This window comes from Jiangella anatolica, assembly GCF_003236295.1.
GTDB lineage: Bacteria > Actinomycetota > Actinomycetes > Jiangellales > Jiangellaceae > Jiangella > Jiangella anatolica.
Window position 1 is genome coordinate 1 of sequence record NZ_POTW01000030.1, and the last position, 57,671, is coordinate 57,671.

Genomic DNA, 57,671 nt, shown 5'->3' on the forward strand with positions numbered 1-57,671 from the left:
CACAAACGACGAACGCACCGCCGCACTTGCACCCTGGCTCGAGCACTACAACACTGAACGCCGCCACAGCGCACTCGGAGGACGCCCACCGATCAGCCGCCTGCTACCAACCTGATGGCCGGGTACATCTAGGGCTGCTCGTACGGGCGTCGTGCGAGGAGACGGTGCGGGATGCCGTGCCGCGGGAACGGGGTGTGCGGCTGGCCCTGCACGGGCGTGGTGACGACGAACAGGTCGCCGGCCAGCCGGCCCGCGCGGCCGTCCTGCGGCGCCGCCACGGCCGCCGTCGTGACGTACAGCTCGTTGTGGTGCGGCCCGCCGAACGCGCAGCTGGACACGTTCGGCGTCGGCACCGTGACCGCGCCCAGCAACCGGCCGTCCGGGGTGTAGCGGCGCACCTCGCCGGCGCCCCAGACGGCCAGCCAGAGGCAGCCCTCGGCGTCGACGGTGAGGCCGTCGGGCAGCCCGTCGGCGGCCGGGACCTCGATGAAGGTCTCCGGGTCCGACGGCGTGCCGGTCGCGGCGTCCCAGTGGTACCGGTGGACCGTCTGGGCGAGTGTGTCGACGTGGTAGAACCAGCGGCCGTCCGGGCTCCAGCCCAGGCCGTTGGACATGCCGATGCCGCCGGCCAGCGCCGTCGTGGCGCCGTCGGGGTCGACCCGGAACAGGGTGCCGGTCAGCCGCGGGTCGTGCGCGGCGGTGCCGACGACGAACCGGCCGGCGGGATCGCACTTGCCGTCGTTGCACTGGGTGGCGCGATCGGGTTCCAGGGGCTGCCAGAGCGCAGGGGCGTCGTGCCAGCCAGGCAGCACCAGGATGCCGCTGCGGGCGGCGAGCAGGAACCCGCCGCCCTCGATCAGCGCCACGCTGCCCAGCGGCTCACCGATATCGCGGTACGAGACCTCGCGGCTGCCGCGGTCCCAGCGCCACAGGCGACCGGCAGGGATGTCGACCCAGTAGAGCGCGGCGGACCCGGGGTCGTAGACGGGGCCCTCGCCGACCTCCGCGCGGCAGTGGACCAGCAGGCGCGGCTGAACCGTGGTCACCATCGTCCGTGGCTCGTCCTATCCGTGGGGGCGGCCGGCCGCCGGCCCGGGCCGCCCGCCCCTGCACCACGGGCGGTCCGGGTCAGCCCTCGGTCCGGTGACCGGGATCGCCGGCCAGAAGGGTGGCGACCTCGCCCAGCCGGGCGGCGACCGCCGGAACGTCGTCCATCGCGAACCGGCTGGACGGCGCGCTGACGCTGAGCGCGGCCGGCAGCCGGGTGCCGAGGATCGCGACCGCGACGCAGCGGCCGTCCTCCTCGTTCTCCCGGTCGTCGAGCGCGTAGCCCTGGCGCCGGACCTCGGCGAGCTCGGCGAGGAACTGGTCGGAAGAGGTGATCGTGTGGCCGGTGCGTGGCTTGAGATCGATCTGCTCGAGAAGCTCGGTGACCTGCTCGTCGTCCAGCTGGGCGAGGATGGCCTTGCCCAGCGACGTGCAGTAGAGCGGGTCGCGGGTGCCGCGGACACTGACCATGCGCACCGGTCGCGGACTCTCCGCGACCTCGACGTAGCGGACGGTGGTGCCGTCGAGCACACCCAGGTTCGTGGTCTCGCCGGTCTCGTCGCGCAGCCGCTCCAGCCATGGACGAGCGCGGTCCTGCAGCACCTCGAGCTCGCGCGACTGCATGCCGACGAAGCCGAGCCCGAGCCGGTACCGGCCATCGCCGTCGCGCTCGACATAGCGGTGCTTCTCCAGCGTCCACAGGTAGCGGAACGCGGTGGCCTTGGCCATGCGGATGGAGCGGTGGATCTCGACCAGCGACATCGGCTCCGGCGACTCCTGGAGCACGTTGAGCATCGAGACGACGCGCTCGACCGAGCGGTTGTTGTACTGGCGGGCTTGTTCGGGGGTGGCGGTGGCCGGGTCGGGCGCGCCGTGGATGTCGATGGGCTCGTCGGATTCGTGTTCGACGTTCGGATTACGGCCTGCGGGCCGTCTGCGTGGCATGACGCCACCTCCAAGGGTTTCTTGATCTGAACCTGCAGTTTCAGAAGATACCGGAATCAAGATCGTTGACCAGGGGCCAGTTTTGCGGGACGTCACCCGACGCCGGCGCGCTGCTGATCCAACGCCTCGATCCCATCGCAGACTGCCCTGCGAACGGCCCCCTGGGAGTGAGCTCTACGGCGATCGTAGCGTGATTTGCCACGTGGAGCCTGCGTTTCGGCGAATAAAACCCCCGTCCGTGGCCGTTCGCCTGTCACGCGCGGAGGGCGAGCCGCCGATCCACGATGCCCATCCGGCGTCGCCGCGCTCGCTGCATTGTGCGCCGGTAGCCGGAATCGCCCCGCCGCGCCAATCGAGCCGGCTTGTGGCAGACTTCGAGTCGACAGACTATGAGTAGCAATATTGCCTTCTGGATACACGCAACGTGTATCCGCGCAGTGGACGAGTGAGGCGTGAATGCGAGAGGAGGCTCGGGTTGCAGATAGTCCGCACCGGAGGACAATGGTTGATCGAGGGCAGCAGCCCGCTCGTCCGTCTCCGGCGAGGTGGGCGATGTTTGACGCTGCTCGTGACCCGACCTCTCGGCTGTGACCCCGGCCAGCCGGACTACCCGCCTGCGAACCACGTCATGCGAGCGAGGTGACCCGGACATGGCTGACCTTCCCGCGAACCCGATGTCGATCGAGCTGAGCGTGACGCATCGGATGTTGTGGTGGCAGACGGTCGAGGAGGACGACCTTCCCGAGCACTGGCAGGTCTCCGCCGACGTGTGGAGCCTGGACATGTGCCCGCCCGAGCACCGTCACGTCGCCGACTTCTCCATCGCGGTCGCCGACCTCAACGGCGACCGCAACCTCCTCGACAGCATCGAGCTGGGGGAGTGGGCGCTGGAGTTCATCGCCGAGACCGTCATCGACCTCTCGGCGGGCACGCTGCTGCCCGAGCTGGACCAGCAGATCAGCGACGGCCTGCCGCGCATGGTGATCCTGCGCCGGTTCGAGCTGGCGCCGGCCTGGCGGGGCTTCGGCCTCGCCGGTCCGCTGATCGCGGCGGCGCTGGAACGGTTCGCCACCACGGCGCGGCTCGCGGTGTGCCGGTTCTCGCCGGCCGACTTCTACGCGGTCAGCGCGGGCCGGGTCGAGGCCGAGCTCACCTGCCTGCGGCTGGGCGCGCTGCTCGAACGCATCGGCTTCTACCTGTGGCGCGGCGTGTACGTCGTGGACCTGCGCAACCCGACCCTCACCGACGCGAGCTTCGAGCCGCTCGAACGGTGGGGTCCCTACAGCGACCCGAGCCAGTGAGGGGCGGCTCCGCGACGGCGCCGAGCGTCCCGCCGGCCAACCCGATGTCCGTCGAGCTGACCGTGCTGCATCGCCGCGCCTGGTGGCAGGGCGACGACGAGCATCGCCCGGAGGCGTGGGAGGTGACGGCCGACGTGTCCGAGCTGGACGTGTGCCCGCCCGGACTGCGTCGCGTCGCCGAGCTGTCCGTCACCGTCGCCGACCTGCGCCGCGAGCGGGCCGCGCTGGACGCGGTCGTGCTGGGCGACTGGGCGCCGGCCTTCCTCGACGCGGTGACCGGCGACGACGGCGGGCTCCGGGCCGGCCTGGAGTGGGTGAGCGACGGGCCGCCGCGGGTGGTCGTCGTCCGCCGGTACGAGCTGATGCCGGAGTGGCGCGGCCACGGGCTCGGCCCCGGGCTGCTGGCCGGCGCGCTCGCCGCGTTCCAGCCGCAGGCCCGGCTGGCTGCGTTCCGGGTCGCGCCGCCGGCTGGTCTGCTGTCCGGGTCGTGGCCGCCGTCCGTCCGGCCGGACCTCGGCGGGCGGCACGCGGGAGCTGGACGTCCATCCGGCGGCGCGTGGTCCGGCGCCGGACAGCCGGGTGCGACCGGCCTCGGCAGGGCCGCCCGCGAGCGGGTGGCCGAGCGGCTGCAGGCGCGGCGGACGGCGGTCCTGGAGCGGCTCGGCTTCCGGCTCGTCGACGGCGTCCACGTCGCCGACCTGCGCGGCGCCGGGCTGGCCGACGCCCGGCACGGCAGCGTGGACCGCTGGGCCCGGCTGGACTGGCGCTGAGCGCGTCAGCCCTCCGCGAGCAGGTCGCCCGGGTCGACCTGCAGCGCCCCGGCCAGCAGGTAGAGGTTGTCCAGCGTCAGGTTGCGGGCGCCGCGTTCGACGCCGCCGGAGAACTTGCCGCGGTAGCCCATGCGAGCGTCCAGCTGCCGCTGCGTCAGGCCGAGCACGTTGCGCTGGGCGCGCGCCTTCTCGCCGAAGGCCATGAGGAACTCGGCCTTGCGCGCCTTGACGTCGTCGTGTGCGGGCATCCCCTCACCGTCGGGGCATGATGATCGTTTCGTCGACAGACTATGGATAGCCCCTCGGCGTCACAGCAGATCGCGGGCGGTGACACCGAGAGCGCGGGCCAGCCGGTGGATGTTCAGCAGGGCCACGTTGCGTTCGCCTCGCTCGATCGAGCCGACGTAGGTGCGATGGAGGTTGGCGCGGTCGGCGAGGTCCTCCTGGCTGAGTCCCAGCTCACGCCTGAGCTCCCTCACGCGATTGCCGAACGCGCTCAACGCGCGGCGCTCGTCGTCGGGAGGCTGGGGCACCCGTCTACGCTGCGGGTCGCCCCTCGCAAGATCTACAGACTATGAGTAGCATGATCCGGTTCGCCGGACTCGGGCGCGCCGATCAATCAGGCACTGTGGGCAGAACGGGCGGCGGATGATCGGGCAGCAGGTCGCGGGCCGGGCGCCCGAGCGCTCCTGCCAGCAGGTGCACGACGAAGATCGACGGGGTGCGTTCGGCGCGCTCCAGCATCCCGACGTACGATCGATCCAGCCCGGCGGCGATGGCCAAAGCTTCCTGGCTCAGCTCAGGCACGGCGGCGTCGCGCAGCTCCTGTAGCCGGGCAGCGAACGCCTCGCGGAGGCCGCGGGCGTACTCCTCGGTCGTCGACACTCGTCCACGGTCGGGGCCTGGGCACTATGGGTCGACAGACTATGGATGGCATTCTCGGCTGTCGGTGGTGCGTGGCATGGTGAGGCCATGATCACGCGCGCGCAGGTGCTGGCCTACCGGGCCGCCGTCGGTGGGCTGTCGGCGCCTGGATCGGTGCTGGTCAGCGGCGTGCAGGATCATCCGACGGGCGTGACGGCGCGGCTCGCGACGGCCTTGCGGCGGGCTGGCCCCGATGCGGCGGCGGGCGTTCTGGTGCATTCGGCGCGCGCCGCCACACATCTGCATGAACCGTCCGATCTCGGGCTGCTGGCCGCCGCCCTGCGCATCGACGACGGCGCCGACCTCGCCAGGCAGGCGATCGGCCCGTTCGGCGCCGAGATCGGCGCCGCCTTCGGCGCGTCGCTCGACTCGGTGGCCGCCGTCATGCGCGAGGTGATGGCCGACGGGACGCCGCGCACCAAGGGCGAGTTGTCCGGTGCGGCGTCGCCGCGGGTGTCGGCCCGGCTGGCGCCGTGGTGCCGTGGTTGCGGTGTTCACCATGTGCAGGACGCGCTGTTCCGGTACGCGACGCTGCAGGCGGGTCTCGTCATCGAGGTCGAGTCGCCGAAGCTGTTCCGGTTCGTGCGCTCGCCGGGTGCCGCGGCGGCGCCGGTCTCGCCGGACGAGGCCCGGGCGGAGCTCGTCCGCCGGTTCGTGCACGCCGCCGGTCCGGTGCGGCCGGCGCACCTGGCCACGTGGCTGTCGCTCACCCCGGCGGCCGCGAAGCGCTGGTGGGCACTCGCGGCGGGCGACCTTGCCGACGTCGAGGTCGACGGCCGCGGTGGCTTCGTCCTCGCCGCCGACGTGCCGTTGTTCGAGGACCCGCCCGCGCCGGACGAGCTGCGGCTGCTCGGTCCCTACGACCCGCTCACCGAACTCGCCGATCGCGAGTTCCTCCTTCCGGACGCGGGTCAACGGCGCCAGGTCTGGGCGGCCTCGGCCAACCCCGGCATCGTGCTGTGGGACGGCGAGATCGCCGGCACCTGGCGCCGGCGGCGTGAGCGCGGCCGGCTCATCCTCACCGCGACGGCGTTCGGCGCACTGCCGCCGGGCTGGACCGAGACCGAGTCCGCCCGCGCCGACGCCGACGTCATTCGGCGCTCCTTCGGGGGAGAGGAGGTGCGGATCGAGACGACGGGCTAACTGAATACGGGTGATGCTCGACTGGAGGGTTCGGGACGGTTGGAGGATGCCGGACGGCCGGCGACCGGACGGCGCGGCACCCGGCGACCTGGACGGCGCGGCACCCGGCGACCCGGACGGCGCGGCACCCGGCGACCCGGACGGCGCGGCACCCGGCGACCCGGACGGCGCGGCACCCGGCGACCCGGACGGCGCGGCACCCGGCGACCCGGACGGCGCGGCACCCGGCGACCTGGACGGCGCGGCACCCGGCGACCTGGACGGCGCGGCACCCGGCGACCTGGACGGCGCGGCACCCGGCGACCCGGACGGCGCGGCACCCGGCGACCTGGACGGCGCGGCACCCGGCGACCTGGACGGCGCGGCACCCGGCGACCTGGACGGCGCGGCACCCGGCGACCTGGACGGCGCGGCACCCGGCGACCTGGACGGCGCGGCACCCGGCGACCTGGACGGCGCGGCGGTGGGCTCAGCCCTGCCTCGTGCCGGGGCGTCGCGGGACCGAGGTGGGCCTGTCGTTGCCGACGGCGCCGGAGTCGCACCAGGTTCGTGTCCTCGATCGCGTCGCGACCGCGACCGAGAGCGCGCCCTCGCCCAGCCGGCCGCGCGTCGAGGCCGGACCTCGGACGCCCCCGTGCTGCCGGGCCTGGTGCAGCGCCTCCCAGTGCGGAGCCGCGCGCCGAAACACGTCGGCGCACGCTCCGAAACACGTCGGCGCACGCTAAGGCACGCCGAGACACGCCGGCACGCGCTGGGGTGCGCCGAGACACGCCGGGCGGGTTGCCGCGGGGCAACGTGGCGACCGAGCGGTTAGTCGTGCACAATGGAGCCGTCGCAGGTTCACCTGCACGGAACGAGGTCGCAGGGGAAGGCGTCCCTCGAACCGCAGGAGGATCCGGTGACGACTCGTGGCGTTCTGTACGTCCACGCCGCTACGTCGGCCTTGTGCCCGCACATCGAGTGGGCAGTGGCCGGCGCTCTTGGCGTGCGCGTAAAGCTGGAGTGGAGCGCGCAACCCGCAGCGCCCGGCATGTACCGTGCCGAGCTGTCCTGGCAGGGCGCGTCCGGCACCGGCGCCAAGATCGCGTCCGCACTGCGCGGCTGGATGCACCTGCGCTTCGAGGTGACCGAGGAGCCCAGCCCCGGCTGCGAAGGCGCCCGCTACTCCTACACCCCGGAGCTCGGCGTCTTCCACGCGGTGACCGGCGTCCACGGCGACATCATGATCCCCGAGGACCGCATCAAGGCGGCCGTCGTCAAGGCGGCGCTGGGCGAGGTCGACCTCGAGGAGGAGCTGCGCCGGCTGCTCGGCGCGCCGTGGGACGAGGAGCTGGAGCCGTTCCGCTATGCGGGCGACGGCGCACCTGTGCGGTGGCTGCACCAGGTCGTCTGAGCGGGCCGAACGGGACGTTCGCGGACGATCGGAAAATCATCCGCGACAGGGCCTTCACAAGAGGCCAAGTCCTCGGTATGGTCACGGTCTAGTAACACACTTCAAGACGTGGCCGCTCCGGCTCCGGTGGTTGTCCCCGGCCCGGTGACCGGGAAATACAGCGGCCTCACCACGTAGCAGCGCCCCGGACCGACAGGTCCGGGGCGCTCCGTGTGTACGGGGTCCGGACGAGCGAACTCCCGCCCCGCCAGACGGCCCTGGCGAGGCGGGAGTCCGGGCTACAACGGGATGTTCCCGTGCGTGCCGCGACGCTGTGGCGCGGCGGCGATCGCGCGAGCGAGAGCCGTCCGGGTCTGCGACGGCGAGACGATCTCGTCGACGACGCCGATGTCCTGGGCGCGGTCGAGTCCGCCGGCGATGCGGGCGTGCTCCTCGGCCAACTCGGCCTCGACCTGCGGGCGCACGTCGGGCGCGACGTCGGCCAGCTTGCGGCGGTGCAGGATGCGGACGGCGGCGACGGCGCCCATGACGGCGACCTCGGCGGTCGGCCATGCGAACACCCGGGTCGCGCCGAGGGCACGCGAGTTCATCGCGATGTACGCGCCGCCGTAGACCTTGCGGGTCACCAGCGTCACCCTCGGCACGGTCGCCTCGGCGAACGCGTGCAGCAGCTTCGCACCCCGCCGCACGACGCCGTCCCACTCCTGGCCGACGCCGGGCAGGTAGCCGGGCACGTCGACCACGACGAGCAGCGGCACCCCGAACGCGTCGCACATGCGGACGAACCGGGCCGCCTTCTCGGCCGAGGCGGAGTCGAGGCAGCCGCCGAGGCGCAGCGGGTTGTTCGCGACGACGCCGACGGTGCGGCCGCCGAACCGGCCCAGCGTGGTCGTGATGTTCGGCGCCCACCGCGGATGCAGCTCGACGCCGGTGTCGTCGTCGAGCAGGTCAGTGACGATGGGGTGGACGTCATAGGCGCGCTTCGCCGACTCCGGCAGATGCGCGCCGAGGTCGCGGTCGGCGACAGCATCAAGAGCCAGCGTGCCCTGCGCACCGAGCAGCGCGGCCAGCGACCGGGCCCGGTCCAGCGCCTCCCGCTCGGTGCTCGTGACGACGTGGACGACGCCGGAGCGGCGGCCGTGCGGCTCCGGGCCGCCCAGGCGCAGCATGTCGACGTCCTCGCCGGTGACGGAGCGGACGACCTCGGGGCCGGTCACGAAGACCCGCCCCTCCGGGCCCATGATGACGATGTCGGTGAGCGCCGGCCCGTAGGCGCCGCCGCCGGCGGCCGGGCCAAGAACAACGGACAGCTGCGGGATCCGGCCCGAAGCGCGGGTCATGACGGCGAAGATCTGGCCGACGGCGTGCAGGGAGAGCACGCCTTCGGGCAGCCGGGCGCCGCCGGAGTGCCACAGCCCGATGATCGGCACGCCGTCGGCCAGCGCCCGCTCGTACGCGTCGACGACGACCCGGCAGCCGTCCGCGCCCATCGCGCCGCCCATGACGGTCGCGTCGGAGCAGAAGGCGACGGCCGGCGTCCCGTGCACCGTGCCGACGGCGGCGAGCATGCCGCTGAGATCGTCGGCGCTGATCAGCTCGAGCGAACCGTCGTCGAAGAGAGCGGTGAGCCGGTGCCGAGGGTGCCGCGGGTCCTGATCCCGCGGCACCCGAGCCGCCGGGCTGGCAGAACTGGACGATGCCGCACGATCTGCCAGAGCCGTCATCAGGTCCTCCTGAAGGCGAGGACGACGTTGTGGCCGCCGAACCCGAACGAGTCGTTCAGCGCGGCCAGCGGACCGTCGTCGAGCTTCCTCGGGGTGGTGCGGACGATGTCGAGGTTGATGTCGTCGTCGACGTCGTCGACGTTCGCCGTGGGCGGGACCAGGCCGTGGTGCAGCGTGAGCACCGTGGCCAGCGACTCGACGGCGCCGGCGCCGCCGAGCAGGTGCCCGATCATCGACTTCGGCGCGGTCACCGGGATGGACGGCGTCCGGTCGCCGAAGACGGCGTTCAACGCCACCGACTCGGCGATGTCGCCGGCCGGGGTCGAGGTCGCGTGGCAGTTCACGTGCGCGATGTCGTCCGGCGTGAGATCGGCGTCGGCGAGCGCCTTGCGGATCGCCGTCACGACGCCGCGGCCGGTCGGCTCTGGCTGGGCGATGTGGTGGGCGTCGGCGCTCATGCCGGCGCCGGCGATCTCCGCGTACACCCGCGCCCCGCGGGCCTCGGCGTGCTCGGCGGACTCCAGCACCATCAGCGCGCCGCCCTCACCGAGGACGAACCCGTCGCGGTTCTTGTCGAACGGCCGGCTGACGGCGGTGGGGTCGTCGGAGCGCTTGGACAACGCCATCATGTTCGCGAACGCGGCGATCGGCAGCGGCGAGATGACCGCCTCGGTGCCGCCTGCGACGACGACGTCGGCCCGGCCGAGCCGGATCATGTCGACGGCGTAGGCGAGCGCCTCGGCGCCGGACGAGCACGCGCTGACGGGCGTGTGCGCGCCGGCCTGCGCCTGCAGCTCGATGCTGACGTTCGCCGACGGGCTGTTCGGCATCAGCATGGGGATCGCCAGCGGCGACACCCGGCGCGGGCCGGAGTCGCGCAGCAGGTCGTAGTTGGACAGCAGGGTGGTGAGCCCGCCGATCCCGGACGCGCACACGACGCCGACGCGCTCCGGGTCCAGCCCCGCCTCGCTCGCCTTGCCGGAGAACCCGGCGTCGGCCCACGCCTCGCGGGCGCAGATGATGGCGAACTGGGCCGAGCGGTCCAGCCGCCGCGCCTCGACGCGGGGGAGGACCTCGGAGGGGTCGACGGCGGCCGGCGCACCGATCTGCACCGGCAGGTCCGCGACCCACTCCTGGGTCAGCTTGCGTACGCCGGAACGCCCGGCGAGCAGGGACTCCCAGGTCGACGCAACGTCGCCCCCGACGGGCGTGGTGGCGCCGAGCCCGGTGACGACAACTCGTGCCTGGGAACGTGTCATGAGTTCAGGACCCTGCCTTCTCGATGAACGTGACGGCGTCGCCGACGGTGGCCAGGTTCTTGACCTCCTCGTCGGGGATCTTCACGCCGAACTTCTCCTCGGCGGCGACGACCACCTCGACCATCGACAGCGAGTCGATGTCGAGGTCGTCGGTGAAGGACTTGTCGAGCTGCACGTCCTCGGCGGGAACGCCGGTGATCTCGTTGACGATCTCGGCAAGACCCTCGCGGATCTCCTCGGTGCTGGCCATGTCTGTCGTTCTCCTCGTTGGATGGGATGGTGCTCGTGACCGATTCGTGGTCGGTGACGATCGTAGGTGGCCGCACGGCGTCGGGCGGGCACGTGGGGCTGCGTCAGGGGATCCGGATCACCTGGCCGGCGTAGACCAGCCCGGCGCCGAAGCCGATGATGAGGGCGAGGTCGCCGCTCTGCGCCTCGCCGGTCTCGAGCATCCGCTCGATGGCCAGCGGGATCGACGCCGCCGACGTGTTGCCCTGGGTGGCGATGTCGCGGCCGATGGCGACCCGCTCGGGCAGCTTGAGCTGACGGGCCATCGCGTCGGTGATGCGCATGTTGGCCTGGTGCGGCACGAACACGTCCAGGTCGTCGACGGTGACGCCGGCGGCGTCCAGCGCCTCCTGCGCCACCTTCGCCATCTCGTACGACGCCCACCGGAACACCGGATTGCCCTGCATGACCAGGTGCGGCATCTCCGGACCGGTCTCGCTGTACAGGGCGTCGCGCCAGTTCTCCTTCTGCTTGATGTGGTCCAGGTGCTGGCCGTCGGAGCCCCACACCACCGGGCCGATGCCGGCCTCGGCGGCACCGCCGGCCGGCCCGACGACGGCCGCGCCGGCGCCGTCGGCGAACAGGAACGCCGTCGACCGGTCCGTCTTGTCGGTGAGGTCGGACAGCCGCTCGACGCCGATGACGACGACGTGGCCGGCGGTGCCGACGCGGACCATGTCAGAGGCCAGCGACAGGCCGTAGCAGAACCCGGCGCAGGCGGCGGAGATGTCGAATGCGGCGGCCCGGTTGGTGCCCAGCTTGTGTGCGATCTCGGCGGCCGCGGACGGCGTCTGGTAGAGGTGCGTGACGGTGGAGACGATGACGCAGTCGACCTGCTCGGGCTGGACGCCGGCGTCGGCCAGCGCCTTCTGCGCCGCGGCGACGCTCATCGAGATGACGGTCTCGTCGTCGTTGGCCCAGCGCCGGCTCTCGATGCCGGAGCGGGTGCGGATCCACTCGTCGGAGGAGTCGATGTTCTCGATGATCTCGGCGTTCGTGACCACTCGGCTGGGCCGGTAGCCGCCGATGCCGAGAATCCGCGACGCGCGCGGCTGCCGCTCTGCCTGGATCGTGACACCGCTCATGCTCACGCCACCGCCTCGGGATGCAGCCGGACCAACGGCTGGCCGGGTGCGACCGGGTCGCCGTCCTCGACCAGCCATTCGATGATGGTGCCGCCGTGCCCGGCCGTGACCTGCACGGAGTCGCGCAGCGAGCTGACTGTGCCGACGGCGTCGCCGGCGGCCAGCCGGTCACCCGACGTCGCAACCGCGAACGTACCCTTGATCGGCGCGACGATGAGCCGCCAGGTCGGGTTCGTGGGCAGCGGGTTGGTGTGCACGCCGTGCTTCTCGACGAACGCGCGGGCGTCGTCGAGCTGGTCAGGCGTCTTCAGCGCGAACGTCTCGACGCCGGGCAGCGCGCGCTTGGCCAGGCCCGTCAGCGTGCCGGCCGGCGGCACCTCCAGCAGCCCGGTGACGCCGAGGTCGGCCATCGTCTGCATGCACAGGTCCCAGCGGACCGGGCTGGACACCTGGTCGACCAGCCGGTCCAGCACCTGGCGGCCGTCATGGACGACCTGGCCGTCGCGGTTGGACAGCAGCACTGTGCGCGGGTCGTGCGTGCTGATCGACTGCGCGTAGTGCCGCAGCCGCTTCACCGCGCCGGCCATGTGCGTCGTGTGGAACGCGCCGGCGACGGAGAGCGCGCGGAGCCGGGCCCCCTGCGGCGGGTCGCCGGCCAGCGCCTCGAGCTGGGCGACGGTGCCGGCGGCGACGACCTGACCGGCGCCGTTGACGTTGGCCGGGGTGAGGCCGTGCCGTTCCAGCGTGGCCAGGACGTCGTCGGGGTCGCCGCCGAGGACGGCGGTCATACCGGTGGACTCCTTCGCGGCAGCCTCGGCCATGCCCCGGCCGCGCTCGCGGACGAACACCATGGCCTGCTCGGCGGTGATGACGCGGACGGCGGCCGCCGCGGTGATCTCACCGACGCTGTGCCCGGCCGCCGCGCCCACCGTCGCGAACCCGTCGGCCGGGTGCGGGAACAGCGCGAGCGCCGCGACCAGGCCGGACGCGACCAGCAGCGGCTGGGCGATGGCGGTGTCGCGGATCGTGTCGGCGTCGGCCTCGGTGCCGTAGTGGGCGAGGTCCAGCCCGGCGACGGCCGACAGCCAGTCGATTCGGGCGGCGAACGACGGCTCCTCCAGCCATGGCGTGAGGAAACCGGGCGTCTGGGACCCCTGACCGGGGGCGACGATCACAAGCACTCCTCTAGCCTCGTGGCTACCCGGCCGTAGAAGGGGTCGGCCGCAGTCACAAGGTCGTCCCACTAACTTTGGCCGTTCCCCACAACATCACTCCATCGCAGGCGGATTCATCCGGCCCAGTGACAGCGCCAGCCGCAGCGTGTAGGAGTCGCGCGGGTCGGTGGGCGTCAGGCCGACGACGTCGGAGACCCGCCGCAGCCGGTACCGGACCGTGTTCGGGTGGACGAACAGCAGCCGGGCCGCCGCCTCGACCGAGGCGCCGGTCTCCAGGTACGCGGCCAGCGTCTCCAGGATGACGGGGCCGGCCTCGGCGATCGGCACGTACAGCTCGGCGACGAGCTCGTTGAGCGCCTCCTGGTCGCCGGACAGCGCCCGCTCCGGCAGCAGCGCTCCGGCCGACACCGGACGGGGCGCGTCGGGCCAGCCGGCCGCCGCCAGCAGCCCCGTCACGGCGGGCCGCGCCGACGTCGCCGCGGACACCAGGTCCGGGACCAGCGGGCCGACGACGACCGGGCCGGGGCCGAAGTGCGTGACGATGGCCGACGCCGCCTGCAGCGGGTCCTCGACCCGGCCGAGCACGGCGACCAGCCGGTCGCCCTGGCCGCCGGTGAGCACGTCGTATCCGGCGTGCCGGGCCGAGCGGCGGATCTCGTCGGCGGACGTGCCGTCGTCGGGCCGCGGCCGGCCGATGATGACGGCGACGCCGCTGGCCGCGGTCCAGCCCAGCGCCGACGCCCGGGACCGGACGTCCTCGTCGACCTCGCCGCGCAGCAGCGAGTCGACCACCGTCGCCTCCAGCCGGGCGTCCCACGAGCCGCGCGCCTCGGCGTAGCGCGCGTAGACGTGCGCGGCGGAGAAGGCGACCTCGCGGGAGTAGCGCAGCACCCCCTCGCGGACGTCGCGCACCTCGTCGGGCCCGACGACGTCCTCGACGTTGTCCTCGACGACCTCGATCGCGACGCGCACCACCTCGACCGTCTGCTGCAGGCTGATCGAGCGGATCAGGTCGCGCGGCGCGGTGCCGAACACGTCCGCCGTCGGCGTCGGCCGGGACTCGTCGGAGTTGCGGTACCAGTCGACGAACGCGGCGATGCCTGCCTGGATCACCAGGCCGACCCAGGACCGCTGTTCCGCCGGCATCGCGCGGTACCAGCTGAGGGTCTCCTCCATCCGGGCGATCGCCGCGCTCGCGAGCCGGCCGGTGGCGCGCTCCAGCAGGTGCACGGAGCGCTCGTGGCCGCCGGTGCCGTAGGCGCCGGGCAGCTCGGCGTCGGAGGATGGCCGCATGCCCGGCAGCGTACGCGGCCGGGGCCGGCCGGCGGTGGACCAGGGCCGTGGTCGTTGTGGTGAACGCACAATCCGCGCCGGGTCCGGGCGATCGGCCGCCGGCGCCGGGCACTAGGCTGCGGTCCATGTCGACCCCCACATCGCCCGGCAGCGGCGCGCCCACCGACGACCTGGGCCGGGCCCTGCGGTTGGTGAGTTTCGCCATGCTGAGCGGCGTCGTGCTGATCGCGGCGGTGACGGTGTTCACCGTCGGCGACGAGCCCGGATCGCTGGCCGACGCGCTCGGCTCGATCGCGATGAGCGTCGCCCTGCTGGCCGCGGCGTTCCTCGTCCCGGGCCGGGTGATCCGGCCGTGGCCGGCCGGCTCCGCGCCGGACCCGGTGAAGGCGTCGGGCCAGCTGCGCAGCGCGGCGTTCCTGAGCCTGGTGTTCGCCGAGCTGCCGGCGCTGGTCGGGCTGGCCGGCTCGTTCGCCCGCGGGGTGTGGCTGCCGGTGGCGATCGGCGCGCTGTTCAGCGTCGTCGGGCTGCTGCTGGTGGCGCCGACGGCGACCCGGATGCGGGAGTGGCTGGCCCGGTTGGAGTCGGCCGGCGCGCACACCGGGCTGTGAGCGTCGAGGTCCGGCGGGCCGGCGACCGGTTCACCACCCCCGGCGACGGCGTGCTGTCGCGGCACTCGTTCTCGTTCGGGCCGCACTACGACCCCGGCAACGTCGGGTTCGGGCTGCTCGTCGTGGCCAACGACGACGTCGCCTCACCCCGTGGCGGGTACCCGACGCACCCGCACCGCGACGTCGAGATCGTCACGTGGGTGCTGTCCGGCGCGCTGGTCCACCAGGACACGGCCGGTCACGGCGGTTCGCTGGAGCCGGGCGTCGTGCAGCGGATGAGCGCCGGCCGCGGCGTCCGTCACTCCGAGTTGGCCGCGGCGGCGGGCGCGCGGTTCGTGCAGATGTGGCTGCCGCCCGGCGCACCCGGCGCCGACCCGTCATACGGTCAGGCCGACGTGACGGCGAACCTGGCAGGTGGAGGGCTGATCCCGGTGGTCAGCGGGCTGCGGCGGCACGCCGGCTCGGTCGCCGTCGGGCTCGGCCAGCCGGCCGCCGCCCTGCATGTCGCCCGGCTGCGCCCCGGCGACGTGGTGACGCTGCCGTCGGCGCCGTTCGTGCACGTCTACGTCGCCCGCGGTGGCATCGTCGACGTCGAGACCGCGGGGACGCTGGGGGAGGGCGACGCCGTCCGCGTCACCGACGAGGGCGGCCGGACGGTGACCGCCCGCGGCGACGCGGAGCTCCTCGTGTGGGAGATGCACGCCGCCGCGGACCTGGTTCGATAGGGACATGGCCGTCCCGATCGCCGACTTCCTCGCCATCGTCGACCGGCTGCCCGAGGCCGGCGGCACCGACTCGGCGAACTGGACGACGTTCCGGGTGCGCGGCAAGACGTTCGGCTACCTCTGGCCGCGCACCTCCACCGTCGGGCTGAAGCAGACCATCGCCGAGCAGCTCGCGCTGGTGGCCGAGCGCCCGGACGTGTTCGAGATCCAGTTCACCGCCGGCGGGTTCGGCTGGGTCGTCGTGTACCTCGACCGCATCGAGCTGGACGAGCTGGTGGAGCTGACGTTCGAGGCGTGGCGGCTGACCGCCCCCGCCGACCTCGTCGACCAGCAGGGCGACCGGCTGCCGCGCTAGGACTCGCCGCCGGCCGACCCAGTCAGGGAACGAGCGTCTCGGCGACGCACTCGCCGATCGTCACCTCCGGCAGGCCGCTCCAGCACGAGCTCACCAGGGCGGAGCCGGTGAGGTTGCCGCCCGGCGTACCCGGTTCCCCCTGGGGTCCGGGCTCGCCCTGCGGACCGGCCGGCCCGGGCTCACCCTGCGGTCCGGCGGGTCCCGCGGGCCCGGCGGGTCCGGTCGCGCCGGCCGGCCCGGCCGGGCCCTGCCGGTTCCAGCTGATCGGGTCCTCGGTGCGCCGGCAGCCGTCCGGCCCGTCGACGATGCGGACGTCACCGGCGCCCAGACCGAGCAGGCCGCGGCTCACGCACGCGTGGATCACGTCGTCGGACGTGGTCGCGGCCATGACCGCGACCGTGCCGCCGCTGACGATCACCGCGGTCGTCGCGACCACGGCGAGCAGGCGGCGGTTCATGGGAGCCGCTCCACGTGGTCGGCGACGATCGTGACGACCTCGAGCAGCAGGCCGCTGCCGTCGCCGGCGTCGACGTAGGTGAGCTCGCTCGGCCAGGCCTTCTCGTAGGCGAACCCGGTGATCGGCTCGCCGGCCGTGTCGTACAAGGTGAGAGTGACGTCCTTGCGGGCGTCGGGCGCCCCGGCGAGCAGCAGCTGCTGCCACGCCACGAGCGTGTCGTCGTCGGTGACCACCCGGGTGCACACGAGCTCGTGGTCACGGCGCTCGCCGGGCAGCTTGATCGTCGTGATCTGGCCGTCCGGGCCCGTCACCCGCTGCTCGACGACCTCGGTGGCCGTGCCGAGCCCGACGCACTGCTGCAGGCGCAACCCGGCGCCGTCGAGGCTGAGCTGGTAGCTGACGGCGCTCGGCGTCGACTGGGCGACGCTGGGCGTGGACGCGCTCAGGACCAAGGCCGTCGCGGCGGCGACGGCGGCCCAGGCGACCGGTGTGACCTTTCGCATGGCGAACCCCCTCTGGGTGAACCGGTGCTCCGCCGGCGGTCGCGGCGGATCGGCGGATCCAGCAAAGCGGGTCGATCTTGCGAAGGTGAGGGGTTCGCCGGAATTCGGACGGCTCTAGCTCTCGCCGCCGGCCTCCTCGGCGGTCGTGGCCTTGACGTCGTCGAGCTGGTAGCGGTCGTGCGCCTGCTTGACGACGTCCCAGGAGAGCTCGCCGCGGCGGGCCAGCAGCGTCAGCACGCTGATCACGATCGACTGCGCGTCGACCTTGAAGTGGCGGCGCAGCGCGGCTCGCGTGTCGGACAGGCCGAAGCCGTCGGTGCCGAGCGAGGAGTAGTCCGTCGGCACGTACGGCGCGATCTGGTCCTGCACCGCGCGCAGGTAGTCGCTGACCCCGACGACGGGGCCGCCGGTGTCGCGCAGCCGCGCGGTGACGTACGGGACGCGGGGCTCGTCGCCGGGGTGCATGAGGTTCCACTCGTCGGTGGCGAGGGCGTCGCGGCGCAGCTCGTTCCAGGACGTGACCGACCAGACGTCGGCGGCGACCTGCCACTCCTCGGCCAGCCGCTGCTGCGCCTCCAGGGCCCAGTTCATGCCGACGCCGGACGCGAGGATCTGCGCGTGCGGGACGTCGTCGCCGGGGGCGGTCTCCATCGGCCGGTAGAGGTACATGCCCTTGAGCAGGCCCTCGACGTCGAGGTTCTCGGGCTCGGCCGGCTGGACGTAGGGCTCGTTGTAGATCGTCAGGTAGTAGTAGACGTTCTCGGAGTCCTCGCCGTACATCCGCCGCAGCCCGTCGCGGACGATGTGGCCGATCTCGAACGCGAACGCCGGGTCGTAGTGCACGACCGCCGGGTTCGTCGACGCGAGCAGCACCGAGTGGCCGTCCTCGTGCTGCAGGCCCTCGCCGTTCAGCGTGGTGCGCCCGGCGGTGGCGCCGAGCACGAAGCCGCGGGCCAGCTGGTCGGCGGCGGCCCAGAAGCCGTCGCCGGTGCGCTGGAAGCCGAACATCGAGTAGAAGATGTACAGCGGGATCATCGGCTCGCCATGCGTGGCGTACGACGTCGCCGCCGCCGTCCACGACGCCACCGAGCCGGCCTCGTTGATGCCCTCGTGCAGGATCTGCCCGTCCTTGGCCTCCTTGTAGGACAGGAACAGCTCGCGGTCGACCGGCGTGTAGTTCTGCCCGTGCGGCGAGTAGATCTTCAGCGTCGGGAACAGCGAGTCCATGCCGAACGTGCGGGCCTCGTCCGGGATGACGGGTACCAGCCGCTTGCCGATCTCGGGGTCCTTGAGCAGGTCCTTGAGCAGGCGTACCAGCGCCATCGTCGTGGCCACCGGCTGCTTGCCGGAGCCGCGCCTGGCCACCTCGTAGACCTTGTCGCCGGGCAGCACCAGCGGCTTCGCGGGGGTGCGGCGATCGGGCAGGAAGCCGCCGAGCTTCTGCCGCCGCTCCATCATGTAGGCGTGCTCGTCGGAGTCGCGGCCCGGGTGGAAGTACGGCGGGTTGTAGACGTCCTCCAGCGCGGAGTCCGGGATCTCCATGAACAGCCGGTCGCGGAAGAGCTTGAGGTCGTCGCCGGTCAGCTTCTTCATCTGGTGGGTGGCGTTGCGCGCCTCGAAGTGCGAGCCGAGCGTCCAGCCCTTGATCGTCTTGGCCAGGATGACGGTCGGCTGGCCGGTGTGCTCGGTGGCCGCCTTGTAGGCCGCGTAGAGCTTGCGGTAGTCGTGCCCGCCGCGCTTGAGGCCCCAGATCTCGTCGTCGGACATGTCCTCGACCATCTTGCGGGTGCGCGGGTCGCGGCCGAAGAAGTGCTCGCGGACGTACGCGCCGGACTCGGCCTTGTACGTCTGGTAGTCGCCGTCGGGCGTGACGTTCATGAGGTTGACCAGCGCGCCGTCGGTGTCGGCGGCCAGCAGCGGGTCCCACTCGCGGCCCCAGATGACCTTGATGACGTTCCAGCCGGCGCCGCGGAACAGCGCCTCCATCTCCTGGATGATCTTGCCGTTGCCGCGCACCGGCCCGTCCAGGCGCTGCAGGTTGCAGTTGACGACGAACGTGAGGTTGTCCAGCTCCTCGCGGGCGGCGACGCCGATGGCGCCGATGGTCTCCGGCTCGTCCATCTCGCCGTCGCCGAGGAACGCCCACACGTGCTGCTGGCTGGTGTCCTTGATGCCGCGGTGGTGCAGGTAGCGGTTGAACCGGGCCTGGTAGATGGCGTTCAGCGGGCCCAGACCCATGGACACCGTCGGGAACTCCCAGAACTCCGGCATCAGCCGCGGGTGCGGGTACGACGGCAGCCCGCCGCCGAGGCCGGCGTGGGACAGCTCCTGCCGGAACCCGTCGAGCTGGTGCTCGCTCAGCCGGCCCTCGAGGTACGCGCGGGCGTACATGCCGGGGGAGGCGTGCCCCTGGAAGTAGATCTGGTCGCCGCCGCCGGCGTGGTCCTTGCCGCGGAAGAAGTGATTGAACCCGACCTCGTACAGCGCCGCCGACGACGCGTAGGTGGAGATGTGCCCGCCCACGCCGACACCGGGACGCTGGGCGCGCTGCACCATCATCGCCGCGTTCCACCGGATGTAGGCCCGGATGCGCCGCTCCACGAACTCGTCGCCCGGGAACCAGGGCTCGGCCTCGGGCGGGATCGTGTTGATGTAGTCGGTGTTGCGCAGGCTCGGCACGCCGACCTGCCGCTCCTGGGCGCGCTGCAGCAGCGCCAGCATCAGATAGCGCGCGCGATGGCGTCCGCGCTGGTCGATGGCGGCATCGAGCGATTCCAGCCACTCCCTGGTCTCGTCCGCGTCGATGTCGGGGAGCTGGCTCGGAAGGCCGTTGATGATGATCGGCGAGCGGTCGGCAGCCACGACTGTCCCTTCGTGATGGTCACTGGTTCCTATCCTGCTCGCTCGGCGGCCGTACGTCACATTCGCATGCGCGGACGTCTTTCCAAGCGCGCTGGGCAGGGGCACCATAGGCCCGTTCGGGTGAGCGTGTCAGGCTTGGTCTGGCGGGTTCACTTGCGCGAGAGCGCGTCCTTGGGTGGACTACAGCAAACGCGGTACGCAGGGGGCGGGCCGCGACGACTGCGAGGAGGACGATCGGTGGGCCAGATCGCGGGCCACTCGGACCAGAACGACGGGCCGGCCGCCAAGCTCGGCTTCCGGCCCGACCAAGTGGTCCTGGAGCTCGGCTGGGACGAGGACTGCGATGACGATCTGCGTATCGACATCGAGGAAGTCACCGGCAACGAGCTGCTCGACGGCGAGTCCGGCGAGGTCGCTGACGTGGTGCTGCAGTGGTGGCGTGACGACGACGGCGATCTCGCCGACGCCCTGGTCGACGCGACCACGGACCTCGCTCCCGGCGGTGTGGTGTGGCTGCTGACGCCGAAGGTGGGCCGCGACGGCGCCGTCGAGGCCAGCGACATCGCCGACGCCGCGCTGACCGCCGGCCTGTCCACGACGTCCACCGTGTCGGCGGCCGAGGAGTGGTCCGGCACCAAGCTGGTCGCACCCAAGGGGTCGGCCCGCAAGTGAGCCTGGTCGGTGCCCCGGCACCGGACTTCGAACTGCCGGACCAGCACGGTTCGGCAGTCCGGCTCTCCTCGCTGCGCGGCCGTCCGGTCGTGCTGGCGTTCTTCCCGTTCGCGTTCACCGGAGTGTGCACCGGCGAGCTGACCGCGATCCGCGACACCCTGATCCCGGCCGTCGGCGAGACGGCGCACGTCCTGGCCGTCTCGTGCGACTCCATGTTCTCCCAGCGCGTCTTCGCCGAGACGGCCGGGCTGGACTTTCCGCTGTTGTCGGACTTCTGGCCACATGGGGCGGTTGCGTCGGCGTACGGTGTCTTCGATCACGACCGCGGCTGCGCCGTACGAGGTACCTTCGTAGTGGACGCAGGGGGGACCGTCCGCTGGGACGTCGTCAACGCGCTTCCCGATGCCCGGGAAGTCGACGACTACCGGCGCGTGCTGAGCTCGCTCGGCGCGGCCTGACGGTCCGGGCGACCTCCGGCGTCCGCAGGTCATGTACAGAGCAGGAAGGGAGCTCGACCGTGCCGTGCTACCGCTGTGGCGCCCGCCAGTCCGACCCGGCCCGGGGGACGAACCTGTGGGTGCGCGGGGTCCGCGCCGATGAGCAGGTGCTGATCTGCCCCGACTGCCAGCAGAACAAGGGCTGGTCGGCCGACCTCGACCACTGCTCGGTCTGCGGCGCCACCACGCTGGTGCGCCGGCTCGGGCACACCGTCTGCCGCTCCTGCGAGGCGTCGGCCACGGCCGAGTTCCTCGCCGTCGAGACGACGATGGACCGCGGCTTCGCGATCCGGATGCCCGGCCCCGGCCGGCACCGCCGCACCGACAGCCGCGACCTCTCCGCCGACGTCGCCAGCGCCATCGACCGAGTCCTCGGCCGCGCGCCGGCCCGGCCCACGCAGTCGGCCATCGCCGACGCGCTGGCCACGCCCACGGTGACCACCCAGGAACAGGAGAAGGTCCAGTCCGAAGGCGCCGGCTGAGCCGATTTCGGCGTCCCGCCGTCTCCCCGATACCCTGACCCTTCGCACGTCGACGGGGCGCATAGCTCAGCGGTAGAGCACTGGTCTTACAAACCAGGGGTCGCAGGTTCGAACCCTGCTGCGCCCACCCGATTGACCTGCATCGATCCTTCCTGTACACAGCGAGATCGTCACATGTGTCACTCTGGTTGACTCCATCTCGCACCACGCTGGACCCAGGGGTCGAGAGTTCGACATGGGATGTCAGCGAGGAGGCCGACGGTGACAGACCGACGTCGGCCCTGTGAACGGCACCGATCCGTGTCCGCGGCAGGCGTCCGGTTGTCATGCTGATGCTCAGTAGGACGGTGGTGGACCTGCTCAGTCGTCCTCGAGAATCAAGTGGATCTCGGTGTCGTCTCGGCTGAGGTGGAAGTCGTCGTCGGTCCGGTCGAACCTGGGCCGGGACGTCAGGAACGATGTCAGCCACCGGTCCTGCTCCTCGAGGGCGTCGTCGCATGCCTGGAGGGTGGAGGCCAGTTGGTCGAGGACCAGCTCGTGGTCGTCGATGGATGCCCTCCCCCGCAAGGTGTTGCAGCCGGCGTCGACGCTGACCGAGTCGGTGGTGAACGACATCGTGATCCGTGATCCTGGGACGATGTCCCGATCGGGGTCGACGATCCGGTCCGCCGCCAGGGTGCGACCGTCGAGGTCGCCCAGGTCGGGGACCACGGAAAGGCCGTATTCGACGTCGCGGCCGGTGCCATCCACGCACGAGGCGAGCAGCAGCACTGTCGACAGTCCGGCGGCGGTCAGCGCGCGCGAGATGATCGGCATGTCAGAACTCCACCGGCTCGCGAATGATCGGACAGGTCATGCAATGGCCGCCGCCGCGGCCGCGGCCGAGTTCGGCGCCGACAATGGTGACGACCTCCACGCCGGCCTTGCGCAACAGGGTGTTGGTCCGCGTGTTGCGGTCGTAGGTGAAGACCACGCCCGGTTCCACGGCGACGGCGTTGTTGCCGCTGTCCCACTGCTGGCGCTCGGACTCGTAGACGTCACCCCCGGTGGCGATCACCCGCAGCTCGGGCAGCCCGAGTGCCCCGGCCACCACGTCGACGAACGACCGGGTGCCCTCGTCGGTGACCTCTACCCCCGGGGTGGTGTCGCTCGGCCGGAGAGAGAACGCGTGGACCCGGTCCATGATGGTCGGGTGGAGCGTGACGATGTCGCGGTCGACGAAGGTGAACACGGTGTCGAGGTGCATCGCCGACCGTAGTTTCGGCATGCCGGCGACCACCACACGCTCGGCCACGCCGCGGGCGAAGAGTGTGGCGGCGACCTGGGTGATCGCCTGGCGTGAGGTCCGTTCGCTCATGCCCATCAGCACCACGCCGTTGCCGACAGGCATGATGTCGCCGCCTTCGAACGTGGACCGGCCCCAGCTCTGTTCGGGGTCGCCCCACCACACGGTGGAGCCGGCGAAGTCCGGATGGAAGGTGTAGATCGCCTTCATCAGCAGGGTCTCGTCGTGTCGGGCCGGCCAGTACAACGGGTTCAACGTCATCCCTCCGTAGAGCCAGCACGTGGTGTCCCGCGTATACAGGGTGTTCGGCAGCGGCGGCATCAGGTACTCGCGGACACCGGTCGACTCCCGGGCAAGAGCGACGTAGCCGGGCCGGAAGTCCGCGGGCAGGTCCGACGTTGCCAATCCGCCGATCAGGAACTCCGCGAGCTGTCGCGGTGCGAGCGACTCCAGGAAGGCGACGGTGTCGTCGACGAGACCGAGGCCGACGTCGTTGGCGACGATCTTGCGGTCGAGCAGCCAGGACCGCGCCTCCGGGATCGCCATCGTCTGGGCCAGCAGGTCGTGCAGCTCGACGACCTCGACGCCGCGGACGGTCAGCTTGTTCACGAAGTCGGCGTGGTCGCGCTGAGCGTTCTCGACCCACATGACGTCGTCGAACAGCAGGTCGTCGGCGTTGGTCGGCGTCAGCCGGCGGTGCGCGAGCCCGGGTGCGCAGACGAGCACCTTGTGCAGCCGACCGACCTCGGAGTGCACCCCGTATTTCTCGCTCTGGTTCTGGGTGGTCATGGGTCTCCCTTTCTCGGCGGCCTGCGGTGTGGCATCGCGTCGCCGCCGTTCAGATGGTGATGGCGCCGGTGGCGAGGGCGACGACGCCGGCGACGGCGCCGCAGATCGAGATGGCGAGGATGACGAGCTCGACAGGCGCGAACATCCGCCGGCCCTGTTCGCGGCGGGCCATGACGAACAGGATCGTCGCGGGCGCGTAGATGATGAACGACAGCAGGATGAACTTGGGGCCCGCCGCATAGAGCAGGAACGCGGTGTAGAGGGTGGCGACGGCGCCGACGATCAGTTCGCGGCCGTGCCCGCGAGGATTCTCGACGTACGTCTCCCGGGTCAGAGCCAGTTTGAGCGCGTACCCGGCGGCGAACAGGAACGGGATGAGGGTCAACGCGCTGGTGAGGTCGAGGGCGAAGTTGAACGCGTCCGCGGAGAACATGGTGACGACGAGCATGACCTGGACGAGGATCGTCGACATCAGCAGCGCCGGGCCGGGGACGTCGACGTCACTGATCTTGTTCAGGAACCGCGGCATGTCGTCGTCTTTCGCCGCGACGTACAGCACCTCCGCGGCCATCAGCGTCCATGCCAGGTAGGCGCCCAGCACCGAGACGATCAACCCGACGCTGACGAAGACCGCGCCCCACTCGCCGACCGCCGCCTGGAGCACACCGCCCATGGACGGCTGCCGCAGATCCGCTATCTCGTTGTACGGCAGGATGCCGTACGACACGATGGTGACGGACGCGAAGACGCTGAAGACCGCAAGGAAGCCGAGCACGGTCGCCCGGCCGACGTCCTTGCGTCGCTTCGCGTGGCGGGAGTAGACGCTCGCGCCCTCGACGCCGAGGAACACGAACACGGTGACCAGCATCGTGCCGGTGACCTGGTCGTAGAGCGATCCCACATCGCTGTCGCCGCTCCAGTTGTCGGCGAAGACCTCGGGATCGAGCGCGAACAGCGCCAGGACGACGAACACGAGGATGGGGATGACCTTGGCGACGGTGACGATCCGGTTGATCGCCGCCGCGTCCTTCACACCGCGCCGGATCAGCAGGTAGAACAGCCACACCCCCGCCGTTGAGAGCGCGAGCGAGAGCAGGGTGTCGCCGTCGCCGAGGGCCGGGACGACGGCGCCCACCGTCGACATGATCAGGATCCAGTACGTGACGTTGCCGGCGCAGGCGCTGGCCCAGTATCCGAAGGCGGAGAAGAAGCCGATGTATTCACCGAATCCGGCCTTGGCATAGGCGTAGACACCGGCATCGAGGTCCGGCTTGCGGACGGCGAGGGTCTGGAAGACGAAGGCGAGCATCAACATGCCCGTGCCGGCGATGACCCACGCGATCAGGGCTCCGGCGATGCCGGTCTCCTGGGCGAACCGAGACGGCAGCGAGAAGACTCCAGCACCCACCATCGAGCCGACGACCATCGCGGTGATGGTGACGAACGTCAGCTGTTGCGCCGACGGCTTCGCTATCTCGGTGCCGGCCATGGGTCCTCCATCCGTTCGACGTCACGCCACGTCAGGCCGCCGGCTGGTCGGCAGGCGGGTCGGTGACCGGCGGGACATGCTCGATCTTGAATCCGGTGAACCCGTACACCACGCTCAGCACGGGACTAGCCAGGTTGAAGATGCAGAAGGGCAGATACAGCAGCGTGGACACGCCCAGCACGGCTGACATGAAGGCGCCGCACGAGTTCCACGGCACCAGCGGGGACGTGACGGTTCCGCTGTCGGCCGCCAGGCGTGACAGGTTGGCTGGGGCCAGCCCGCGCTTGGCGAACTCGGCCCGGAAGACCCGCGTGGGCAGCACCAGCGCGATGTACTGGTCCCCGGCGACCACGTTGAGGCCGAACGCGCACGCGAAGACGCTCAGGAACAGTCGGCCCGTGCTCGTGGCCGCCCTGATCAGGGGATCGATCAGCCGGGAGATCAGGCCGAACTCCTCGAGCAGCGCCCCGAACGTGACCGCACCGATGATCAGCCACAGCGTGGGAAGCATGCTGTCCATGCCGCCGCGCGACAGCAGCTGGTCGATCTCGGACAGGCCGGAGTCGATCGTGAAGCCGTTCGCCATGGCGCTCCAGACGCCCTTGATCGACCCGACGACGGCGTTTTCAGCATCGCCGACGAAGTCGCGCATGACCTCGGGCTGCAGGAACGCGCCGAGGACTCCGGCGAACAGCGCCGAGAACGCGAGCGCGAGCGACGCCGGCACCTTCCGGATCGACAGGACCGCGAGGAGCACGAGCGGCAGCAGGTTCAACGGGGTGATCCAGTACACCTGGTCCAGCGAGTTCAGCTCGATGGAGGTCGGGACGGCGTCTTCGCCGGGGCTGCCCGTCGCGACGCCGAGGACGAGGAAGACCGCGACCGCGATGGCGAAGGCGGGTAGCGACGTCCACACCTGGCGCTTGATGTGCTCGTAGATGTCGACCTTGACCATCTGCGCGGCCAGGACGGTGGTCTCCGAGAGTGGTGAGGTCTTGTCGCCGAGATACGCGCCCGAGATGACCGCCCCGGCCGTGATCTCCGGCGAGACGCCGAGCATGGTGGCGATCGCGACCAGGCCGACGCCGATCGTCCCCGCCGTGGTCCACGAGCTGCCGATGCTCAGTGCCACGACACCGCAGATGATGGCCGCGGCGGCGTAGTACCACCCGGGCGTGAGGACCTGGATCCCGTAGTAGACGAGCGTCGGGATCGTTCCCGACAGATTCCAGACACCGATGAGGGCGCCGACCGCCAGGAGGATGAAGATCGCACTCGTGACCGAGGCCAGGGCGCCCTGGCCGGCGCTCTGGACCTCCTCCCAGCGGTGTCCGTTCTTGACGGCGATGAGCGCCGCGACCATGCAGCACAGGACCAGGGCGACCTGGACGGGGCCGTCGAGCGCGTCGAGGCCGAACATCGCGAGCGCAGCGGCGATGAGGCAGGCGAGCACGGCCAGCGGGATGATGGCGTCGGCGAGTGACGGCGCCCGTACCGGTGATCGCCCAGTCTCCGCCACGGCGCCCTCCTAGCCCGCTCCAGGGCCCTCGCGACGGCGAGACGGTTCGGCGGCTCTGCGTGCTCGATCAGGAAACGCACCGCGATCGGCGGGCAGAGCCGGGTGTCTCAGGGTGCAGATAAGCGCATCGGACACCGAGACGTGCTCCATGGCACGGGATCCCTCCCTTTCCGTCCACGATCGCCGCCACGATCCGGGTTGGACAGAGATACCTCAACGGAGGTTACCGCGCGATGATCGTCGGCGCGGCGAATTGGCCGAATTGGCCCCTCCGCGGCCCACCGGTGGAAGACCGTGGGACGGAGCACGGCGTATCGAGGTGACGGTGGTGGATCACCACGTGCCCGGCACGATCCGGCCGCTGGCTGCACCGGAGTCATCGGCGACGTTGGCGTCGAGGGTGGGACCATGGCGCCGTGGTCCGGTCGGCCTGGCGGAGGTTGCGGTGAGCGAGGCTGAACGCTCTCACATGCCGCGGACCGGTCCGCAGCTCATAGGCTCGATGACCCGCATCGACAGCGCGGGTCGGCGTCACGCTGACGTCTGCGTGCGCGAGGGGCCCACCGGGACGTGACGTTACGTCGATACCATGACGCGCATGGGTACACAGAAGGAGATCGCACGCCGAGCCGGGGTCTCGGTCTCCGTCGTGTCCGCCGTCGTCAACGGCACCACGCACACGCGAATGAGCGACGAGACGCGTGCTCGCGTCGAGGCCGTCATCGAGGAACTGGGGTACGTCCCGAACGACGCCGCACGGGCCCTGCGCCGGCAGCGCTCGGGGACGATCGCCGTTGTCGTCGAGAAGATCGAGAATCCGATCTACCGCGACATGTTCCACGGCATCTACGACGCCGCGGAGGCGCGCGGATGGGCGGTCGTGCTGGGGGACGCGCGCTGGATGCGCTCCGGCAGCCACTTCCTCGCGCGCCTGCTGGGGCACGGTTCGATCGACGGCATCATCCTGCGCAGCGAGGGCCTCATCGACGACGAGGTGCTCGCCCACCTGCGAGCCCGGCCCACCCCGGTGATCCTGGTCGAGGGACGGCACGGCCCGGACGGCCGATGGCTCGCGATCGACGATGCCGCGGCAGGTCGCGTGGCGACGCAGCACCTGCTCGACCTCGGTCACCAGGACATCGAGTTCGTGGGCGGCGAGCGGTGGGTCCCGACGCTGGAACGGCACCGGGGCTACGCCGACGCGATGCTCGACGCCGGGCTCGAGGCGCGCGACGCGATCCGGACCGGCTACGGGTCCCGGGCGGGCGCCGCGGCCCTCCAGGAGGTCATCGACTCCGGCCGCCGGCCGACGGCGCTCGTGGTCGACAACGTGCTCTCGGGCATCGGCATCCACGCGGCGGCTCACGAGGCGGGCATCTCGATCCCGGGTGACCTGTCCGTGATCGCGATCCACGACGCGGACATCGCCGGTGACGTCCGCCCCGCGCTGACGACCGTGCGCATGCCGATGGCTGAGCTCGGAGCGCGCGCCGTCGAGGCGATCGCGGCGATCCTGAACGACTCGCCGACGCGGTTCGGCCTCGTCGACGAGCCCGCACCTGTGCTGATCACCCGCGCGAGCACGGCACCGTTGCAGGTTTCGCCGCGACCCTGGTCACCGTCCTGACGCATTCGTACCCGTCACGATGAGGTAACGAACCGTTGACGTGACGATGCGTCAGTCGTTACGTTGACGCAACGAAACGTCACTGACGTCCGGCGAGGGACGCCGCGGGATCGCGGTGCGGACGCCGCGCTACGGAAGGACACCGTTGACCTCCAGCACAGCCACGCCCCGCTCCGTGCTCCTGCGCTCGTCGTGGGCGAACGTGAACATCGGCGACGTCGCACACTCGCCCGGCCTCATCACCGCCCTGCTCGACGCCGAGCCCGATGCCCGCATCACGCTGTGGCCGATGCGCCTCGGCGAGCGCGAGGAGGCGATGATCCGCCGGGCGATCCCGACCGTCACGATCGTGCGGGGCGCCCTTGACGAGGCCGGAGTGCCGACGACGCCGGAGCTCGCCGCGGCGTGGGACAGCGCGGACGTCTTCGTGCACGGCTCGGCGGCGAGCGCCTCGCTCGTGCCGGAGCTGGCAGCCTGGCGTGAGCGGTCCGACCGCCCGTACGGCTACGGCGGCGTGACGGAGGACCCGCTCTGCCCGCCCGCCTGGGGCTCGCTCGAACGGTTGCGTGTCATGACGCAGGACCTGCCGGCGACGTTCCTCGAGGACGACGCCCGCGCGATCATCGATGGCGCCGAGTTCCTGTTCGCGCGGGACTCGATCAGCCTCGAGTACCTGCGCTCCCAGGGGGCTCGCCCCGGGGTGCTCGAGTTCGGCCCCGATGGCACGTTCGCCTATCGCTACCGCGACGATGCCGCGGCCGATGCCTTCCTGGCCGCGCTGGGTCTCACGGCCGGGGAGTTCGGATGCTTCGTGCCCCGGCTGCGCTACACGCCGTACCCGGACATCTACGGAACGGAGCGCACCCGGGAGTTCGACCGCCGGTACGCGATCAACGCCGGCACCGTCGGCCTCGACCTCGACACTCTCGCCGCCGCGATCGCCACCTGGGTCCGCTCCACGGGCCAGCGGGCCGTCGTCGTGCCCGAGATGAGCTACGAGGTGGAGCTGGCACAGGACGAGCTGCTGCCACGCGTCCCGGACGACGTCGTCGACCAGGTCACCGTCCTCGACCGGTACTGGCCGCTCGAGGAGGCGAACGCCGTCTACGCCCGCGCCCGCGCCGTCGTCAGCATGGAGTGCCACTCGCCGATCCTCGCGTCCGTCCATGGCACGCCCACGCTCTATGTGCGTCAGCCCACTGACACCGTCAAGGGTGAGATGTACGCCGACCTCGGCGGGACGGACGTCGTCGTCGAGATCGAGCCGGACGGCCCGGAGGGCGCGGCCGCGGCCGTCAAGGCGCTCCTGGAGGACGAGGCGGCATCCAGGGCGACGTCGTCGGCGATGAACGCCGCGGCCGTCGGCCGCCTGCGGGACGTCGCCCGCACGATCCTGTTCGGCGAGGGGGCATCCGAGTTCACCCGAGGGGGCCGGGAGGCAGACCTTGTCCCAACTCGCTGAACGGCCGCCTCGGAAGTCCGTGCGGAAGGGCTCGTCGTCGTCGGCGACCACCCGCCCGGCGCGACGCCCCGGCCAGACCCTCGCCCGCTGGCGACGGGACCGGCTTCTGCTGCTGCTGGCCGCCCCGGGCCTGCTGGTGGTGCTGTTGTTCCACTACCTCCCCTTGCTGGGCAACGTGATCGCGTTCAAGGGGTATCTGCCGTTCTTGACGATCGCGGAGAGTCCCTGGGTCGGCTGGGACAACTTCCAGGTGATCTTCTCGGGTGACCCACTGTTCGTGAACGCGTTGACGAACACGTTGATCATCACGCTGATCCAGGTTCTGTTCGTGTTCCCGCTGCCGCTCGTGCTCGCCCTTCTCCTCAACGAGGTCATCTCCGAGCGGCTCAAGCGGATCGTGCAGTCCGTCCTCTACCTGCCGCACTTCCTGTCCTGGGTGATCGTGGTCGCGTTGTTCCAGCACATCCTCGGGAACGCGGGCATGGTGAACACGCTCCTGCGGGAGCACGACATGACGACGTTCTCCATCATCGGCGTGCCGGAGCTGTTCGAGGTCCTCATCACCAGCCAGGTGATCTGGAAGGACACCGGGTGGGGCACGATCATCTTCCTGGCCGCCATCTCGCGGGTCGACACCTCGCTGTACGAGGCGGCGGCGATGGACGGCGCCGGCGCACTGCGGCGCATGTGGCATGTCACGCTGCCGGCGATCCGGTCGGTGTTCGTCCTGCTGCTGATCCTGCGGCTCGGGGACGCCCTCACGGTCGGCTTCGAGCAGATCATCCTGCAGCAGGGCGCGGTCGGCGCGACGGCGAGCGAGGTCCTCGACACCTACGTCTACAACCACGGGATCGTCGGCGGCAACTGGGGCCAGGCAGCCGCCGTCGGCCTCACGAAGGGTGTCATCTCAGTGCTCCTGGTGCTGGGAGCGAACAAGCTCGCGCACAAGTTCGGTGAGCGGGGGGTGTACCACAAGTGACCACGACCTCTCCGCTGGGGCTCACGGCCAAGCCACGAAAGGCGAGGCCGTCGACGTCCACCGGGCGCCCGGTCTGGATGGGCCCTCCGAACCGGGTGCTGACAGCCTTGCGCGGTCTCATCCTGACGATCGGTTGTGCCGTCGTCATCGTCCCTTTCCTCGCTGTGGTCTCGACCTCGCTCGCCACGCAGGAGGAGGTGACCGAGAACGGCGGTTTCGTGCTGCTCGTCCGTGACCCGACCCTCGCCTCCTACCAGGCGATCCTGTCCGGCGGCGTGGTCACCCGCGCACTGGTCATCAGCATCCTCGTGACCATCGCCGGCACGCTGCTGTCGTTGGCATGCACGATCGGGCTCGCCTACGCACTGTCACGGCCCGGATCGCTCGGCTCACGCCCGATCTTGCTGGCGGTGCTCTTCACGATGCTGTTCAGCCCCGGCATGATCCCGATGTATCTGGTGGTCAAACAGCTCGGCCTGCTCGACAACCTGCTCGCGTTGATCCTCCCGGTGCTCATCAACGCCTTCAACGTCATCGTCATGCGGGAGTTCTTTCTCGACATCCCGGGCGAGCTCATGGAGAGCGCCCGCATCGACGGCGCGAACGACCTCACGATCCTCGCGCGCATCGTGTTGCCGCTGTCCAAGGCCGTGATCTCCGTCATCGGGCTGTTCTACGCCGTCGGCTACTGGAATGCGTTCTTCAACGCCCTGCTGTACATCAGCTCGCCCGAGAAGTGGCCCCTGCAGCTGGTCCTGCGGACCTACGTCGTCAACGAGACCCCGATGGGTGTCGATCAGGTCTCCGCCGGCTCCGAGAGCCTGCCTCCGCAACTGTCCATCCAGATGGCGATCCTCGTCATCTCGATCATCCCCATCCTCCTCGTCTACCCGTTCCTCCAGAAGCACTTCACCAAGGGGCTCATGATCGGCGCCGTCAAGGGCTGACCACCTGTTCTTCATCCCGTCCTCGATGTAGCGGAAGGAATCCCATGTCCGGCACGATCTCTCGTCGTAGATTCCTGGGCACCACCGGCGCTTTCGCCGCGATAGGCCTGCTGGGTGCCTGCTCAGGCTCGCCGCGCAGTCAGTCGCCGAGTGGGGGATCCACCGGTGGCGGTGGCGCCGGTGACGGACTGCTGCCGACGTACCAGCCATTCGACACGTTCCCGCCCGACCTCGCCTCGAGCAACCCGGATGTGTCCCCCGGCTACTTCACCTACCCGGATCCACCCACGACGGTGACCAGCGGGGTTCCGGCGTCCGGCGATCCGATTCGGGCGCTGACCTTCACGTTCGATCCGGTCGCTCCCGAGCTTGCGAACAACGCGCTGTGGCAGAGCATCAACGAGGCGCTCGGCACCGAACTGGACCTGGAGTACACCCCTGCGGCGGAGTACGCTGCCCGCTTCGCGACCACGATCGCCGGCAACGACCTGCCCGACCTCGTGGCGATCAGGGGTCAGCAGCAGCAGATGCCGGCGATGCTGGCCGCGAAGTTCACCGACCTCACCGAGCACCTCTCCGGTGACGCCGTGCTGGACTACCCGAACCTCGCGGCGCTGCCGACGCCATCGTGGCTGAGCACCGTGTACGACGGCAGGATCTGGGGTGTCCCGGTGCCCCGCTCGCTGATCGGCTCCGTGCTGTACACGCGTGCGGACATCCTCGAGCGGGCGGGCCTGTCCCTGCAGCCGGAGTCGCTCGAGGAGTTCACCGAGATGGCGCAGGCCCTCACCAACGATCGGGAGGGTCGCTGGGCGTTCGGGCAGACGCCCCTGTCGGTGCTGCTCGAGACGAACGGCATCGCGAACCTCTGGTCGGTCGACGAGAGCGGCGCCTTCACCTTCAACGCCACGCTGCCGGGATACGAGCAGGCCCTGGCCGACGCGGTCGCCCTCAACGACCTGGGGGTCGTGCACCCGGACGGCAATGCCGTTCAGAACACCCAGCGCAACGAATGGATGGTGGCGGGCACGACCGCGTTCCAGATCGGTCTCTACGCGGGATGGCCCAAGTTCTACGTGCAGGGAGCCGACATCGAGGGATTCCGCCTGACGGGCATGCTCTCCCCAGCACGCGAGGCCGGCGGGGAGATGGTACGCACTGCCGGCCCCTCGGTCTCGCACTTCTCGGCCATCGCCCAGCAGGACGACCCGGAGCGCGTCGCCGAGATCCTGCGGGTGCTCGACTGGCTGGCCGCGCCGTTCGGCAGCACCGAGTACATCACCCGTCGGTTCGGCAAGGAGGGTGAGACCTTCACCTTCGACGGTCCGGATCCGGTGCTCACCTCCGAGGGCGTCAACCAGGCGACGCTGCCGGTGCGGTACATCACGGAGAACACGCCGGTGATCTTCGAGTCGCGCAACGAGCAAGCCGTCCGGGACCAGTTCGACCACCAAGAGGCGGGTCTGCAGTACACCGTGCCCAACCCGACGGAGGGGCTCTACTCCGAGACCGCCGTCAGCGAGGGCGCGAGCGCGCAGCAGGCGCTGACCGCGACCGAGCTCGAGATCGTCCTGGGAAACCGGCCGGTTGCGGATTGGGCCGCCGCGGTCGAGAGCTACATGTCCGCCGTCGGCAACAAGATCAAGTCCGAGTACGAGGAGGCGTGGGCTCAGCTCAACGGCTGACGCCGGTTGCTTGGTCGCGGGGTGCTGGTGAAGCACCGGGTGGACACCTTCACAGCAAAGGAGTCACGGAGATGCAACGAAGCACTTCCCGGCGGAGCGCTCGCCGTCGTGTCCATGCGATCGCCGGCGCGGCAGTCACGCTGGCCGTGGTGGGGACGGGTCTGTCGTCGGTGCCGGCCGCTGCGTCCGACATGTCGGATCTCGGCGAGCTGCTCGACCTGACGCGTCCTGAGCTCGCCGAGGTCGCGGCGGAAATCGCGGCCGGTGATGAGGCGGGCGCCGCCGACGAGCTCAAGGTCTACTACGCCGGCCGCATGGGGATCGGGTTCCCGACGCCGGGAGCGGCGGGAGTCGGCGACGCGACCGCCGACGAGCTCGCCGCCGGGATCTTCCGGTTCGGCGCCGAGACCCGCGACTTCTACGACGACGCCGAGCAGAGGATCGACGTCGACTGGCAGGACACCTGGGGTGGGACGGAGACCGCCCCCGGCGGCGCACAGGTCCTGATGAGCGACTTCGCGTTCATGCCGACGCTGGCGAGCGCCTACCTGAACGAGAGCGACCCGCAGCAGCGTGCGGCGTATGCGAAGGCGTGGATGGAGATCTCACTGGACTTCTTCGCCGACAACCCGAGCTGGCCGCAGGTCCGCAATCTGTCGGCCGGCAAGCGGCTGACCCAGCTCGTCAGCGCGTTCTCCGTGTTCCGGACGGAGCCGGCCACAGACGCGGGCGACCTGGTGACGTACCTGTCCGGCGTGCACGAGACGACCGACTTCCTCACGCAGGTTCTGCAGATACATGTCGGAAACAACATGTATATGTCGATGGCCCGCTCGATCTACTCCGCGGCGGTGTACCTGCCCGAGTTCACGGCATCCCTCGGCTGGGAGTCGTTCGCGGTGCGGTCGGTCGAGCGGTTTCTGCGCGCGTACATGCAGAGCGACGGCGTGTATCGCGAGCCGACATTCAACTACCAGGCCTACGTGGCGGACCTGATCAACACCATGATCCGCGTCGCGGATGCCAACGGGCGGAAACTTCCCGACGCGATCGTCCAGTCGGCGGACTGGATCGCGGACGTGCTGTTCGCGACCCGGAAGCCGGATCTCGAGGCCGCGCTGATCGGCGACACACCGAACACCGACGCGGGCAGGAGCGCCATTCGGGCGACCGGTGAACGCAACTCGTGGTCCGATTTCACCTGGGTCGCCTCCGGTCGAACCGAGGGGACGACACCGACACTGGGGTCCACGCTGTATCCGATCAGCTACGCCGTTCAGCGCTCGGGGTGGGACGCCGATGCGCAGTACATGCTGATCAACAATCACAACTCCAGTTACACCGCCTCGCACCGGCATCCGGACGACCTCAGCCTGGTGATGTCGGCGTACGGGCGTCCGCTGATCGTCGACCCCGGAGTGGGCGACTACAGCGCGACCCCGACGAACGACTGGATGCGCAGAACGACTGAGGCGCACAACACGATCGAGGTCGACGGAAAGCCGCAGGCCGCCGGCGTCACCCGAGCGATGTCGCTCTGGCGATCGAGTGCGGGTCTCGACGTCTACCGCGGTCATGCGATGGGCTACCAGCCGATCGCGCACGATCGGGTCGTCTACTTCGTCAAGCCCGGCTTCTGGGTCGTCTCCGACGACCTCACCGGTGACACCGCCGCGCACGACTACCGGCAGCTCTGGCACTTCCCCGGTGATCCGGTCACCGTCGACCCGGCCACGAACGTCGCCACGGTCGGGTTCGACACCGTGCCCGGCGCCGCGCCGGTCGCCGGGGTGCGACTCGTTCCCGTGACCCCGGCCGGCGTCGAGGTCGCGCCGAGCGTCCACGAGGATGGCGCCGTGCGCGTGGGCGAGGACGTGCTCACGGACGTCGACTACCTGTCCTACGACTGGTCCGCCACCGGCGCCACCGGACTGGACACCATCGTGTTTCCCGGCAAGGCCGGCACGGCGCCCTCGGTGAGGGCGACCCGCATCGAGCTGCCTGGGGTGGATCACTCCGTGGCGACCGCGATGGAGATCGACCTGCCGCACGCGACCGGCCGCTTCTACCTCTCGCGCGAGGCGACGCCCGCGTCGCGGGAGTTCGGGAACGCCACGACCGACGCCGAGACCGCGTATCTCGAACGTACCGTGCACGGCAGGCTCACGCGGTACGCGCTGACCCGTGGGTCGTCGCTGGTCGACGACGGGGACACCGTGGTCGACGCGTCCGGAGTGGTGTCCGACGTCAGTGTGGAGCTGCGGGGCGGGACCGCCCGGATCTCGCTCGGGGACCCGTTCACCGGCACACTCACGATCAACGCGCCGAATGCGAGAGCGGTGAAGGTGAACGACATCCCGACCGCATTCACTCGTACCGGCGACCTCGTCACCGTGTCGGTCGAGCCGGCCTTCGCGCCGGCGCCGGTGCTCGACGAGGAGTTCGAGGACGCGAGCCTGGACCGCACCGTCCACGGCTTCGACAGCGGATTCGAGGGCTGGACGCCGGTGCAGGGCACCTGGGAGCTGGGCGGCGATCCATCGAACACCGAGCTGGCGCAGACCTCGAGCGCGGACATGCAGTCGTTCGCCATGCTGCAGGACGTGCCGGACGACGTGATCGTGTCCGCGGACATCGATCCCGGCGCCGCTCACCAGACGACCGCCCGGACCGGCCTGGCGTTCCGTTACCACGATTCTCGCAACTACTACCGGGCCAACGTTCTCAGCACACCGGCGAGCACGAAGCTGCAACTCGTGAAGGTCTACAACGGGACGTCCACGCTCCTTGCGGAGACCGACGTGGAGCTGAACGCCGACGCCGAGCACACGCTGACCGTCTCCGCGGTCGGGCGTCACTTGGTCGCCACGGTCGGCGAGACATCGATCTCCGCAAACGACAGCCAACTGCCGACCGGCGGAGTCGCGGCCTACACGCAGGGGCGGACCGCGACCTTCGACGACATCACGATCACCGAGGCACTCGATCAGGCGACGTGGCGCGGAATCGGGGGCCAGGTGTCCGTCGGCTCGGGTCAGCTGACCCTCACGCCGGTCGATGGCCGAGCGCACGTGCTCGCCGAATCGACACTGCCGGCGCGGTTCTCCCAGCAGTGCGACTATGTCGCGGAGACCACGGTCACGATCCACGGCGTCGGCACTGCCGGCATCTCACTGCGCGACACCACGGACTCCTACGGCTACCGGATCCACATCGGCAGGACGAGCAGCGGTACCCGATACGCGAGCATCATCCGCGAGGCCCACCGGTCAGGCCCGGTCACGGTGGCCACGGTCTCCCTCAGTGACCCGCTCGACGGTCCCGTTCGGCTCGGCGCCGCCGTTCACGGCGACCGCATCACCGCGACGTTGAACGGCGTACAGATCCTGGAGGGTCGCGACACCGTGGTGCGAAGCGGCGGCCTCGGGCTCTACGCAACCACGCAGAGCACGTTCGACGACCTCACGGTCGCCCAGTCCTGCGCGCAGGTGCGCGCCCATCCACACCAGTGACCGCCCACCGATCCAGAACCGTCAACTCGATCGGAGGACGGATGTCCGTTCTGACACCGCCTGCGGACATAGCGGCGCTCATCAGGCCGGGCCACCCCCGCCTGATGGTCGACGACGCGGCGCTCGCCGGGATCGCCGAGCGCATCGCGTGCGACGACCTCACCGCGCAGTTGTACGACGACCTGATCGCGCAGGCAGACGCGCTGCTCACCGCGCCGGCATCCGAGTACGAGTTCCCCGACGGGCGCACGTTACTCATCGTCACCCGCGAGGTCCAGTGCCGCCTCTACGCGCTGGCGATGGCGTATCGGCTCACGCAGGACGAGCGGTACGCGGCGCGCGCGTACGAGGAGATGGCCGCCGTAGCCGCGTTCCCGGACTGGAATCCGGAGAGTTTCCTGTCCGTCGCGGAACTCATGCACGCGTTCGCGGTGGGCTACGACTGGCTGTACGGGTACCTCGACGAGGCGCAGCGCCAGGTCGTGCGCGACGCGATCGTCAGGTTCGGGCTGGAGCCCGCGATCGCACAGCACGAGTCAGGGGCGTCGTGGACCACGAGGACGAACAACTGGAACATCGTGTGCAACGGCGGGATGATCATGGCTGCGCTCGCCATCGGCGTCGAGGAGCCGGAGCTCGCGAACGAGGCGATGCACCTCGCGTTCGGCGCGCTGCCCGTGGCGCTCGCGCAGTACGGGCCCGACGGCGGGTTCCCCGAGGGCCTCACGTATTGGGGCTACGCCACGCGGTTCCTCGTGCCGATCATGGCGTCGCTCGAGACGGCGGTCGGTGACGACTTCGGCATCACGGAGACCGCGGGGCTCGACCGCACGGTTGACTTCGGGATCTACATGACCGGTCCGGCGGGCCAGCCGTTCAACTACTACGACGCCTCCAGCAGTCACCGCCCCGGGCGGACCGCCGCGCACTGGCTCGCCGCGCATTACGGCGAGCCGGCCTACGCGTGGTGGGCCGAGCAAGGAGCCGTGCAGTCGCGTCCGCTGCCCCCGCTGCACCTGATGTGGCAGGGGCTGATCGATGGCGTGCCGCCGAACGAGGCCGGCCTGCCGCTGGACCGCGAGTTCGAGGCCATCTCCACCTTCCTCTCGCGCAGCGCGTGGAACAGCACGACCGCGAACTTCTTCGGGTTCAAGGCGGGGGACAACGCGTCGAGCCACGGCGACCTCGATCTGGGCACGTTCGTGCTCGACGCGCTCGGCACGCGTTGGGCCACGGAGCTGGGACCGGAGAGCTACGCCCTGCCCGGGTACTGGTCGGCCGGTCCCGAGGGCCGGCGCTGGACCTACTACCGCAAGCGTCCCGAGGGACAGAACACGCTCGTCATCAACCCCGACGCGACGCCCGGTCAGGCCGTCGACGCGAGGGGGACGCTCGTGGCGACCGGCTCCAGCCCGGACGCGAGCTTCGCCGTCGCCGACCTGTCGGAGGCGTACACGGCTCAAGGCGTGACGAGCTGGCAACGCGGCATGGCGCTGATCGACGGCCGGAGCCGCTTCGTCGTGCAGGACGAGGTCACGGCGTCCTCTCCGGTCGAGGCGTGGTGGTTCATGCACACGTCCGCCGACATCGACGTCGCGGCTGACGGCCGGTCCGCCATGCTCACCCTCGACGGCCGGCGGCTGCGAGCCGTCCTGCTCGATGCCCCCGACGGCGCCCGGTTCTCGGTCATGGACGCCGTGCCGCTGCCGACGTCGCCGAACCCGGGCGGCCAGACGCCGAACGCCGGTGTCCGCAAGCTCGTCATCACGGGGCCGGCGGCGGCGCGGTTCCGCCTCAGCGTGCTCCTCGAGCCGCTGCCCACGGGCGTGTACGGGCCGGAGCCCGCCGTGACGGATCTCGCGGACTGGGCGGTGGCGCCCGCTCCCGATGTCGCCCCGGCGGACCCGCGCGTCCACGGCGAGCCGGTGGCCGGCGTCTCCGCCACGAGCCACAGCGACGTCGTCGACCGGCCGCCAGCGCCGCGCCCCCGGTCGTGACCGCGGACGGGGCCGACTGCCCGGCGCAGCCGTCGTGTGCGTGGAGGCCGACGACGTCGTGGCTGCCGACGTGCGCCTCGACGGACCGCTGACGTGGTCGGGCAACGCCGTCGAGCCCCGGCGCTTCCGGCTCCACGCCGCCGACGGCGGGGGCCCGCCTGGCTCGCCCGACCAGGAGGACCTCGCCCGGCGCGCGGCGCGCCTCACTGGGCGCTGCATCGTCTCACCGTGGGAGTTGCGCTTCCCCGACAGGGGTCGCAGGTTCGAACCGTGCTGCGTCCAGGCTGTGATGTCTCAAGACATCGGCGACAGTCGAACCCTCGGTTGTGGGTTCGGCTGTTGTCATTTCGGGGTGGGCTCCTGGCCGTGAGTCCTCAGCCACGCCGCGCGCTCGCTGAGCGCCCTGCCGGGCGCCCTCGATACCCAGCACCTCGACGGCCGGCAGGTGCCATCCCGGCACAGGCATCAGTGGACCGTCAGCTCACAGGAGGCACGCTGTCCCGATCACTGGGTCCGATAGGCCGACCTGCTGGTAGCCAGATCCGCATGGTCGTCGGCCCGCGTTCGGCCCACTGGTGGTACGGCACCAGGACCACGTCGGTTCCGTCGGTGGTCCGCACGGTGACTCGGTGGCCGGCCAGCTGGGCCGGCGGCACGGACGGGTCGATCTCCAGGTCGTCCATCGTCGTGCCGGCCGGCAGGTCGACGGACTCCGCGCACAGCACCAGCGGCCCGCGTTCGACGGCGACGCAGCCGCGGACGGCGTCGATGCGGCGGTCGGGCCAGGTGAACCGGGGCGTCGTCGGCAGGACGAGCCGGATCTCCTCGCCCGGCACGAGAGGCCGGTCGACGACGGCGAAGCCGGGCGTGACGGCCCGGGTGCGGCCGCCTTCGCTGAGCACCGCACCGCCGGCCCACGACGGCACGCGCAGCCGCAGCGCCACGGCGTGGGCGGGGGCTTCGGCGACGCGGATCGTCACGGTTCCGTCGGCCGGGTAGGCGGTGTCGACGTCGATCGCCAGTGCGCCGCCGTCGTCCAGTGTGGTCGTGACGCGGGCCGGGGCGTACTGCAGCAGGGTCAGCTCGCGCGGCCCGGCCGAGGCCGCGTACGCCTGCCACGACGCGAGCGTGCGGGCCACGTTCGTCGGGCAGCAGGAGACGTCGAACCAGGCGGCCCGGGTGCCGCTCTCGGCGCGCGGGCTGACGGCGTCGTCGTCGCTCACGCCGCCGGGGGTGCGCTGGTGCAGCGGGTTGGCGTAGAAGAACGCGCGGCCGTCGGAGCGCGGCGAGGTGGCGACGACGTTGTAGAAGGTGCGCTCGATCAGGTCGGCGTACTTCACGTCGCCGATGGCGAGGTACAGCCGCCACGACACCATGATCGACGCGACGCCGGCGCAGGACTCGCAGTAGGCACGGTCGGCCGGCAGCTCCCAGTCCTCGCCGAAGCCCTCGTCCTGGTGCCGCGAGCCCATCCCGCCGGTGAGGTAGGTGCGCCGTTCGACGGTGTGGTCCCACTGCCGGGCGACGGCGCCGACCAGCGCGTCGTCGCCGAACTCGACCCCGACGTCGACCGCGGCGGCGGACAGGTAGAGCGCGCGGACGGCGTGGCCGCGGAAGGCGGTCGCCTCGCGAACCGGCACATCGTCCTGGAAGTAGGCGCGACCGAGCGGGATGTCGCGCAGCGTGCCGTGGCCGCGCCGGTCCAGGAACAGCCGGGCCTGCTCGACGTAGCGGGGCACACCGAGCGCCCGGCCGAGCTCGGCCAGGCCCACCTCGATCTCCGGGTGCCCGCACAGTCCGGCGGTCCCGAACGTCGCGCAGACGTGGTCGGCGGCGCGGCGGGCGACGTCGACCAGCTCGTCCGGGCCGGTGGTGCGCAGCCGCGCGACGGCGGCCTGCAGGAGGTGCCCGGTGTTGTACAGCTCGTGGCCGGTCTCCAGGTCGCTGTACCTCGGCGGCCGCCCACGGTGTCCGTAGCAGGTGTTGAGGTAGCCGTCGGCGTCCTGCGCCGGCGCGATGCGGGCGGTGAGCCGGCGCACCATCGCGTCGGCGGCGGCGTCGCCGGTGCGCCCGAACTCCCACGCGGCGGCCTCGATGAGCTTGTACACCTCCGAGTCGGAGAACGACCAGCCCGGCCGGTCCGACCCGGACGTGCCGGCGGCGACGCGGTCGAAGTTGGCCAGCCAGCCCAGCCGCTCCATCCACGACTCGCAGTGCTCCAGCGTCGCGCAGGCGTTGGTGGCCTGCAGCCCGGCCCAGAAACCGCCCGTCACGCGGACCTCGGCCTGGCCGAGCGGCCGTTGCGCACCCCGGACCGGCACGACCGGCCGCCCACTCGCGCGGTCCACGCCGGTGGTCGGCGCGGTCACTCGGTTCCCTCGGGCCGGAGCGGGACGTCGCTGCCCTCGCGGGTGAACACCGGGATCCGCTCCAGCGGCGCGGCCGCGGTCACCGTCGTCCCGCCCTCGACGACGACGCCAATGGCTGCGTCGACCCACGACGTCCCGGCGGGCAGGTACACCTCGCGCGAGCGCGCGCCCGGCGACGTGACCGGCGCGACGAGGATGTCGGGACCGAACTGGAACTCGTCCTCGATCTCCCATGCGCGTGGATCGCCGGGATGGTCCACGAACAGCGGACGCATCGGGGGCAGCCCGGTCTCCGCGGCCACCCGCATCTGCTCGTGGATGTACGGGCGCAGCCGCTCGCGCAGGTGCAGCAGCCCGGAGATGATCTCGTAGGCCTGTTCGCCGTACGACCAGACCTCGTTGGGGCCGCCGGTCTGCGCGTACGACGTCGGCGTGCGCGGCTCACGGTCGCCGTGCAGGCGGAACAGCGGGCAGAAGACGCCGAACTGGAACCAGCGGACCATCAGCTCGCGGTACGCCGGGTCGCGGGCGTCGCCGCCGTGGAAGCCGCCGATGTCGGTGGTCCACCAAGGGATGCCGGACATCGCGATCGACAGCCCGGCCCGCACCTGCACGCGCAGCGACTCCCACGTCGCCGGGATGTCGCCGGACCAGACGGCGGCGCCGTAGCGCTGCGCGCCCGCCCAGGCCGAGCGCGACAGCAGCACCGTCGGCTCCGCGCCCGCGGCCGCCATGCCGTCGGCGAACAGCCGGGCGTTGTCGCGCGGGTAGATCGGCGCGACCTCCGCGCCGGGGCCGGCGTGCAGCGTGAGGTTCGCGGGGTGCGGCGGGTTCAGCTCGGGCTCGGACGCGTCGAGCCAGAACACCCGGATCCCGAGGTCGAGGTAGTTGCGCCGCACCAGGTCCCAGACGTACTCGCGGGTGGCCGGGTTCGTCGGGTCGTAGAACGTCACCGGCATCGGCGTCGCCATGCCCTTGTCCTGGATCGTCTGGTGCGCCTCGACGCCCTGGTCGGCGCCGACCAGCAGGCCGCGGTCCCGGAACTCGGCGAAGTTCTCCGACAGCGGCGACACCGTCGGCCAGATCGACACCATCAGCTCGACGCCGAGGTCGCGCAACTCGGCCACCATGGCCGCCGGGTCGGGCCACTCGTCCGGGTCGAACCGGTAGTCGCCCATCGCGGACCAGTGGAAGTAGTCGGCGACGATGACCGAGAGCGGCAGCCCCCGTCGGCGGTGCTCGCGGGCGACGGCGAGCAGCTCGTCCTGGGTTCGGTAGCGCAGCTTGGACTGCCAGAACCCGCTGGCCCACCCCGGCAGCTCGGGCACGTGGCCGGTGGCGTCGGCGTAGCGGGCGAGGATCTGCGCCGGCGTCGGCGCCGCCGTGACCCAGTAGTCGATCTCGCGCGCCTGCCCCGCCTGCCAGCGGGTCGCGTTGTCGGCGAACTCGACCCGGCCCACAGCGGGGACGTTCCACAGCAGGCCGTAGCCGCGGTCGGAGAGCACGAAAGGGATCGACACCTCGCCGTTGCGCTGCACGAGGTCAAGGGCCAGGCCCTTGAGGTCGAGCCGGCCGTGGGTGCGCTGGCCCAGGCCGAACAGCTTCTCGCCGGGGTAGGCGGCGAACCGCTGGTGGATCTCGTAGGCGCCGCTGCGGTTGCCGCGGAAGTACCGGGCGCCGGGCATCCAGAAGTGCTCCCGGACCTCGGCCAGCAGCTCCGTGCCGGTGCTGGTGCGGGTGAACGTCAGCAGCGGCTCGGGATACGCGGCGGACCGGTCGAACCGGACGTCGACGGTGAGCTCGCCGTGCACGAGCCGGGCGCCGTCGCCGCCGGCCGTGATCACCGGGGGGTCGGCCTTGGGCGGCTCGTCGAGCGCGCCGTGGCTCTCGGCCGGGATGCGATACTGCGCCGCGCGCACGCGCACGCTGTCGCGGCCCCACGCCTCGATCGTCAGCACCTCGTGGCGGTGCCGGATCTCCAGCATGGTGGGGGACGGGTGGAAGGTCACCATGGATGTGCGTCCTCGGATTCAGTCCTTGACGGCGCCGGCCGTCACGCCGCCGGCCACGTAGCGCTGCGCGACGACGAGCAGCACCGCGGCCGGAACGGAGGCGACCACGGCGGTCGCCATGATGGAGTTCCACTGAGTGGTGTTGTTGCCGATGTAGGCGTAGATGCCCAGCGTGATCGGGATCTGGTCGCCGTTGCGGTCCAGCGTGGAGGCGAAGATGAAGTCCGACCACGCCCACAGGAACGCGAACAGCGACACCGTGAGCACCGAGTTGCGGCTCACCGGCAACACGACCGACCGGAACGTCCGCCAGGTGCCGGCGCCGTCGACCTTGGCCGCCTGCGTGAGCTCGCGCGGGATGCCGGCCATGAACGCGGTGAAGAGCAGGACGCCGAACGGCACCGCGATGGTGGAGTCGGCGATGATCAGGCCCCAGACCGTGTTCAGCCAGCCCAGCCGCACGTAGATCGCGTAGAAGCCCATCGCCATGACGACGCTCGGGATCATCTGCGCGACCAGCAGCAGGAAGCCGAGGGCGCCCGCTCCGCGCGGCCGGAGCTGCGCGAGGGCGAACCCGGCGGGCGCCGAGATCAGCAGCGTCAGGGCGACGCAGCCCAGCCCGACGAGGATGCTGGTGCCCAGCGCGGGGAGCTGGTCGCTGAACACGTCGGCGTAGCCCTCGAACGTCGGCGCCCACGGGAACCAGTGCGGCGGGTCGGCCCGCATGTCGCCGGTCCTCGTCAGCGACACGTTGATCATCCAGTAGACCGGGAAGAGCATGATCGCGGTCAGGACGAGGCCGACTGCGGTCTTCCACCAGGTGCGGCGTGGCTTCATGACCGCTCCTCCCGGCGCTGGAGGTACAGGTAGACGAAGCCCGCGGCCAGCGCGATGACGATGAGCAGGTTGCCCACGGCCGCGGCGGGGGAGAAGTCCGGTTGCCCGGTCCCGAACGCCTCGCGGTACGACCACACGGCCAGCGTGAGCGAGGCGTGTCCGGGCCCGCCGGTGGTCATGATCCAGATGACGTCGACCACTTTGAGCGTGTAGATCAGGCCCAGCAGCAGCGTGATCGCCGACACCGGCCGCAGCAGCGGGAAGGTCACCCGCCAGAACCGCTGCCACGCGTTGGCGCCGTCCAGCGCCGCCGCCTCGTAGAGGTCGCCGGAGATGTTCTGCAGCCCGGCGTAGAGGATCACCAGGTTGAACGGGATGCCCAGCCAGATGTTGGCGACGATCACCGACCACAGGGCCGAGTCCGGCGACGTCAGCCAGTTGATCTGGCCGATGCCGAACGCCTCCAGCACCGAGTTGACGATGCCGTTCTCGCTGTTGAGCATCCACGACCAGGTCGAGGCGGAGACGATCAGCGGCAGCAGCCACGGCACCAGGAACATCGCCCGCAGCAGGCCCGACAGCCGGAAGTGGTGGTGGAAGAACACGGCCAGCGCCAGCCCGATCGCGTACTGCGCCACGATCGACACCAGGGTGAACAGGGCCGTGTTGCGCAGCGCCGGGCCGAACGTGCTCGACGCGATGACGTCGGCGTAGTTGGCCAGGCCGAGGAACTCGGCGTTGCCCTGGACGAACGCCCGCGGGGTGTAGTCGTGCAGGCTGAGCTCGACGTTCCGGTACAGCGGGTAGGCGTAGAAGATCGCCAGGTAGGCCAGCAGCGGCGCCAGGAACGCCAGCGCCGCCCACCGGGTGGAGGACATCCGCCGCCGGCGTGGCGGAGCGCTCCTGGTGGTGGCGGGTGCCGCGGCCCCCACCACCACCGGGGCGCCGTTCACGGTCGAAGGCATGACGTCACTCGGTCGCCGACTCCGCGTTCGCCTGCGCCTCGGCGAGCGCGTCCTCCGGGCTCATCGAGCCGCTCAACGCGTTCTGGACCGCCGTCCAGAGCGCCTCGGAGATCAGCGGGTAGTCGGTGCCGAGGTCGTCGCTGGTGCGACCCTTCGCGGTGCGGACGGCGTCGACCCACGGCTGCAGGCTCTCGTTCTCCGCCAGCAGCGCGTCCTGGCCCTCCGCCGTCGGCGGGATGTAGTAGGCGAACGTGTTCGCCGTCTCGACCAGGCCTTCGGGGGTGGTCATGCACTCGACGATCTGCGTGGTGACGTCGTAGCGGGCCTCGTCGTCCTGGACCGGGGCGGTGATGAACTCGCCGCCGGTCGGCGTGGGCGCCGCGCCGCCGCCGACGCCCGGGATCTGGACGATGCCGGTCGGGAACCCGGCCTCGGCCGCGCTGTTGACCTGCCAGGTGCCGTTCACCGCGAACGCGAACTCGCCGGTCAGGAACTCCTCCCAGGTGGTGTTCTGCGAGTTGGTGATCACCGAGTTCGGCGCGTACCCGGCCTCCAGCCAGCCGGTCCACAGCCCCAGCGCCTCGACGGCCTCGGCCGAGTCCAGGTCGCGCAGGTCGGCGCCGGCGCCCCAGAACCACGGCAGGAACTGGAAGGAGCCCTCCTCCGTGCCGATGGCGGCGAACGTGATGCCCTTGTGGCCCGCGCCGGTCACCTGCTGCAGCGCCGCGGTGAGCGAGGCCCAGTCGGTGATCGAGGCGGGGTCGACGCCGGCGGCGTCGAGGACCTGCTGGTTGTAGTAGATGGCCAGCGTGTTGGCACCGATCGGGATGCCGTAGGCGTCGCCGTCGACGACGCCGGCGGCCAGCAGGTTCTCGTCGATCGCGGAGGTGTCGAAGCCGAACTCCTCCATCGTCGTGAGCATGCCCGTGTCGGCCAGCGTCGAGACGGCCGGGTTGTCGAGCAGGATGATGTCCGGCGCGGTGCCCTCCTGCGCGGACAGCAGCGCCTGGTTGGTCAGTGCCGTCGTGTCGTAGGCGGTGCGCTCGATGGTGACGCCGGCCTCGTCGCCGCAGGCCGCGACCCGCTGCGCCCAGTCGGAGGCGTCGTCGTGCTGGGGGTACGGATCCCACCAGGTGTAGGTGTCGTTCGACGCCTCGGTGTTGTCGCCGCCGTCGTCGTCGGACGACGAGCAGGCCGCCAGGGCGGTGACGATGACGATGGCGGACCCGGCCGCGCCCCATCGGATCAACTGGGCGCGGGCCGGCTTCGGTAGACGCTTCACTGCGTTTCCTCCTTGGATCGATGCATCACGTTCTGGGGGCGGCCGTGCTCTTACGGTCGACGAGCTCCGGTGCGACGAAGCGGACGACGTAGGGCTCGGCCCGGCCGGTCTCGGACTCGATGCGGCGCACCAGCTGGCGCACGGCCATCCGCCCGAGCCGGTCCGGCGCGCTCTCGATCGACGAGTACGGCAGGGAGAAGACCCGGGCGAACTCGTCGGAGTACCGGCCGATGACGGACAGGTCGTCCGGCGCGGTGAGGCCGCGCTCGTGCAGGACGGTGGGGAGCGCCGCGGCGGCGGCCTCGTTGTTGAGCAGCAGCCCGGTCGCGTCCGGGTAGGTGTCCAGCAGGCCGTGCAGCGAGCGGCCGACGGCGGGCTGCCGCGACTCGCCGAACACCGCGTGCAGGGTGACGCCGCGCAGCCGGGCCTGCTGGAGGGCGGCGTCCTGGAGCCGCCAGACGTAGGCGCCGCCGCGCTCGACGACGTGCTCGGGCTGGGAGACGAGGATGAGCTCGCGGTGGCCCAGCCGGTGCATGTGGTCGACCATCATCCGGCCGGCCTCCTCGAAGTCCAGGTCGAACACGTCCAGCCCGGAGCAGTCGCCGGGCAGCCCGACCAGCGCGCCCGGCTGGGGTGCGGCGCGCAGCACGGGTAGGCGGACGTCGTCCTGAGCCACGTTGAGCAGCACCAGCCCGTCGACCATGCGCGAGTCGGTGATGCGCCGCAGCGCGCTGGCGCCGTCGCCGTCGGTGACCAGCAGGGTGTCGTAGCCGAGCTCGCGCGCGGTGTCGGAGACGCCGAGCATGTACTCCAACATCGCCGGCGCGAACTCGTCCTCGAGGAACTGGGCCAGCAGCCCGATCACCATCGTCTGCGACGTCGCCAGCGCGCGGGCGCCGGCGTTCGGCGTGTAGCCGAGCCGGAGCACGGCGTCGTTGACCCGCTGCCGGACCTCGGCGGAGATCGCCCGCTTGCCGGACAGGGCGTACGAGGCCGTGCTGCGGGAGACCCCGGCCGCCCGCGCGACGTCGCCGATCGTGACCACGTGTTCCTCCTACTGTGCCATCAGATTGGGCGAACCGGTTCGACGATTCTCCTGGTTCGACAGCGGGCGGCCGGGCTCGGCGCGCCGGCCGCCCGCGTCGTTCAGTCGGCCGTCATCGCGCTCACCGCAGCCGGGTTCCGTTGAGCGGTGCGACCGTGATCTTGTCGATCACCGGGGCGTACTGCGAACGCAGCAGGATGCCCGGCCAGGTGTCGGACGCGTAGGTCACGCCGTCGAAGTTCGGCTGTTCCTCCGACGCGAACGTGATCGTGTTGTCCCCCTTCCGCAACTCCACCTGCACGGTGAGGTCCCAGAAGTTGTTCTGGTGGAACGAGTGCGGGAACAGCGCGCTGCCCGCGTCCTGCCCGTTGATCGTGAGATCGGCGCGGCGGGCGAGCGGGTCGGGGTTGTAGTGCGAGGCGACCGACTGCTCCGGGTTGGAGTAGCGCACCCGCATCGCGTACGTGCCGGCGGCGGGCGCCGTCACCTCGAACGTCAGCGTGTTGCCGTTGCCCGGGGCGCCGCCGACGCCGGTGACGGCGACGCCGCCGCTGGCCAGCGAGAACTCCGCCGCTTCGGCGGCGCCGGCGGTCGTCGCGTCCTCGGCCTCGTAGACCTGCTCCGCGAGCGTGCCGGTCGCCTGGACGACCTCGAGCCGGTCGACGAGCGCGGCACCGGTGACGCCGGTGACGGTGATCTTGTTGATCCCGCCGGACAGTGAGACGGCGACGGCGGACGTCGCCGGCCCGACGCGCAGCACGTCGCGGCCGTTGACCGCCAGGTCGGCGACCCCGCCGCCCAGTGTGTGCAGCCGCAGGGTGGCCTCGGCGTCGCCGGCCGAGTAGACCCAGAAGGTCGCGGTGTCGCCGGGCTGGATCTCGGCGCCGCCGGCCCCGGACGCGCCGCGCCGTTCCAGCCGCGGGTCGTCGTAGACGGTGCTCGCCCCGTCGAGGTCGGCCAGCTCGGCCTCATAGGAGTCGCTGGTCGCGTCGGGGTTGGGGAGCGAGAGGTGGATGCGGTCGACGATCGCGTCGCCCTTCGTCGCGCCGGCGCCGGCGCCGTCCAGGCTCCGCGCGGCCAGCGTGATCGTGTGCGTGCCGGCGGTCAGCTCCACCGTCGTGTCGGCGTGGTCCCAGACGACCCACTTGTAGCCCAGCGGCAGGAAGAGCTCCTGCTCGGCGGCGCCGTCGACCCGCAGGAACACGTTCGTCGGCCCTTGCTCCTCCACGGCCGCGTAGGTGTTCAGCGAGTTGGCGAAGACGCCGAGGTCGTAGGTGCCGTCCTGCGGGACGTCGACGGTGAAGTCCAGCGTGACGTCCGAGCCGGTCCGCAGGCCGCCGACGTCGTACCCGCCGGAGGTGTAGAACTTCGACACGTCCGACGGCGACCCTTCCGGGCCGTTGCGGCTGTAGCCGGAGCCGGTGTGCGCGGCGTCCTCGGCTTCGTAGGTCTGCTCCCAGAGGTTCGGCGTGACGGCGGTCGGCTCGCCGTCGCCGGCCGGGGTGAGCACGATCTCGTAGGCCGACGACTCCGCCAGCTCCGGCAGGTCGCCGCCGAAGTCGAAGGCGACGGTGCCGTCGTCGCTCACCTCCACGACTCGCTCGTCGACGATCCGCGGCTGCGCGGAGTCACCGATCTGACCGGTCCACGGGATCTCCCGGATCCAGGCGTGCACGCTGTCGCCGAGGTCGTCCGGCACGTTCCGGAACTCGATGAACCCGCTGCCGTCGGAGCCGCCGAACAGCGCCCTGGCCTGCGACTTCTCCTCGTCCAGGGTGGCCACGCCCTGCAGGGTGTAGTTCTGGCCGGGGAACGGCGGCCGGACCTCGACCGTGTGGCCCGTCATCGCGGCGTAGGCGTTGAACAGCCACCACTGGCCGTTCGCCCGGTTGGCCTGGACGGCGGAGTCGGACAGGTTGCCGTCGATGTTCCAGTAGGCGACGTCGGCGTCGACCTTGGACTCCTCGATGGCCGAGATCCACTGGATCATCTGGCCCGGCACCGACGTGTGGTAGTTGAACGCGTACTCGTTGACGTTGATCGGCAGCTCGGTGCCCTCGTACTGCGTCCCGGCGAAGAACTCCCGCTCCCACTGGCGGTAGCGGGCGACGCTGGTGCGCACCTGCTCCGGGTGGCTGAGCTCGTGCCAGGTGACGACGTCGGGGACGGTGCCGGCCTCGATGGTGTGCTCCATGAAGCCGATGACCTCGTTGTACAGCACGCTGGTGTTGGGACCGGCGATGCGCGCGTCGGGCAGCTTGCCTTTGATCAGCCGGTGGATCTCGTCCCAGGCGGCGAAGTAGTGCGTCGGGTCGGTGCGCCAGCTGACCCGGTTGTAGCTCCACTGGCCGGTGCCGAACATGTTGCCCTCGGGCTCGTTGAACGGCACGAAGACGATGTTGTCCTGGTACTCCTCGGGGAGCTGGAGCACCTGGTCGACCTGCTTCTCGATCTTCTCGACGTACAGGTCCAGCTTCTGCTCGGGGGTGCTGCCGGGCCACTCGTAGGGGAAGCCCCGGTGGATGTCGGTCATGTAGATGTACACGTCGCCGTCGGTGCTGTCGGCCAGCGGCTTCACGACCTCCAGTGCGTCGGCGCCGGGGTGCTGCGGGCCGTCCTGCGCCTTGGTCGAGACGGTGCGCAGCTTCATGCCCTCGATCAGGTTGTTCGTCGGGACGTCCTGGCCGTAGAGCCCGTAGAGCGTGCCGGAGGCGCCGCCGTGGAACGGGCCGGTGTCCTCGGCGAGGTCGATGATCAGCTCGCCCTCGCGGACGACGGTGACGGTGGCGGTGACCGTCCACGTGCCGGCGGTGCCGGTGACGGTGAACGTGCCGCGCTGGGCGTAGTCGGCCGGATCGACGTCGGCCCAGGTCACCGGGATCGCGCGGGAGTAGCCGTCGGTGAACGTCGCCGGGACGGTCCGCGGCAGGCTCGGCGCCGTGCCGATCGTGGTGCGCAGGTCGAACGACTCCTGCGCGATGCCGGTCGGCGTGGGCAGCGTGCCGCCGAAGTCCGCGGCGACCTGCTCAGGGGTGAGTGCCGCGCGGTAGACGCGGAAGTCGTCGACGGCGCCGTCGAACAGCGGGTCCTGATAGAACGAGCGGCCGATGAAGCCCGCCGAGGTCGCGCTCGCGGCCAGCAGATCGCCGGCGCCGATGGTCGTGGTCGCGGAGCCGACCGCGACCCCGTCGAGGTAGGTGGTGACCCGGTCCGCCGCGGTGTCGAGCGTGACCGTCAGGGTCTTCCAGGCGTTGGCCGGCAGTGCGGCGGAGCCCGTGACCTGCGCCTCCGCGCCGCCACCGCCGGTGGTCACGGCGGTGCGCAGGCGGCCATCGCCGTTGTACGGCGTGCTGAACAGGTACCGGGTGGTGTTCGTGCCGAGCGCGTAGATCCACTGCCAGGACGACGGCGTGCCGTCCCACCGGATCCGCGTCGACACCGTGAGGTCGGTGGCGCCGTCGAGAAGCTGCCGGGGCAGCCGGACGTACGCGCCGGTCGAGGTGGGCGCCCCGCCGGGAAGATCGATCGCGGCGCTGCCGTCGGCCCCGTCGACCAGCGACGCGCTGGCGCCGTTCACCAGCGCCGCGTCCAGGCCATTGCCGCTGGAATCGGTGACGACGCCGCTGGTCACGTCGTCGGCGTCGAACTCGTAGTGGGCCAGGGGCGCCGGAAGCTCGGCGGCCGCCGCCGGCCCCGCGAAGCCGCCCGCGGTGAGACCGGCGCCCAGTGTCGCGAGCGCGGCCGATGCCGCGGCGGCGCGCACTCGGGTGGATCTGGAAAGCACCATCGTTGCTGCTCCTGACTCGTCGCGTGCATTGATGCCGATGGGTCCCTCGGGGTGCTGGCTGCCCTCCTCGCCGCCGTGCGGGCTTCAGATCGTCGAACCGGTTCGACAATGCTGAGCCGGAACGGCTGAGTATCGAGATGTGTGAAGTTGACCCGGATCCGGGCTACGGCGACCCATTGTGAACGCTCACAGCGGAGCGGTCAAGGGGTGGTACAGGCGTGAGGGGCCCGACGGAACTCCCGATCGACGTCTCCCGCAGTCCGGCGCCGCCGGCCTGTATCCAGGTGGCCACGGCCGGCCGCGAGCAGTTCGCCACGTAGCGGATGAAGGCGAGCGTCCGGGCGCTTCACTGCGGCGATCGCTCGCGTGTGCTGCGAAGTCGGCCAGGTGTTTGGCTGTGCTCGTCGAGTATTGCCTAGATGGCGATGAGGGCCGTCTTCGAGAGGTCTGAGGAACTCGGGCCGGCGCCAGGTTCTCTTCGATCCGGTCCTGATAGATCGGCCGTTTATCCGGCCGGATTCGGCCGCAGAATTTCCACGATGACGATCACGCTCATGGCGCCGGCGATACCACTGTTCACCACGATAACTCCGTCGCGTTCGCCGAGAAAATGAGGCGACTCGGCGGGCATGATCCGGATCGGTCGACAACGAGCCCTGACGGGTAGGGGACCGCTACCGGGGCCGCCGCCGCTCGTCTGCGCGGGGGAGCCTGGCCGTGATCTGCGACATCGCGCGATTCCTGCGTGTGGAGGTCTCCGATCGACGCCACGAAGCCCTTGACGGCCCAGGAAATCCGTGCGTAACATCTCCGTCCAACCTGGTCGATACGTATCGGGGTGACGGAGGAGGGGCCTTGGCAGCGCAGCGACGGCGACCGACGCAGATGGACATCGCTCGTCGGGCAGGTGTGTCGCAGTCCACCGTCTCGGTGGTCATCAACGGCGCACCGGCGATCGCGGACGTGGCCGAGGAGAAGCGCCGAGCGGTGCTCGAGGCGGCCGCCGAGCTCGGCTACTCGGTGAACGCCTCGGCGCGCAATCTCAAGGGCGGGCGCAATCGGATGCTCGGTGTCTTCACCTTCGAGCCGGTCTTCCCCGTGAATCAGCGCGATTTCTACTTCCCCTTCCTCCTCGGCATCGAAGAATCGACCGCCGAGTGCGGCTATAACCTGCTGCTGTTCAGTGCTGTGACGGCGGGAGCCGAGCGCCGGGTTTTCGCCGATGGCGTCAACCAGCTCAAGCTGGCGGATGGCTGCGTCCTTCTCGGACGTCATCTGCGCGAGGACGACTTGGCGGCACTTCTCCGCGAAGACTTTCCGTTCGTGTTCATCGGCCGACGCGACGTGCCCGGCGAGGAGTTCTCCTACGTCGCGGCCGATTACGTGGGTGCGACCCGCGAGGTGGTGCTGTCGCTGGCGGAGCTCGGGCACCGCCGGATCGCCTATCTGAAGGCGGCCGACGACAAGGAGTGGACCCAGGACCGCGAGACCGGCTTCCGCCAGGGTCTCGACGAGGCCGGCATCGCTGACGATCAGATCCTCTTCCACGTGATCGGCGAGGACGCCAGGCTCACCGGTGCTGATCTCCGGCGCTGGCGGGCGGAGGGGGTCACCGCCGTACTGGTGGAGCCCAGCCAGGACGACAGCGCGATCGCCGCCGTGGAGCTCGCGTCCACGGAGGCGGGCATCGATATCCCGGGCGACCTCTCGGTGGTGCTGCTGGGGGACCCGCCCCTGGTCCACGCCACGGAGCGCGACTGGACGAGGTTCACCATCCCGCGCGAGCAGATGGGCCGGGAAGCCGTCCGTCTGCTGCTGGAACTCCTCGACGACGAGGACGGCGCCAAGCGGCACCTGTACCTGGACTGCGTTCCGGTCCCGGGCGACTCGGTGGCGGCGCCCCGCGGTGACGCGGAAGGGCCGACATGACCGCGCGCTCGGCCACACCGATGCCGATCACCAGGCGCCACGCGATCGGCGCCGGGCTCGGCGCGGCCGTCGCCCTGGTGACGGCGACCGCACCGGCCGCCGCCCGCCCGGTCCGTGCGGCCGGCGCCGGCGGCGGGCTCGAGCCGACGACGTTGTGGTCGCGTGGCGAGAACGGCTGGGTCGACTTCCGCGTCCACGCCGTGGACGTGACACCGGCCGGGACGGTGCTGGCCCTCAGCGAGGCGCGGGTCGGGACGAGCGCCGACGACGGGCCGAAGGACCTGGTCCTGCGCCGCAGCACCGACGGCGGCCGGACCTGGGGGCCCACGACGTTCATCGAGGATCACCACGGCGGGGCGTGGGCGAACCCGACGCCCGTTGTCGACCTGCGCACCGGCCGGATCACCGTCTTCTACGCCCTGAACGCGGCGGGCCGATCCTCGCGGGTGTTCCGGCGCGCGTCGGCCGACGACGGCCGCAGCTGGAGCGACCCGATCGAGGTCACGGACCTGTTCGAGGGGAACGAGCGCGGGTGGACGTTCCACCTGCCCGGGCCGGGCCGCGGCATCCAGCTCGCCGACGGCCGCCTCCTGGTCGAGGTCTGGCACCGCCGGTCGATCGACCTGCCCGCCGCCGACCGCGACTACAGCGTGAGCGTCGTCTACAGCGACGACGGAGGCCGGACCTGGGCCTGGGGCGGCATCGTGCCCGACCCCGCGGGCCTGGGGCTGGACGAGGCGCGGATCGCCCAGCTCGCCACGGGCGAGGTGATCGTGAACTCGAGGCTCGCGAGCGGCGTGAGCAACACCAGCCGTGCCGTCGCGCGAAGCCGCGACGGCGGCCGCACGTTCACCGATGCCGCGGTCGAGACGAACATCGCTCCGCATGCGGGCATCGCCGCCGGCCTGGCCACCCGGGTGGACCGCAACGGCGTCGAGCGCGTCGTGTACACCAGCCCGGTCAGGGGCACCGGGCGGGACACGTTGTACGCGCGGCTCAGCCACGACGGCGCGGAGTCGTGGTCGTGGGGCCGTGTGATCGACGACGCCCGGGCCGGCTACTCCGATGTCGTCTGGCTCGACGACGACATGTTGCTCGTCCTCTACAGCAGGCTCGGCGGGTCCGGAGTGGAGACGCTCGACGTCGTCGCGGCTCGGTTCGACCTCGCCTGGCTCACCCAAGGTCGCGACGACGTGGATGGCGGACCTGTCGGCTTCCTTCATACGTACCAGGTGGAAGGTCTCCGTGCGGAGACCACCGTCCCGCGGGCGCCGATGATCATCGAGCCGGCCGCCGGCGGCTCGGCCGTGACACATGTCCCCGCCGACGCACCGGACGACGCCCACGCCGTGACCATCGTCCCGGCGGCCTCCCGTCCCCACCTCCTCCGCTGCCGCTTCCGCAGGCCGGACGCGACACCAGGCGGCGCCGACGTGGTGGTCGAGGTCGACGGGCGGCCGCGTGGCGGCGTCGTGGCCACCTCGGGCGCCGACCCGTTCCTCGATGTCGATCTCGGGATCATCCCGGTCCGCGCGGGCCGGCCGGTGCGTGTCGCGTTCCGCGCGGCCGGGCCGGGTCCCGACGGCGACTCGCATGCCTTCCAGATCGACGCGATCTCGCTCGTCCCGCGGAGCAGCGCCTGACCGCGCCCGATCCATGAACCCGCGAAACCATCACTACCGCCACGGAGGCACGGTGCAGAAGGTCATTCACTACGAGCGCGGCCTGGAGAAGTACAAGCCGTTGCGCAACGTCGTCACGTACGACGACTTCGATCGTGGCTTCAACGGCTGGCTGGACCTGACGCCGAACTTCGTCAACGACGACTACCGGCACTACCCGTCCGAGGTGGACCTCGCCAGCTGGGCACCCTCGATGATCAGCGCGGCGCCGATGCGCTTCGCCGCCACCCACGGGTCGATGGAGGGCACCTACTCGCTGAAGCTGAACACCAAGCCGGTCGCCAACCGCTACGAGGAGAAGCCGGCCGACGGGAGCATGGGGGTCGCGCTGAAGCGTCTCTCCAACTTCGACCCGAACATGCGCTACATCCAGATCGAGGCGTTCTACGCCTACACCCCGCAGCAGGACCGGCTGGGATTCGGTGAGGAGGATCTGCGGGCGTTCGGCTTCTACTTCGACCTGCAGGACCACGAGTACCGCTGGATGCCCGGCGTGCGCTACGTGAACTCCGTCAACGGCGAGCTCACCAAGAAGTGGCAGTACTGGAAGGTCGCCGACGGAGTGACCAAGAAGGACTGGTGCTACGGGCGTGAGGACGGCTGGCAGCGCCCCGGGGTCGACAACCTCTGGTACGGCCGCCGCCATGCCGACGGCTCGGCCGACGCCTTCCAGTGGGTACCCGACGGCGAGCAGGACCTGCTCTACAACGAGAGCCCGGACAAGCTCAACTGGCTGTACTTCCGTCTGCTCATCGACTTCCAGCGTCGCGAGTACGTCGAGTTGCAGAGCATGGACCGGACGTTCGATCTGCGCGGTCTGACGCCGACGCTCGTCACGCCGTACAAGAGCATCACGAACCTGATCAACCCGATCTTCTTCGTCGAGACCGACACGAATCGCAGCGTGAATCTCTTCCTCGATTCCGTCGTGTACTCGACGGAATGACCACAGCCCACCGTAGATCGACTCGGAAGGCCCTGCTCAGTGCGCACCTTTGCCACCTCTGTCATCGAACGTCGTCTCGAGATCACCGCCGGCCACACCACCCACCCGTACGAGGCGGGCTGGGCCGGGGAGGCGGTCTTCTTCGTCCAGGTCGAAGGAGACCACCCGGACCTGTCGGTCCAGGCGCAGATCTCGCCTGACGGACTGCACTGGGTCGACCGCGGCCGTCCCTCCGTGGTGGCGGCGGACGAGCAGATCGTCGCCATCGACCTGGCGAACTTCGGTGGCTGGCTCCGGCTGGCCTTCGCCGGCGCGACGCCGGAACGGCCGGCCACCGTGCTCGTTCACCTCGCCCTCAAGGGCTGACGACACCAGAAGGATCGCCTCGATCGAGAGAGGAGGGACCGCAGCGATGCTGCCGCAACTCATCCGCCGGCTCGGCCTCATGATCTTCACCGTGTGGGGAGCCGTGAGCCTCACGTTCGTGATCCTGCGGCTCGCACCCGGCGACCAGGCCACCGTGCAGCTCGGGCCGGATGCGACCGCGGCCGACGTGTCCGCGTTGCGCGAGGAGCTCGGACTCAACCGGCCGATGCTGGTGCAGTACCTGGACTACCTGGGCTCGGCGCTCACCGGCGACTTCGGCGAGTCGTACCGCTTCCGCGACTCGGCGACGACGGTCATCCTCGATCGATTCCCCGCGACCGTCCTGCTCGCGGGCACCGCGACCGTGGTGGCGCTGACGATCGGTCTGCTCCTGGGGATCCTGGCCGGTCGTGCGCCGGGAAAGCTCGCCGACCGCGCGATCTCCGGCATCACCCTGGTCATGCAGGCGATCCCGTCGTTCTGGTCGGGCATCATGCTGATCCTGCTGATGGCGCTGACACTGCGGCTCCTGCCGAGCGCGGGGTCCGGCGACCTTCAACATCTGGTGCTGCCGGCGGTCACCCTCGCGATCCCGTTCACGGCGCTGGTCGCCCGGATCACGCGCAGCAGCGTCGCGGAGGTGACCGCGGAGCCGTACATCATGACGGCACGGTCGAAGGGGCTGCCCGAGCGGCTCGTGCTGAGCCGGCACGCCCTGCGCAACTCGGTGATCCCCGTGGTGGCCATCGTGTCCTTGCACATCGGCACCTTGATGGGCGGCGCGGTGATCGTCGAGCAGGTCTTCGCGTGGGAAGGGGTGGGGTCGCTCCTCGTCGGCGCGGTCGGCAACCGCGACTACGCCATCGTCCAAGGCACGACCGTGCTCCTGGCGATCGTCGTGGTGACGATGAACCTGCTCGCCGACGTCCTCAACGCCCGGCTGGATCCGCGCATCCGAGCGGGGGTGGCGTCATGACGACGATGGGGCTGGTGCAGAACCCGGCGCCGCCGGCGCCGCTGGCGCCGGCGCGGGCCCGCCGCACCAGGGTGCGCCGCGTGGTCGCCGCCCTCCCGATCGTGGTCTTCGGCCTGTACGTCGTCGCGGCGATCATCGGCCCGCTGTTCATCGACTACTCCCCGGTTGGCGGAGAGCTCGACGACCGGCTCCTGCCGCCCGGCTCGGTGCTCAGCGACGGCGGCACGGCCCTGTTCGGCACCGACGCACTCGGCCGCGACCTGTTCGGCCAGGTCGTCTACGGCGCCCGCACGTCGGTGTTCATCGGCACGCTCGTGGTCCTGATCAGCGCTTTGGTCGGGCTGGCGGTCGGTACGGTCGCGGGGTATCGGGGCGGCACGACCGACCTCGTGGCGTCACGCGTCATCGACGTCCTGCTCGCCTTCCCCGGCATCCTGCTGGCCATCGTCATCGCCGGTGTGTTCGACCGAAGCCTCGCCATCGTCGTCATCGCGCTGAGCGTGACCAACTGGATCGGCTTCGCCCGTCTCTCGCGGTCGATGGCCATGTCTCTGCGGGAGCGCGACTGGGTCAAGTCGGCGACGGTGATGGGCGTGCGGCGCCGACGCATCATCGCGCGGCACATCCTGCCGTTCATCGCCGGGCCCACGTTCGCCCTGGCGACCACCGAGTTCGC

At 70.9% G+C, this 57,671-nt stretch carries 51 protein-coding genes and 1 tRNA gene (1 of these 52 running past the window's edge); 26 read left to right on the plus strand and 26 right to left on the minus strand.

Going from position 1 to position 57,671, the window contains the following annotated elements; all coding sequences use genetic code 11:
* On the plus strand, window positions 1-115 hold a 115-nt coding region (locus C1I92_RS14305), incomplete at its 5' end, for an integrase core domain-containing protein (protein WP_146605141.1).
* A 13-nt stretch (window positions 116-128) separates the two neighbouring features.
* Here C1I92_RS14305 and C1I92_RS14310 read toward each other — a convergent pair.
* Window positions 129-1,049: an SMP-30/gluconolactonase/LRE family protein gene (locus C1I92_RS14310; protein WP_111255334.1), complete on the minus strand. Its 921-nt coding sequence runs from the start codon at window positions 1,047-1,049 to the stop codon at window positions 129-131.
* Window positions 1,050-1,128: 79 nt separating this feature from the next.
* On the minus strand, window positions 1,129-1,992 hold the full coding sequence (locus tag C1I92_RS14315) for an IclR family transcriptional regulator (RefSeq protein ID WP_111255335.1): 864 nt from the start codon (window positions 1,990-1,992) through the stop codon (window positions 1,129-1,131).
* 650 nt (window positions 1,993-2,642) lie between these two features.
* Here C1I92_RS14315 and C1I92_RS14320 point away from each other — a divergent pair.
* Together C1I92_RS14320 and C1I92_RS14325 are read left to right on the plus strand one after the other, a co-directional pair.
* On the plus strand, window positions 2,643-3,293 hold the full coding sequence (locus tag C1I92_RS14320; RefSeq protein ID WP_146605142.1) for a hypothetical protein: 651 nt from the start codon (window positions 2,643-2,645) through the stop codon (window positions 3,291-3,293).
* A complete protein-coding gene (locus C1I92_RS14325; protein ID WP_111255337.1) occupies window positions 3,290-4,063 on the plus strand; it encodes a hypothetical protein in 774 nt (257 codons plus the stop codon). The genes C1I92_RS14320 and C1I92_RS14325 overlap by 4 nt, the downstream gene beginning before the upstream one ends.
* Window positions 4,064-4,068: 5 nt before the next feature.
* Here C1I92_RS14325 and C1I92_RS14330 read toward each other — a convergent pair whose 3' ends face one another.
* The 3 genes from C1I92_RS14330 to C1I92_RS14340 form a co-directional block, all read right to left on the minus strand.
* The gene (locus C1I92_RS14330; RefSeq protein WP_199521227.1) at window positions 4,069-4,311 is read right to left on the minus strand and encodes a helix-turn-helix domain-containing protein; all 243 of its coding nucleotides are present in this window, start codon (window positions 4,309-4,311) and stop codon (window positions 4,069-4,071) included.
* A gap of 60 nt (window positions 4,312-4,371) precedes the next feature.
* A complete protein-coding gene (locus tag C1I92_RS14335; RefSeq protein ID WP_233507001.1) occupies window positions 4,372-4,596 on the minus strand; it encodes a helix-turn-helix transcriptional regulator in 225 nt (74 codons plus the stop codon).
* 82 nt (window positions 4,597-4,678) lie between these two features.
* Window positions 4,679-4,948, minus strand: coding sequence for a helix-turn-helix domain-containing protein (locus tag C1I92_RS14340; RefSeq protein ID WP_111255339.1), 270 nt, complete (start codon window positions 4,946-4,948; stop codon window positions 4,679-4,681).
* 87 nt (window positions 4,949-5,035) lie between these two features.
* Here C1I92_RS14340 and C1I92_RS14345 point away from each other — a divergent pair, with 87 nt between their 5' ends.
* The 3 genes from C1I92_RS14345 (at window position 5,036) to C1I92_RS14355 (ending at window position 7,523) form a co-directional block, all read left to right on the plus strand.
* Window positions 5,036-6,130 (plus strand): winged helix DNA-binding domain-containing protein, encoded by a 1,095-nt coding sequence (locus C1I92_RS14345; protein WP_158564132.1) that lies wholly within the window; start codon window positions 5,036-5,038, stop codon window positions 6,128-6,130.
* Window positions 6,131-6,176: 46 nt separating this feature from the next.
* The gene (locus C1I92_RS33830) at window positions 6,177-6,944 is read left to right on the plus strand and encodes a hypothetical protein (RefSeq protein WP_111255341.1); all 768 of its coding nucleotides are present in this window, start codon (window positions 6,177-6,179) and stop codon (window positions 6,942-6,944) included.
* An 84-nt stretch (window positions 6,945-7,028) separates the two neighbouring features.
* Entirely contained in the window at window positions 7,029-7,523 is a 495-nt protein-coding gene (locus C1I92_RS14355; RefSeq protein WP_199521228.1) for a DUF3145 domain-containing protein, read from the plus strand.
* Window positions 7,524-7,801: 278 nt separating this feature from the next.
* Here C1I92_RS14355 and C1I92_RS14360 read toward each other — a convergent pair whose 3' ends face one another.
* The 6 genes from C1I92_RS14360 to C1I92_RS14385 form a co-directional block, all read right to left on the minus strand.
* The gene (locus tag C1I92_RS14360) at window positions 7,802-9,247 is read right to left on the minus strand and encodes a carboxyl transferase domain-containing protein (protein ID WP_111255343.1); all 1,446 of its coding nucleotides are present in this window, start codon (window positions 9,245-9,247) and stop codon (window positions 7,802-7,804) included.
* Window positions 9,247-10,506: a beta-ketoacyl-ACP synthase II gene (gene fabF / locus C1I92_RS14365; protein ID WP_111255344.1), complete on the minus strand. Its 1,260-nt coding sequence runs from the start codon at window positions 10,504-10,506 to the stop codon at window positions 9,247-9,249. Before fabF ends, C1I92_RS14360 begins: the two co-directional genes overlap by 1 nt.
* A gap of 4 nt (window positions 10,507-10,510) precedes the next feature.
* On the minus strand, window positions 10,511-10,756 hold the full coding sequence (locus tag C1I92_RS14370; RefSeq protein ID WP_111255345.1) for an acyl carrier protein: 246 nt from the start codon (window positions 10,754-10,756) through the stop codon (window positions 10,511-10,513).
* Between the two features lie 103 nt (window positions 10,757-10,859).
* A complete protein-coding gene (locus C1I92_RS14375; protein WP_111255346.1) occupies window positions 10,860-11,879 on the minus strand; it encodes a beta-ketoacyl-ACP synthase III in 1,020 nt (339 codons plus the stop codon).
* A gap of 2 nt (window positions 11,880-11,881) precedes the next feature.
* Entirely contained in the window at window positions 11,882-13,060 is a 1,179-nt protein-coding gene (locus C1I92_RS14380; RefSeq protein WP_111255347.1) for an acyltransferase domain-containing protein, read from the minus strand.
* An 87-nt stretch (window positions 13,061-13,147) separates the two neighbouring features.
* The gene (locus C1I92_RS14385) at window positions 13,148-14,347 is read right to left on the minus strand and encodes a PucR family transcriptional regulator (protein ID WP_111255348.1); all 1,200 of its coding nucleotides are present in this window, start codon (window positions 14,345-14,347) and stop codon (window positions 13,148-13,150) included.
* A 125-nt stretch (window positions 14,348-14,472) separates the two neighbouring features.
* Between C1I92_RS14385 and C1I92_RS14390 the strand changes: the two genes are divergently transcribed.
* Genes C1I92_RS14390 through C1I92_RS14400 form a run of 3 tightly spaced genes read left to right on the plus strand, consistent with a single transcriptional unit; the run spans window position 14,473 to window position 16,035 of the window.
* Entirely contained in the window at window positions 14,473-14,955 is a 483-nt protein-coding gene (locus C1I92_RS14390; protein WP_146605143.1) for a hypothetical protein, read from the plus strand.
* Window positions 14,952-15,680, plus strand: a complete 729-nt coding sequence (locus tag C1I92_RS14395) for a pirin family protein (RefSeq protein WP_111255350.1) — start codon at window positions 14,952-14,954, stop codon at window positions 15,678-15,680. Before C1I92_RS14390 ends, C1I92_RS14395 begins: the two co-directional genes overlap by 4 nt.
* A 4-nt stretch (window positions 15,681-15,684) precedes the next feature.
* Window positions 15,685-16,035 carry an MmcQ/YjbR family DNA-binding protein gene (locus tag C1I92_RS14400; RefSeq protein WP_111255351.1) on the plus strand — a complete coding sequence of 117 codons (351 nt, stop codon included), beginning with the start codon at window positions 15,685-15,687 and terminating at the stop codon, window positions 16,033-16,035.
* A gap of 22 nt (window positions 16,036-16,057) precedes the next feature.
* Here C1I92_RS14400 and C1I92_RS34445 read toward each other — a convergent pair whose 3' ends face one another.
* The 3 genes from C1I92_RS34445 to aceE form a co-directional block, all read right to left on the minus strand.
* The gene (locus C1I92_RS34445) at window positions 16,058-16,492 is read right to left on the minus strand and encodes a collagen-like protein (protein WP_199521229.1); all 435 of its coding nucleotides are present in this window, start codon (window positions 16,490-16,492) and stop codon (window positions 16,058-16,060) included.
* The gene (locus tag C1I92_RS14410; protein ID WP_111255352.1) at window positions 16,489-16,995 is read right to left on the minus strand and encodes a phage tail protein; all 507 of its coding nucleotides are present in this window, start codon (window positions 16,993-16,995) and stop codon (window positions 16,489-16,491) included. Before C1I92_RS14410 ends, C1I92_RS34445 begins: the two co-directional genes overlap by 4 nt.
* 114 nt (window positions 16,996-17,109) lie before the next feature.
* Window positions 17,110-19,857, minus strand: a complete 2,748-nt coding sequence (gene aceE / locus C1I92_RS14415) for a pyruvate dehydrogenase (acetyl-transferring), homodimeric type (RefSeq protein ID WP_111255353.1) — start codon at window positions 19,855-19,857, stop codon at window positions 17,110-17,112.
* Window positions 19,858-20,094: 237 nt separating this feature from the next.
* Between aceE and C1I92_RS14420 the strand changes: the two genes are divergently transcribed.
* The 4 genes from C1I92_RS14420 to C1I92_RS14435 all read left to right on the plus strand — a co-directional run bounded on the left by C1I92_RS14420 (window position 20,095) and on the right by C1I92_RS14435 (window position 21,635).
* Window positions 20,095-20,529: a DUF3052 domain-containing protein gene (locus C1I92_RS14420; RefSeq protein WP_199521231.1), complete on the plus strand. Its 435-nt coding sequence runs from the start codon at window positions 20,095-20,097 to the stop codon at window positions 20,527-20,529.
* Entirely contained in the window at window positions 20,526-20,987 is a 462-nt protein-coding gene (locus C1I92_RS14425; RefSeq protein WP_111255355.1) for a peroxiredoxin, read from the plus strand. Before C1I92_RS14420 ends, C1I92_RS14425 begins: the two co-directional genes overlap by 4 nt.
* Before the next feature lie 59 nt (window positions 20,988-21,046).
* Window positions 21,047-21,508, plus strand: a complete 462-nt coding sequence (locus tag C1I92_RS14430; protein ID WP_199521232.1) for a hypothetical protein — start codon at window positions 21,047-21,049, stop codon at window positions 21,506-21,508.
* 55 nt (window positions 21,509-21,563) lie between these two features.
* A tRNA-Val gene (locus C1I92_RS14435) sits at window positions 21,564-21,635 on the plus strand.
* Window positions 21,636-21,868: 233 nt separating this feature from the next.
* Here C1I92_RS14435 and C1I92_RS14440 read toward each other — a convergent pair.
* Genes C1I92_RS14440 through nhaC form a run of 4 tightly spaced genes read right to left on the minus strand, consistent with a single transcriptional unit; the run spans window position 21,869 to window position 26,590 of the window.
* Window positions 21,869-22,324: an META domain-containing protein gene (locus tag C1I92_RS14440; RefSeq protein WP_111255356.1), complete on the minus strand. Its 456-nt coding sequence runs from the start codon at window positions 22,322-22,324 to the stop codon at window positions 21,869-21,871.
* Window position 22,325: 1 nt separating this feature from the next.
* A complete protein-coding gene (locus tag C1I92_RS14445; RefSeq protein ID WP_111255357.1) occupies window positions 22,326-23,582 on the minus strand; it encodes an arginine deiminase in 1,257 nt (418 codons plus the stop codon).
* Between the two features lie 49 nt (window positions 23,583-23,631).
* Window positions 23,632-25,071 (minus strand): basic amino acid/polyamine antiporter, encoded by a 1,440-nt coding sequence (locus C1I92_RS14450; RefSeq protein ID WP_111255358.1) that lies wholly within the window; start codon window positions 25,069-25,071, stop codon window positions 23,632-23,634.
* 31 nt (window positions 25,072-25,102) lie between these two features.
* Entirely contained in the window at window positions 25,103-26,590 is a 1,488-nt protein-coding gene (gene nhaC, locus C1I92_RS14455) for a Na+/H+ antiporter NhaC (protein ID WP_111255359.1), read from the minus strand.
* A 598-nt stretch (window positions 26,591-27,188) separates the two neighbouring features.
* Here nhaC and C1I92_RS14460 point away from each other — a divergent pair.
* The 7 genes from C1I92_RS14460 to C1I92_RS14490 all read left to right on the plus strand — a co-directional run bounded on the left by C1I92_RS14460 (window position 27,189) and on the right by C1I92_RS14490 (window position 38,799).
* Window positions 27,189-28,217 (plus strand): LacI family DNA-binding transcriptional regulator, encoded by a 1,029-nt coding sequence (locus C1I92_RS14460; protein ID WP_158564133.1) that lies wholly within the window; start codon window positions 27,189-27,191, stop codon window positions 28,215-28,217.
* A 145-nt stretch (window positions 28,218-28,362) separates the two neighbouring features.
* On the plus strand, window positions 28,363-29,679 hold the full coding sequence (locus C1I92_RS14465; RefSeq protein WP_158564134.1) for a polysaccharide pyruvyl transferase family protein: 1,317 nt from the start codon (window positions 28,363-28,365) through the stop codon (window positions 29,677-29,679).
* Window positions 29,680-29,698: 19 nt separating this feature from the next.
* Entirely contained in the window at window positions 29,699-30,658 is a 960-nt protein-coding gene (locus C1I92_RS14470) for an ABC transporter permease (RefSeq protein ID WP_199521233.1), read from the plus strand.
* Between the two features lie 164 nt (window positions 30,659-30,822).
* On the plus strand, window positions 30,823-31,605 hold the full coding sequence (locus tag C1I92_RS14475) for a carbohydrate ABC transporter permease (protein WP_199521234.1): 783 nt from the start codon (window positions 30,823-30,825) through the stop codon (window positions 31,603-31,605).
* Window positions 31,606-31,649: 44 nt separating this feature from the next.
* A complete protein-coding gene (locus tag C1I92_RS14480) occupies window positions 31,650-33,290 on the plus strand; it encodes an extracellular solute-binding protein (RefSeq protein WP_111255364.1) in 1,641 nt (546 codons plus the stop codon).
* A gap of 149 nt (window positions 33,291-33,439) precedes the next feature.
* Window positions 33,440-36,802 carry an alginate lyase family protein gene (locus tag C1I92_RS14485; protein WP_158564135.1) on the plus strand — a complete coding sequence of 1,121 codons (3,363 nt, stop codon included), beginning with the start codon at window positions 33,440-33,442 and terminating at the stop codon, window positions 36,800-36,802.
* A gap of 104 nt (window positions 36,803-36,906) precedes the next feature.
* A complete protein-coding gene (locus C1I92_RS14490) occupies window positions 36,907-38,799 on the plus strand; it encodes a DUF4962 domain-containing protein (protein ID WP_158564136.1) in 1,893 nt (630 codons plus the stop codon).
* Between the two features lie 476 nt (window positions 38,800-39,275).
* Here C1I92_RS14490 and C1I92_RS14500 read toward each other — a convergent pair whose 3' ends face one another.
* The 8 genes from C1I92_RS14500 to C1I92_RS35295 all read right to left on the minus strand — a co-directional run bounded on the left by C1I92_RS14500 (window position 39,276) and on the right by C1I92_RS35295 (window position 51,727).
* Window positions 39,276-41,168: a glycoside hydrolase family 127 protein gene (locus tag C1I92_RS14500; protein WP_111255368.1), complete on the minus strand. Its 1,893-nt coding sequence runs from the start codon at window positions 41,166-41,168 to the stop codon at window positions 39,276-39,278.
* Window positions 41,165-43,180, minus strand: a complete 2,016-nt coding sequence (locus C1I92_RS14505) for a glycoside hydrolase family 31 protein (protein WP_111255369.1) — start codon at window positions 43,178-43,180, stop codon at window positions 41,165-41,167. The genes C1I92_RS14500 and C1I92_RS14505 overlap by 4 nt, the downstream gene beginning before the upstream one ends.
* 18 nt (window positions 43,181-43,198) lie before the next feature.
* A complete protein-coding gene (locus tag C1I92_RS14510; protein WP_111255370.1) occupies window positions 43,199-44,017 on the minus strand; it encodes a carbohydrate ABC transporter permease in 819 nt (272 codons plus the stop codon).
* Window positions 44,014-44,982, minus strand: coding sequence for a carbohydrate ABC transporter permease (locus C1I92_RS14515; RefSeq protein WP_111255371.1), 969 nt, complete (start codon window positions 44,980-44,982; stop codon window positions 44,014-44,016). Before C1I92_RS14515 ends, C1I92_RS14510 begins: the two co-directional genes overlap by 4 nt.
* Window positions 44,983-44,986: 4 nt before the next feature.
* Window positions 44,987-46,264 (minus strand): sugar ABC transporter substrate-binding protein, encoded by a 1,278-nt coding sequence (locus C1I92_RS14520; protein ID WP_111255372.1) that lies wholly within the window; start codon window positions 46,262-46,264, stop codon window positions 44,987-44,989.
* Between the two features lie 25 nt (window positions 46,265-46,289).
* Window positions 46,290-47,309 carry a LacI family DNA-binding transcriptional regulator gene (locus C1I92_RS14525; protein WP_111255373.1) on the minus strand — a complete coding sequence of 340 codons (1,020 nt, stop codon included), beginning with the start codon at window positions 47,307-47,309 and terminating at the stop codon, window positions 46,290-46,292.
* Window positions 47,310-47,430: 121 nt separating this feature from the next.
* On the minus strand, window positions 47,431-51,096 hold the full coding sequence (locus C1I92_RS14530) for a LamG-like jellyroll fold domain-containing protein (RefSeq protein ID WP_111255374.1): 3,666 nt from the start codon (window positions 51,094-51,096) through the stop codon (window positions 47,431-47,433).
* 505 nt (window positions 51,097-51,601) lie between these two features.
* On the minus strand, window positions 51,602-51,727 hold the full coding sequence (locus C1I92_RS35295) for a hypothetical protein (RefSeq protein WP_267896749.1): 126 nt from the start codon (window positions 51,725-51,727) through the stop codon (window positions 51,602-51,604).
* A 224-nt stretch (window positions 51,728-51,951) separates the two neighbouring features.
* Here C1I92_RS35295 and C1I92_RS14535 point away from each other — a divergent pair, with 224 nt between their 5' ends.
* The 6 genes in view from C1I92_RS14535 to C1I92_RS14560 are tightly spaced (at most 52 nt apart) and all read left to right on the plus strand, a layout consistent with a single transcriptional unit that may run on beyond the window.
* The gene (locus tag C1I92_RS14535) at window positions 51,952-53,025 is read left to right on the plus strand and encodes a LacI family DNA-binding transcriptional regulator (protein ID WP_111255375.1); all 1,074 of its coding nucleotides are present in this window, start codon (window positions 51,952-51,954) and stop codon (window positions 53,023-53,025) included.
* Complete coding sequence (locus tag C1I92_RS14540; protein ID WP_111255376.1) at window positions 53,022-54,668, plus strand: sialidase family protein; 1,647 nt, start codon at window positions 53,022-53,024, stop codon at window positions 54,666-54,668. The genes C1I92_RS14535 and C1I92_RS14540 overlap by 4 nt, the downstream gene beginning before the upstream one ends.
* 52 nt (window positions 54,669-54,720) lie before the next feature.
* Entirely contained in the window at window positions 54,721-55,653 is a 933-nt protein-coding gene (locus C1I92_RS14545) for a DUF6772 family protein (protein ID WP_111255377.1), read from the plus strand.
* A 39-nt stretch (window positions 55,654-55,692) separates the two neighbouring features.
* Entirely contained in the window at window positions 55,693-56,019 is a 327-nt protein-coding gene (locus C1I92_RS14550) for a DUF6385 domain-containing protein (RefSeq protein ID WP_111255378.1), read from the plus strand.
* A 46-nt stretch (window positions 56,020-56,065) separates the two neighbouring features.
* A complete protein-coding gene (locus tag C1I92_RS14555) occupies window positions 56,066-56,995 on the plus strand; it encodes an ABC transporter permease (RefSeq protein WP_111255379.1) in 930 nt (309 codons plus the stop codon).
* Window positions 56,992-57,671, plus strand: the 5' portion of a protein-coding gene (locus tag C1I92_RS14560; RefSeq protein ID WP_111255380.1) for an ABC transporter permease. It continues 214 nt past the right edge of the window; the window shows 680 of its 894 coding nt (coding positions 1-680); its start codon is at window positions 56,992-56,994; the stop codon falls past the right edge of the window. The genes C1I92_RS14555 and C1I92_RS14560 overlap by 4 nt, the downstream gene beginning before the upstream one ends.

What these genes read in the sequence shown, in the direction of transcription:
- C1I92_RS14400 (WP_111255351.1), top strand. Translation starts at nt 15,685, where the DNA reads ATGGCCGTCCCGATCGCCGACTTCCTCGCCATCGTCGACCGGCTGCCC.
- fabF (WP_111255344.1), bottom strand. Translation starts at nt 10,506, where the DNA reads ATGACACGTTCCCAGGCACGAGTTGTCGTCACCGGGCTCGGCGCCACC.
- C1I92_RS14480 (WP_111255364.1), top strand. Translation starts at nt 31,650, where the DNA reads ATGTCCGGCACGATCTCTCGTCGTAGATTCCTGGGCACCACCGGCGCT.
- C1I92_RS14370 (WP_111255345.1), bottom strand. Translation starts at nt 10,756, where the DNA reads ATGGCCAGCACCGAGGAGATCCGCGAGGGTCTTGCCGAGATCGTCAAC.
- C1I92_RS14460 (WP_158564133.1), top strand. Translation starts at nt 27,189, where the DNA reads ATGGGTACACAGAAGGAGATCGCACGCCGAGCCGGGGTCTCGGTCTCC.
- C1I92_RS14315 (WP_111255335.1), bottom strand. Translation starts at nt 1,992, where the DNA reads ATGCCACGCAGACGGCCCGCAGGCCGTAATCCGAACGTCGAACACGAA.
- C1I92_RS14515 (WP_111255371.1), bottom strand. Translation starts at nt 44,982, where the DNA reads ATGCCTTCGACCGTGAACGGCGCCCCGGTGGTGGTGGGGGCCGCGGCA.
- C1I92_RS33830 (WP_111255341.1), top strand. Translation starts at nt 6,177, where the DNA reads ATGCCGGACGGCCGGCGACCGGACGGCGCGGCACCCGGCGACCTGGAC.
- C1I92_RS14440 (WP_111255356.1), bottom strand. Translation starts at nt 22,324, where the DNA reads ATGCCGATCATCTCGCGCGCGCTGACCGCCGCCGGACTGTCGACAGTG.
- C1I92_RS14330 (WP_199521227.1), bottom strand. Translation starts at nt 4,311, where the DNA reads ATGCCCGCACACGACGACGTCAAGGCGCGCAAGGCCGAGTTCCTCATG.
- C1I92_RS34445 (WP_199521229.1), bottom strand. Translation starts at nt 16,492, where the DNA reads ATGAACCGCCGCCTGCTCGCCGTGGTCGCGACGACCGCGGTGATCGTC.
- C1I92_RS14390 (WP_146605143.1), top strand. Translation starts at nt 14,473, where the DNA reads ATGTCGACCCCCACATCGCCCGGCAGCGGCGCGCCCACCGACGACCTG.
- C1I92_RS14410 (WP_111255352.1), bottom strand. Translation starts at nt 16,995, where the DNA reads ATGCGAAAGGTCACACCGGTCGCCTGGGCCGCCGTCGCCGCCGCGACG.
- C1I92_RS14505 (WP_111255369.1), bottom strand. Translation starts at nt 43,180, where the DNA reads ATGGTGACCTTCCACCCGTCCCCCACCATGCTGGAGATCCGGCACCGC.
- C1I92_RS14540 (WP_111255376.1), top strand. Translation starts at nt 53,022, where the DNA reads ATGACCGCGCGCTCGGCCACACCGATGCCGATCACCAGGCGCCACGCG.
- C1I92_RS14450 (WP_111255358.1), bottom strand. Translation starts at nt 25,071, where the DNA reads ATGGCCGGCACCGAGATAGCGAAGCCGTCGGCGCAACAGCTGACGTTC.
- C1I92_RS14345 (WP_158564132.1), top strand. Translation starts at nt 5,036, where the DNA reads ATGATCACGCGCGCGCAGGTGCTGGCCTACCGGGCCGCCGTCGGTGGG.
- C1I92_RS35295 (WP_267896749.1), bottom strand. Translation starts at nt 51,727, where the DNA reads ATGCCCGCCGAGTCGCCTCATTTTCTCGGCGAACGCGACGGAGTTATC.
- C1I92_RS14445 (WP_111255357.1), bottom strand. Translation starts at nt 23,582, where the DNA reads ATGACCACCCAGAACCAGAGCGAGAAATACGGGGTGCACTCCGAGGTC.
- C1I92_RS14385 (WP_111255348.1), bottom strand. Translation starts at nt 14,347, where the DNA reads ATGCGGCCATCCTCCGACGCCGAGCTGCCCGGCGCCTACGGCACCGGC.
- C1I92_RS14360 (WP_111255343.1), bottom strand. Translation starts at nt 9,247, where the DNA reads ATGACGGCTCTGGCAGATCGTGCGGCATCGTCCAGTTCTGCCAGCCCG.
- C1I92_RS14490 (WP_158564136.1), top strand. Translation starts at nt 36,907, where the DNA reads ATGGTCGACGACGCGGCGCTCGCCGGGATCGCCGAGCGCATCGCGTGC.
- C1I92_RS14320 (WP_146605142.1), top strand. Translation starts at nt 2,643, where the DNA reads ATGGCTGACCTTCCCGCGAACCCGATGTCGATCGAGCTGAGCGTGACG.
- C1I92_RS14530 (WP_111255374.1), bottom strand. Translation starts at nt 51,096, where the DNA reads ATGGTGCTTTCCAGATCCACCCGAGTGCGCGCCGCCGCGGCATCGGCC.
- C1I92_RS14310 (WP_111255334.1), bottom strand. Translation starts at nt 1,049, where the DNA reads ATGGTGACCACGGTTCAGCCGCGCCTGCTGGTCCACTGCCGCGCGGAG.
- C1I92_RS14375 (WP_111255346.1), bottom strand. Translation starts at nt 11,879, where the DNA reads ATGAGCGGTGTCACGATCCAGGCAGAGCGGCAGCCGCGCGCGTCGCGG.
- C1I92_RS14510 (WP_111255370.1), bottom strand. Translation starts at nt 44,017, where the DNA reads ATGAAGCCACGCCGCACCTGGTGGAAGACCGCAGTCGGCCTCGTCCTG.
- C1I92_RS14555 (WP_111255379.1), top strand. Translation starts at nt 56,066, where the DNA reads ATGCTGCCGCAACTCATCCGCCGGCTCGGCCTCATGATCTTCACCGTG.